This window comes from Streptomyces sp. NPDC094032 (genome assembly GCF_040303965.1).
Taxonomy (GTDB): Bacteria; Actinomycetota; Actinomycetes; order Streptomycetales; family Streptomycetaceae; genus Streptomyces.
Genome location: NZ_JBEOUE010000016.1, coordinates 113042 through 168407, shown reverse-complemented (window position 1 = coordinate 168407; position 55366 = coordinate 113042). Strand labels below are relative to the sequence as shown.

General features: G+C 72.3%; 55 protein-coding genes (2 of these 55 cut by a window edge). 25 read left to right on the top strand and 30 right to left on the bottom strand.

Annotation, left to right across the window (positions count from 1 at the left end; all coding sequences use genetic code 11):
• Positions 1 to 113, top strand: the end of a protein-coding gene (locus ABTZ54_RS22925; RefSeq protein WP_502997295.1) for a DUF3109 family protein. Its footprint begins 817 nt before the window's first position; 113 of the gene's 930 nt are visible here — the last part of the coding sequence; its start codon lies beyond the left edge, outside the window; the stop codon is at positions 111 to 113.
• A 1-nt stretch (position 114) separates the two neighbouring features.
• On the opposite strand, the gene ABTZ54_RS22920 is transcribed toward ABTZ54_RS22925, so the two are convergent.
• Positions 115 to 1830 carry a BACON domain-containing protein gene (locus ABTZ54_RS22920; protein ID WP_351666135.1) on the bottom strand — a complete coding sequence of 572 codons (1716 nt, stop codon included), beginning with the start codon at positions 1828 to 1830 and terminating at the stop codon, positions 115 to 117.
• A gap of 198 nt (positions 1831 to 2028) precedes the next feature.
• Between ABTZ54_RS22920 and radA the strand changes: the two genes are divergently transcribed.
• Positions 2029 to 3426 carry a DNA repair protein RadA gene (gene radA / locus ABTZ54_RS22915; protein WP_351666133.1) on the top strand — a complete coding sequence of 466 codons (1398 nt, stop codon included), beginning with the start codon at positions 2029 to 2031 and terminating at the stop codon, positions 3424 to 3426.
• Between the two features lie 143 nt (positions 3427 to 3569).
• Positions 3570 to 4628 (top strand): DNA integrity scanning diadenylate cyclase DisA, encoded by a 1059-nt coding sequence (gene disA, locus ABTZ54_RS22910; RefSeq protein ID WP_351666177.1) that lies wholly within the window; start codon positions 3570 to 3572, stop codon positions 4626 to 4628.
• A gap of 102 nt (positions 4629 to 4730) precedes the next feature.
• On the opposite strand, the gene ABTZ54_RS22905 is transcribed toward disA, so the two are convergent.
• A complete protein-coding gene (locus tag ABTZ54_RS22905; protein ID WP_351666131.1) occupies positions 4731 to 5555 on the bottom strand; it encodes a hypothetical protein in 825 nt (274 codons plus the stop codon).
• A gap of 181 nt (positions 5556 to 5736) precedes the next feature.
• Between ABTZ54_RS22905 and ABTZ54_RS22900 the strand changes: the two genes are divergently transcribed.
• From ABTZ54_RS22900 to cseC, 6 genes are all read left to right on the top strand, one after another.
• Positions 5737 to 6399 carry a phosphatase PAP2 family protein gene (locus tag ABTZ54_RS22900; RefSeq protein WP_351666129.1) on the top strand — a complete coding sequence of 221 codons (663 nt, stop codon included), beginning with the start codon at positions 5737 to 5739 and terminating at the stop codon, positions 6397 to 6399.
• Between the two features lie 33 nt (positions 6400 to 6432).
• Positions 6433 to 7356: an iron-sulfur binding domain-containing protein gene (locus ABTZ54_RS22895; protein ID WP_351666127.1), complete on the top strand. Its 924-nt coding sequence runs from the start codon at positions 6433 to 6435 to the stop codon at positions 7354 to 7356.
• Between the two features lie 161 nt (positions 7357 to 7517).
• Positions 7518 to 8096, top strand: coding sequence for a SigE family RNA polymerase sigma factor (locus ABTZ54_RS22890; RefSeq protein ID WP_351666125.1), 579 nt, complete (start codon positions 7518 to 7520; stop codon positions 8094 to 8096).
• A complete protein-coding gene (locus ABTZ54_RS22885; protein ID WP_351666123.1) occupies positions 8084 to 8764 on the top strand; it encodes a hypothetical protein in 681 nt (226 codons plus the stop codon). Before ABTZ54_RS22890 ends, ABTZ54_RS22885 begins: the two co-directional genes overlap by 13 nt.
• A 17-nt stretch (positions 8765 to 8781) precedes the next feature.
• Positions 8782 to 9486: a two-component system response regulator CseB gene (gene cseB / locus ABTZ54_RS22880; protein ID WP_351666121.1), complete on the top strand. Its 705-nt coding sequence runs from the start codon at positions 8782 to 8784 to the stop codon at positions 9484 to 9486.
• 16 nt (positions 9487 to 9502) lie between these two features.
• Positions 9503 to 10816: a two-component system sensor histidine kinase CseC gene (gene cseC / locus ABTZ54_RS22875; RefSeq protein ID WP_351666175.1), complete on the top strand. Its 1314-nt coding sequence runs from the start codon at positions 9503 to 9505 to the stop codon at positions 10814 to 10816.
• Positions 10817 to 10908: 92 nt separating this feature from the next.
• On the opposite strand, the gene ABTZ54_RS22870 is transcribed toward cseC, so the two are convergent.
• Complete coding sequence (locus tag ABTZ54_RS22870) at positions 10909 to 12570, bottom strand: MDR family MFS transporter (protein WP_351666119.1); 1662 nt, start codon at positions 12568 to 12570, stop codon at positions 10909 to 10911.
• A gap of 107 nt (positions 12571 to 12677) precedes the next feature.
• Between ABTZ54_RS22870 and ABTZ54_RS22865 the strand changes: the two genes are divergently transcribed.
• A complete protein-coding gene (locus ABTZ54_RS22865; protein WP_351666117.1) occupies positions 12678 to 13241 on the top strand; it encodes a TetR/AcrR family transcriptional regulator in 564 nt (187 codons plus the stop codon).
• A 15-nt stretch (positions 13242 to 13256) separates the two neighbouring features.
• Here ABTZ54_RS22865 and ABTZ54_RS22860 read toward each other — a convergent pair whose 3' ends face one another.
• Positions 13257 to 13919 carry a M23 family metallopeptidase gene (locus ABTZ54_RS22860; protein WP_351666115.1) on the bottom strand — a complete coding sequence of 221 codons (663 nt, stop codon included), beginning with the start codon at positions 13917 to 13919 and terminating at the stop codon, positions 13257 to 13259.
• Positions 13920 to 14383: 464 nt separating this feature from the next.
• Here ABTZ54_RS22860 and ABTZ54_RS22855 point away from each other — a divergent pair, with 464 nt between their 5' ends.
• Both ABTZ54_RS22855 and ABTZ54_RS22850 read left to right on the top strand, forming a co-directional pair.
• Positions 14384 to 14731: a trypco2 family protein gene (locus ABTZ54_RS22855; protein WP_351666113.1), complete on the top strand. Its 348-nt coding sequence runs from the start codon at positions 14384 to 14386 to the stop codon at positions 14729 to 14731.
• Positions 14728 to 17490 (top strand): NACHT domain-containing protein, encoded by a 2763-nt coding sequence (locus ABTZ54_RS22850; RefSeq protein ID WP_351666111.1) that lies wholly within the window; start codon positions 14728 to 14730, stop codon positions 17488 to 17490. Before ABTZ54_RS22855 ends, ABTZ54_RS22850 begins: the two co-directional genes overlap by 4 nt.
• A 69-nt stretch (positions 17491 to 17559) precedes the next feature.
• On the opposite strand, the gene ABTZ54_RS22845 is transcribed toward ABTZ54_RS22850, so the two are convergent.
• Positions 17560 to 20082 carry an ATP-dependent Clp protease ATP-binding subunit gene (locus tag ABTZ54_RS22845; protein WP_351666109.1) on the bottom strand — a complete coding sequence of 841 codons (2523 nt, stop codon included), beginning with the start codon at positions 20080 to 20082 and terminating at the stop codon, positions 17560 to 17562.
• A 473-nt stretch (positions 20083 to 20555) separates the two neighbouring features.
• Here ABTZ54_RS22845 and ABTZ54_RS22840 point away from each other — a divergent pair, with 473 nt between their 5' ends.
• Positions 20556 to 21173 (top strand): SCO3374 family protein, encoded by a 618-nt coding sequence (locus ABTZ54_RS22840; RefSeq protein ID WP_351666107.1) that lies wholly within the window; start codon positions 20556 to 20558, stop codon positions 21171 to 21173.
• Here the strand turns inward: ABTZ54_RS22840 and ABTZ54_RS22835 are convergent.
• The 10 genes from ABTZ54_RS22835 to ABTZ54_RS22790 all read right to left on the bottom strand — a co-directional run bounded on the left by ABTZ54_RS22835 (position 21152) and on the right by ABTZ54_RS22790 (position 29063).
• Positions 21152 to 21490: a histone-like nucleoid-structuring protein Lsr2 gene (locus tag ABTZ54_RS22835; RefSeq protein ID WP_046911923.1), complete on the bottom strand. Its 339-nt coding sequence runs from the start codon at positions 21488 to 21490 to the stop codon at positions 21152 to 21154. The two genes, ABTZ54_RS22840 and ABTZ54_RS22835, sit on opposite strands and share 22 nt — an antisense overlap.
• Before the next feature lie 143 nt (positions 21491 to 21633).
• Positions 21634 to 22149, bottom strand: a complete 516-nt coding sequence (locus ABTZ54_RS22830; RefSeq protein WP_132917747.1) for an amino-acid N-acetyltransferase — start codon at positions 22147 to 22149, stop codon at positions 21634 to 21636.
• A 9-nt stretch (positions 22150 to 22158) separates the two neighbouring features.
• Positions 22159 to 22581, bottom strand: coding sequence for a BlaI/MecI/CopY family transcriptional regulator (locus ABTZ54_RS22825; RefSeq protein WP_351666105.1), 423 nt, complete (start codon positions 22579 to 22581; stop codon positions 22159 to 22161).
• Between the two features lie 130 nt (positions 22582 to 22711).
• Entirely contained in the window at positions 22712 to 22888 is a 177-nt protein-coding gene (locus tag ABTZ54_RS22820; RefSeq protein ID WP_351666103.1) for a hypothetical protein, read from the bottom strand.
• Positions 22889 to 22902: 14 nt separating this feature from the next.
• Positions 22903 to 23511, bottom strand: coding sequence for a hypothetical protein (locus ABTZ54_RS22815; RefSeq protein WP_351666173.1), 609 nt, complete (start codon positions 23509 to 23511; stop codon positions 22903 to 22905).
• A 108-nt stretch (positions 23512 to 23619) separates the two neighbouring features.
• Positions 23620 to 24426, bottom strand: coding sequence for a type III pantothenate kinase (locus ABTZ54_RS22810; RefSeq protein WP_351666101.1), 807 nt, complete (start codon positions 24424 to 24426; stop codon positions 23620 to 23622).
• Entirely contained in the window at positions 24426 to 25442 is a 1017-nt protein-coding gene (nadC, locus tag ABTZ54_RS22805; protein WP_351666099.1) for a carboxylating nicotinate-nucleotide diphosphorylase, read from the bottom strand. The genes ABTZ54_RS22810 and nadC overlap by 1 nt, the downstream gene beginning before the upstream one ends.
• A complete protein-coding gene (locus ABTZ54_RS22800) occupies positions 25439 to 27130 on the bottom strand; it encodes an L-aspartate oxidase (RefSeq protein ID WP_351666097.1) in 1692 nt (563 codons plus the stop codon). The genes nadC and ABTZ54_RS22800 overlap by 4 nt, the downstream gene beginning before the upstream one ends.
• Positions 27127 to 28134 (bottom strand): pantoate--beta-alanine ligase, encoded by a 1008-nt coding sequence (gene panC, locus ABTZ54_RS22795; RefSeq protein ID WP_351666095.1) that lies wholly within the window; start codon positions 28132 to 28134, stop codon positions 27127 to 27129. The genes ABTZ54_RS22800 and panC overlap by 4 nt, the downstream gene beginning before the upstream one ends.
• Positions 28131 to 29063, bottom strand: coding sequence for a Rossmann-like and DUF2520 domain-containing protein (locus tag ABTZ54_RS22790; RefSeq protein WP_351666093.1), 933 nt, complete (start codon positions 29061 to 29063; stop codon positions 28131 to 28133). The genes panC and ABTZ54_RS22790 overlap by 4 nt, the downstream gene beginning before the upstream one ends.
• 126 nt (positions 29064 to 29189) lie before the next feature.
• Between ABTZ54_RS22790 and ABTZ54_RS22785 the strand changes: the two genes are divergently transcribed.
• On the top strand, positions 29190 to 30344 hold the full coding sequence (locus ABTZ54_RS22785) for a threonine aldolase family protein (RefSeq protein ID WP_351666091.1): 1155 nt from the start codon (positions 29190 to 29192) through the stop codon (positions 30342 to 30344).
• A 28-nt stretch (positions 30345 to 30372) separates the two neighbouring features.
• Here the strand turns inward: ABTZ54_RS22785 and ABTZ54_RS22780 are convergent, their stop codons facing one another.
• A complete protein-coding gene (locus ABTZ54_RS22780; RefSeq protein WP_351666089.1) occupies positions 30373 to 30507 on the bottom strand; it encodes a hypothetical protein in 135 nt (44 codons plus the stop codon).
• 100 nt (positions 30508 to 30607) lie between these two features.
• Between ABTZ54_RS22780 and ABTZ54_RS22775 the strand changes: the two genes are divergently transcribed.
• Positions 30608 to 31699 carry a DUF5937 family protein gene (locus ABTZ54_RS22775; RefSeq protein WP_351666087.1) on the top strand — a complete coding sequence of 364 codons (1092 nt, stop codon included), beginning with the start codon at positions 30608 to 30610 and terminating at the stop codon, positions 31697 to 31699.
• Between the two features lie 13 nt (positions 31700 to 31712).
• Here ABTZ54_RS22775 and ABTZ54_RS22770 read toward each other — a convergent pair whose 3' ends face one another.
• On the bottom strand, positions 31713 to 32393 hold the full coding sequence (locus ABTZ54_RS22770) for a response regulator (protein ID WP_351666084.1): 681 nt from the start codon (positions 32391 to 32393) through the stop codon (positions 31713 to 31715).
• Positions 32394 to 32417: 24 nt separating this feature from the next.
• Positions 32418 to 33620: a sensor histidine kinase gene (locus ABTZ54_RS22765; protein WP_351666082.1), complete on the bottom strand. Its 1203-nt coding sequence runs from the start codon at positions 33618 to 33620 to the stop codon at positions 32418 to 32420.
• Positions 33621 to 33717: 97 nt separating this feature from the next.
• Between ABTZ54_RS22765 and ABTZ54_RS22760 the strand changes: the two genes are divergently transcribed.
• Together ABTZ54_RS22760 and ABTZ54_RS22755 are read left to right on the top strand one after the other, a co-directional pair.
• On the top strand, positions 33718 to 34710 hold the full coding sequence (locus ABTZ54_RS22760) for an SAM-dependent methyltransferase (RefSeq protein WP_351666080.1): 993 nt from the start codon (positions 33718 to 33720) through the stop codon (positions 34708 to 34710).
• A gap of 118 nt (positions 34711 to 34828) precedes the next feature.
• The gene (locus tag ABTZ54_RS22755) at positions 34829 to 35971 is read left to right on the top strand and encodes an NADH-quinone oxidoreductase subunit D (protein ID WP_351666078.1); all 1143 of its coding nucleotides are present in this window, start codon (positions 34829 to 34831) and stop codon (positions 35969 to 35971) included.
• A 25-nt stretch (positions 35972 to 35996) separates the two neighbouring features.
• On the opposite strand, the gene ABTZ54_RS22750 is transcribed toward ABTZ54_RS22755, so the two are convergent.
• From ABTZ54_RS22750 to ABTZ54_RS22735, 4 genes are all read right to left on the bottom strand, one after another.
• Positions 35997 to 36956 carry a hypothetical protein gene (locus ABTZ54_RS22750; protein ID WP_351666038.1) on the bottom strand — a complete coding sequence of 320 codons (960 nt, stop codon included), beginning with the start codon at positions 36954 to 36956 and terminating at the stop codon, positions 35997 to 35999.
• Between the two features lie 130 nt (positions 36957 to 37086).
• The gene (locus ABTZ54_RS22745) at positions 37087 to 38079 is read right to left on the bottom strand and encodes an ABC transporter substrate-binding protein (RefSeq protein ID WP_351666036.1); all 993 of its coding nucleotides are present in this window, start codon (positions 38077 to 38079) and stop codon (positions 37087 to 37089) included.
• A 16-nt stretch (positions 38080 to 38095) separates the two neighbouring features.
• Positions 38096 to 38761 carry an ABC transporter permease gene (locus tag ABTZ54_RS22740; protein WP_351666034.1) on the bottom strand — a complete coding sequence of 222 codons (666 nt, stop codon included), beginning with the start codon at positions 38759 to 38761 and terminating at the stop codon, positions 38096 to 38098.
• A gap of 1 nt (position 38762) precedes the next feature.
• The gene (locus ABTZ54_RS22735; RefSeq protein ID WP_351666032.1) at positions 38763 to 39455 is read right to left on the bottom strand and encodes an ABC transporter permease; all 693 of its coding nucleotides are present in this window, start codon (positions 39453 to 39455) and stop codon (positions 38763 to 38765) included.
• 139 nt (positions 39456 to 39594) lie between these two features.
• Between ABTZ54_RS22735 and ABTZ54_RS22730 the strand changes: the two genes are divergently transcribed.
• Complete coding sequence (locus ABTZ54_RS22730) at positions 39595 to 40566, top strand: ABC transporter ATP-binding protein (protein ID WP_351666030.1); 972 nt, start codon at positions 39595 to 39597, stop codon at positions 40564 to 40566.
• Here the strand turns inward: ABTZ54_RS22730 and ABTZ54_RS22725 are convergent.
• The gene (locus ABTZ54_RS22725) at positions 40553 to 41665 is read right to left on the bottom strand and encodes an alpha/beta hydrolase (RefSeq protein WP_351666028.1); all 1113 of its coding nucleotides are present in this window, start codon (positions 41663 to 41665) and stop codon (positions 40553 to 40555) included. The genes ABTZ54_RS22730 and ABTZ54_RS22725 overlap by 14 nt on opposite strands.
• Positions 41666 to 41834: 169 nt before the next feature.
• Here ABTZ54_RS22725 and ABTZ54_RS22720 point away from each other — a divergent pair, with 169 nt between their 5' ends.
• The 6 genes from ABTZ54_RS22720 (at position 41835) to ABTZ54_RS22695 (ending at position 46662) form a co-directional block, all read left to right on the top strand.
• Positions 41835 to 43676: a phosphatidylglycerol lysyltransferase domain-containing protein gene (locus tag ABTZ54_RS22720; protein WP_351666026.1), complete on the top strand. Its 1842-nt coding sequence runs from the start codon at positions 41835 to 41837 to the stop codon at positions 43674 to 43676.
• A 28-nt stretch (positions 43677 to 43704) separates the two neighbouring features.
• Positions 43705 to 44565, top strand: coding sequence for a dihydropteroate synthase (gene folP, locus ABTZ54_RS22715; RefSeq protein ID WP_351666024.1), 861 nt, complete (start codon positions 43705 to 43707; stop codon positions 44563 to 44565).
• Positions 44562 to 45035, top strand: coding sequence for a nuclear transport factor 2 family protein (locus ABTZ54_RS22710; RefSeq protein WP_351666022.1), 474 nt, complete (start codon positions 44562 to 44564; stop codon positions 45033 to 45035). The genes folP and ABTZ54_RS22710 overlap by 4 nt, the downstream gene beginning before the upstream one ends.
• Before the next feature lie 133 nt (positions 45036 to 45168).
• Entirely contained in the window at positions 45169 to 45528 is a 360-nt protein-coding gene (folB, locus tag ABTZ54_RS22705) for a dihydroneopterin aldolase (protein ID WP_132917724.1), read from the top strand.
• Positions 45525 to 46124, top strand: coding sequence for a 2-amino-4-hydroxy-6-hydroxymethyldihydropteridine diphosphokinase (gene folK / locus ABTZ54_RS22700; protein ID WP_351666020.1), 600 nt, complete (start codon positions 45525 to 45527; stop codon positions 46122 to 46124). The genes folB and folK overlap by 4 nt, the downstream gene beginning before the upstream one ends.
• Before the next feature lie 49 nt (positions 46125 to 46173).
• On the top strand, positions 46174 to 46662 hold the full coding sequence (locus tag ABTZ54_RS22695) for a DUF3180 domain-containing protein (RefSeq protein ID WP_351666018.1): 489 nt from the start codon (positions 46174 to 46176) through the stop codon (positions 46660 to 46662).
• A gap of 5 nt (positions 46663 to 46667) precedes the next feature.
• Here the strand turns inward: ABTZ54_RS22695 and ABTZ54_RS22690 are convergent, their stop codons facing one another.
• The 7 genes from ABTZ54_RS22690 to dacB form a co-directional block, all read right to left on the bottom strand.
• On the bottom strand, positions 46668 to 47660 hold the full coding sequence (locus ABTZ54_RS22690) for a hypothetical protein (protein WP_351666016.1): 993 nt from the start codon (positions 47658 to 47660) through the stop codon (positions 46668 to 46670).
• A 71-nt stretch (positions 47661 to 47731) separates the two neighbouring features.
• Positions 47732 to 48337, bottom strand: a complete 606-nt coding sequence (gene folE / locus ABTZ54_RS22685) for a GTP cyclohydrolase I FolE (protein ID WP_351666014.1) — start codon at positions 48335 to 48337, stop codon at positions 47732 to 47734.
• Positions 48338 to 48446: 109 nt separating this feature from the next.
• The gene (gene ftsH, locus ABTZ54_RS22680) at positions 48447 to 50471 is read right to left on the bottom strand and encodes an ATP-dependent zinc metalloprotease FtsH (RefSeq protein WP_351666012.1); all 2025 of its coding nucleotides are present in this window, start codon (positions 50469 to 50471) and stop codon (positions 48447 to 48449) included.
• Positions 50472 to 50633: 162 nt separating this feature from the next.
• Positions 50634 to 51173 carry a hypoxanthine phosphoribosyltransferase gene (gene hpt / locus ABTZ54_RS22675; protein WP_067161225.1) on the bottom strand — a complete coding sequence of 180 codons (540 nt, stop codon included), beginning with the start codon at positions 51171 to 51173 and terminating at the stop codon, positions 50634 to 50636.
• Between the two features lie 41 nt (positions 51174 to 51214).
• A complete protein-coding gene (gene tilS / locus ABTZ54_RS22670; protein WP_351666010.1) occupies positions 51215 to 52252 on the bottom strand; it encodes a tRNA lysidine(34) synthetase TilS in 1038 nt (345 codons plus the stop codon).
• Positions 52253 to 52449: 197 nt separating this feature from the next.
• Complete coding sequence (locus ABTZ54_RS22665) at positions 52450 to 53598, bottom strand: Rv3626c family coenzyme F420 biosynthesis-associated protein (protein WP_351666006.1); 1149 nt, start codon at positions 53596 to 53598, stop codon at positions 52450 to 52452.
• A 60-nt stretch (positions 53599 to 53658) separates the two neighbouring features.
• A complete protein-coding gene (dacB, locus tag ABTZ54_RS22660) occupies positions 53659 to 55149 on the bottom strand; it encodes a D-alanyl-D-alanine carboxypeptidase/D-alanyl-D-alanine endopeptidase (RefSeq protein WP_351666004.1) in 1491 nt (496 codons plus the stop codon).
• Between the two features lie 105 nt (positions 55150 to 55254).
• Here dacB and ABTZ54_RS22655 point away from each other — a divergent pair, with 105 nt between their 5' ends.
• A protein-coding gene (locus ABTZ54_RS22655; protein WP_351666002.1) for an inorganic diphosphatase crosses the window boundary here: on the top strand, positions 55255 to 55366 show its 5' end (the start). Its footprint extends 380 nt past the window's final position; 112 of the gene's 492 nt are visible here — the first part of the coding sequence; it begins with the start codon at positions 55255 to 55257; its stop codon lies beyond the right edge, outside the window.

Below are 55366 nucleotides of genomic sequence, written 5' to 3'. Positions count from 1 at the left end.
TGATGGGCGAGGCGGCGTACGAGGTCCTCGTCGGCCTGTGCGAGGCGCGGCTGGCCTCCACGCTGCCGCTGGTGGCGCCGCACCCCGCCGACCCGGTCCAGATCAAGGGATAGATCAGGGCGCGGACGGCCCCGGGTCCTGGCTCGGGGGCCCGCCGGTGCCGCCCTCCGAGGCGGTGGGCGCGGGTGTGGGCTCGGTCGTCGGCTCGGTGGTGGGGGGCTGGGCGGTCGGCTCCGTCGTCGGTTCGGTGGTCGGGGGCTCGGTGGTCGGCTCGGTCGTGGGCTGCGTGGTCGGGGGCTGGCTCGTCGGACGCGTGGTCGGCTGCGTCGTCGGCTCCGTGGTCGGCGGCTTCGCCCCGTAGCCGTCGATGCGCAGCACCGCGCCCGAGGGGTCGACGCCGACCCGGGCGCTCCAGGCGCCGGCCGGTTCGCGGGAGCGGTCCACGGAGATCCGGACGGTGACCGACTCGCCCGGGCGCAGGGTGCCGGAGGCCTGGCTGACGTACAGCCAGGGGGCGTCCGACCACAGCGACCAGACGGCGGGCGAGCCGCCCTCGTTGGTGAGGGTGAGCAGGGTCGTCGCCCCGCTGCCGCGCGCGGCGACCGTGATCCGCGCGGGCGCCGGCTGCCCCGGCAGCGTCGGGGTGGCGGGCCCACCGGGGCTGATCACCTCGACGGACACGTCCGGCGAGCGGCTGCCGCGCGTGAAGCGGGGGTCGGGGGTGGTGCGGGCGTTGCCCGCGTTCTCGTAGCGCTCGTACGGGCGGCCGTCGGCGGCCGGGCCCCGCGCGTCGCCCGGCTCGTCCGCCTCGCGCGCGCTGATCCTGGCCGCGTCCTGGCCCTCGCCCCCCTCGGGCGTGCCCCGGTACGACGCCCACAGCGCGAGCACGGGGGCGGCGACGACCGCGGCGACCACGGTGGTGGTGACGGCCCTGGTCCGCATCCGGTCGCGGCGGGCCGCGTGGTCCTTGGGGTCCATGGGGAAGCCGGTCGGCCCGAACCTCGGGGCGCCGGCCCTGGCCCGGGGCACGTGCAGCATCGCCACGTAGGCAGCGGCCCGCGGCGCCTCCACGAGCGGCAGCCGGCCCGGCCGCCCCGCCACCGCGCCCGGCCACGGCCCGCCCGCGCCCGCCCGCTCGGCGGCCCGGCGGCAGCGCGGGCAGTCGTCGACGTGCCGGACCAGCTCGGCCCGCAGCGCCGCCGAGAGCAGCACCTGGTGGTCGCCGGTGAGCCCGGCCACGGTCGGGCAGTCGCCGGTCTCGACGACGGCGAGCGCGGCCCGGGTGCGCTCCACCTCGCAGGCGGCGGTGGACAGCAGCTCGCGGGCGGCGACCGGGTCGAGGGTGAGCACGGCGGCCAGCTCGCGGTGTCCGAGCCCGTGCCGGACGGCCAGCTCCAGGGCCTCGCGCTGCTCCGGGGTGGTGCCGGCGGCCTCGGGCCAGGCGAGCGCGGCCAGTTCGAGCCGACGGCGCTCGGCGACCTCCGGCGACACCCGGGGCGGCGCGGGCGCGGCGACGGCGGGCCGTCCGGTGTGGGCGCCCTGCCGCCTGCGCCGCTGCTCGCCGAGGCTGCGCAGACAGGCCCAGCGGGCGAGGGCGTAGAGCCAGGCCCTGCGCCCGCCCTCGTCGGAGGGGCAGCGGCCGTGGTGGCGCTCGGCGATGGCGAGGACGTCGCCGAGGACGGCGGTGGCCGTGTCGTGGTCGCACAGCACCGAGAGGCAGTAGGTGAACAGGCCGTCCAGATACTCCTCGTAGCGCGCGGGCGGCCGCTGACCGAGGGTGCGGGGGCCGTCGGTGGTTCGGGCGGGGGAAACCGGCCTGCTGCTCGTCACTGGGCGACCGTAGGCAGGGGGGCGGGGGGTCTTCGGACCGCTTGCACACTTTTAATCCGTACGGGTGAAGCTATCGCTCGAAGGGGGACAGGAAGCCGGGGCTCCAGCCGGTTTCCGGGCGGGGCGGTCCCCGTCCGCTCCCCGTCCGCTCCCCGTGCTGTCGGCCCGCTGTCAGTGGCGGCCGATACGGTGTGGCGCATGGCTGCCCGTACGAAAACCGCCAAGGACCGGCCGTCCTACCGCTGCACCGAGTGCGGCTGGCAGACGGCCAAGTGGCTCGGCCGCTGCCCCGAATGCCAGGCATGGGGGACGGTCGAGGAGTACGGCGCGCCCGCCGTGCGGACCACCGCCGCCGGGCGGGTGTCCACCTCCGCGCTGCCCATCGCCCAGGTCGACGTCCGGCAGGCCACCGCGCGGAGCACCGGCGTCGACGAGCTGGACCGGGTGCTCGGCGGCGGGCTCGTGCCCGGGGCGGTCGTGCTGCTCGCCGGGGAGCCCGGCGTCGGCAAGTCCACGCTGCTGCTCGACGTCGCCGCCAAGGCCGCCAGCGACGAGCACCGCACGCTGTACGTGACGGGCGAGGAGTCCGCGAGCCAGGTCCGGCTCCGGGCGGACCGGATCAACGCGCTCAGCGACCATCTGTACCTGGCGGCCGAGACCGACCTCTCCGCCGTCCTGGGCCACCTGGACGAGGTCAAGCCCTCGCTGCTGATCATGGACTCGGTGCAGACCGTCGCCTCCCCCGAGATCGACGGCGCCCCCGGCGGCATGGCCCAGGTCCGCGAGGTCGCCGGGGCGCTCATCCGGGCGTCCAAGGAGCGGGGCATGTCCACGCTGCTCGTCGGCCATGTCACCAAGGACGGCGCCATCGCTGGACCGCGCCTCCTGGAGCACCTGGTCGATGTGGTGCTGCACTTCGAGGGCGACCGGCACGCCCGGCTCCGCCTGGTCCGGGGCGTGAAGAACAGGTACGGGGCGACCGACGAGGTCGGCTGCTTCGAGCTGCACGACGAGGGCATCACCGGGCTCGCCGACCCCTCGGGCCTCTTCCTGACCCGCCGTGACGTCGCCGTGCCCGGCACCTGCCTGACGGTCACCCTGGAGGGCCGCAGGCCGCTGGTCGCCGAGGTGCAGGCGCTGACCGTGGACTCCCAGATCCCCTCGCCGCGCCGCACCACCTCGGGTCTGGAGACCTCCCGGGTCTCGATGATGCTGGCCGTCCTGGAGCAGCGGGGCCGGATCAGCGCCCTGGGCAAGCGGGACATCTACAGCGCCACCGTGGGCGGCGTGAAGCTGTCCGAGCCCGCCGCCGACCTGGCCATCGCCCTCGCGCTGGCCTCCGCCGCCAGCGACACCCCGCTGCCGAAGAACCTGGTCGCGATCGGCGAGGTCGGGCTCGCGGGCGAGGTCCGCCGGGTCACCGGCGTCCAGCGCCGGCTCGCCGAGGCGCACCGTCTCGGCTTCACCCACGCCCTGGTCCCGACCGACCCGGGCAAGGTGCCGGCCGGCATGAAGGTGACCGAGGTCGCCGACATCGGGGACGCCCTGCGGGTCCTGCCGCAGGGCCGCCGGAGCCGTACGTCCGAGGAGGGGTAGGGAGCGGTCCCGGGCGCCGTCCCCGGCCCCGTCCTCGGCGCGCGGCGGAGGGGCGCGGGGTGGTGTCGCTAGACTTTGCCCTGGTCTCGCCCATCCGTACGAGCCGGAGGAGTGCAGTGGCAGCCAAGGACAACGAGGCACTGATGCGTGCGTCGCTCAGCGCCGTCGCCCCCGGCACCGCCCTGCGCGACGGTCTGGAGCGCATCCTCCGCGGCAACACGGGCGGCCTGATCGTCCTCGGCATGGACAAGACCGTCGAGTCGATGTGCACCGGCGGTTTCGTCATCGACGTCGACTTCGCCGCGACCCGGCTGCGCGAGCTGTGCAAGCTGGACGGGGCGATCGTCCTCGACAAGGACATCTCCAAGATCCTGCGGGCCGGTGTCCAGCTGGTGCCCGACGCGTCCATCCCCACCGAGGAGACCGGCACCCGGCACCGCACCGCGGACCGGGTCTCCAAGTCGTGCGGCTTCCCGGTGGTCTCGGTCTCCCAGTCGATGCGGCTGATCGCGCTGTACGTCAACGGCGAGCGGCGCGTCCTGGAGGAGTCGGCGGCGATCCTGTCCCGCGCCAACCAGGCGCTCGCCACCCTGGAGCGGTACAAGCTGCGGCTCGACGAGGTGGCCGGCACGCTCTCCGCCCTGGAGATCGAGGACCTGGTGACCGTCCGGGACGTCACCGCCGTCGCCCAGCGCCTGGAGATGGTCCGCCGGATCGCCACCGAGATCGCCGAGTACGTGGTGGAGCTCGGCACCGACGGGCGGCTGCTCTCCCTCCAGCTCGACGAGCTGATCGCGGGCGTGGAGCCGGAGCGCGAGCTGGTCGTCCGGGACTACGTGCCCGAGCCCACCGCCAAGCGTTCCCGCACGGTCGCCGAGGCGCTCACCGAGCTGGACGCGCTGACCCACGCCGAGCTGCTCGAACTGCCCATAGTGGCGCGGGCGCTCGGCTACACCGGCTCCCCCGAGACGCTGGACTCGGCGGTCTCGCCGCGCGGCTACCGGCTGCTCGCCAAGGTGCCGCGACTGCCCGGCGCGATCATCGAGCGGCTCGTGGAGCACTTCGGCGGGCTGCAGAAGCTGCTCGCGGCGAGCGTGGACGACCTCCAGACCGTGGACGGCGTCGGCGAGGCCCGCGCCCGCAGCGTCCGCGAGGGCCTCTCACGGCTCGCGGAGTCCTCGATCCTGGAGCGGTACGTCTAGGCGTACGCGCAGGAGTACGCGCAGGAGTACGCCTCCGAGGGCGTACGGCTCCGGGACCTCGTGGGCCCGGGCGGCGTCCCGCCCCGGATCCTCGCGGCCCCGTCAGTCCTTGGCCAGCGTGAACGACGCCGGAAGCACCTTCACGCCCGGCATCGCCGCCTCCACCAGGTAGGTGCCCGGGCCGACCTCGCCCGCCGGGGCGGTCGCGCACTTCGGGGCGCTCTGCCTGCGGTCCCACTCCACGGTGTGCGTGATCGTCGTCTGCGCGGGGACCTTCAGGAACAGCGGTCCCGCCGGGCGGGGGCAGTCCTTCGACGACCAGATCTCGGCGCTCTTGGTGTCACTGATCGTCAACACCGCGCCGGCCGGGCCGAGATCGGCCTTGCAGGCCGCCGCCGAGGTGTTCTTCACGACCAGGTGGAAGCGGGGCTTCTCGCCGGGCTCGTAGCTGACCTTGGTGCTCTTCAGCGTCAACTGCAGTGCTCCCGGGGCGCAGTTCGGCAGCGGAGAATTGGCCGGAACCTGCTGTCCCGCGCCCGTGCCCGCGCCGCCGTCGCCGCCGGCCCCGTCGGTGTCGCCGTTCTTGCCGCCGGTCGCGGCTCCCGTGTCCGCGCCCGTGCCCGGGTCCGTACCCGCGTCGCCGCCCGTGCCGTCGCCGCCCGCGCTGCCCGCGCCGCCGTCCGACTCGTCGCGGCCGCCCGGCCGTTGACTGATCGCCGGACCGGTGCCGGAGGGCCCGGGGGTGATCGAGGGCGCGGGAGAAGAGCCGTTGGCGGAGTCGCTCGGCTTCTTCCCTTGCCCGCCACCGGAGGTGAAGGCCCAGAGGGCGATCAGCGCGAGGAGGGCAACCAGGCACAGCGCCACGGCCCTCCGACGCCAGTAGATGGAGGAGGGAAGCGGCCCGACCGGATTGCGCAGAGATCCCACGCCACGAACCTTACGAGAGATCACGGCCGACTCCCGCCCCACCCGCCGCCCCAGGCATCAAGTTTTGCCGATGATCACATCCCGGCGGGAGCGGGAACCGGGGGACGACTCCGTCCGTTCCCGCCCGTTCCGCCCCTGGTGTGGAGCGGAGTGCTCCGGATGCCGGTTACCGTCGACCACCATGGACAACCTCCCTGACCTCTCCGACGGCCTGTATCTCGACATCACGGAGTTCGCGCACTCCACCCCGCACTGGTTCCAGCAACTGGCGGAGGTATGGACGGAGCTCGGGCTGCTGCTCTTCGGGGTGCTGTTCGCGGCCGGCTGGTGGCGGGCCCGCCGGGGGTCGGACGACGCGATGGCGCTGGCGCTGCTCGCGCCGCTCGCGACGGCCTTCGGCTATGTGGTGAGCGAGGGGCTGAAGTCGCTGGTGGACGAGGACCGTCCGTGCCGCGCGGTCGCCGGGGCGCCCGCCTCGCTCGTCGCGTGCCCGCCGCACGGCGACTGGTCCTTCCCCTCCAACCACTCCGCCATCGCGGGCGCCGCGGCCGTCGCGCTCGCCCTGTCCTGGCGCGGCCTGGTCTGGCTGACCGCGCCGATGGCCCTGCTCATGGCCTTCTCCCGGGTCTTCGTCGGCGTCCACTACCCGCACGACGTGACGGTCGGCCTGCTGGTCGGCGGCGCGGTCGCGTTCCTCGTCGTGAAGGCGGCGAAGCGGCCCGTCCGCTCCGTCGTCCGGGCGGCGCGCACCAGCCGGAACGGCGCGGTGGTGTGGTGTGCGGGGCGCGGGCTCCCCGCACACGCCTCCGCGCGCCCCGGGGGCGTGCGCCACGGCGCGTACTGATCGCCCGGCGGACGTGCCAGGATCGGGGGTGCCATGACTTCGACTCTCCCCGGTTCCCCCGGGACCTCCGCCGTAGCCCCCGCAGCCCCCTCCGAGCTGCACGGGCCCGTCCTCGCCTGGTTCGACCGGCACGCCCGCGACCTGCCCTGGCGCCGCCCCGAGGCGGGGGCGTGGGGTGTGATGGTCAGCGAGTTCATGCTCCAGCAGACGCCCGTGGTGCGGGTGCTGCCCGTCTACGAGCAGTGGCTCGCGCGCTGGCCGCGCCCCGCCGACCTGGCCGCGGACGCGCCCGGCGAGGCCGTCCGCGCCTGGGGCAGGCTCGGCTATCCGCGGCGCGCGCTGCGGCTGCACGCGGCGGCCGTGGCCATAGCGGAACGGCACGGCGGCGACGTGCCGAGCGACCACGCGCAGCTGCTCGCGCTGCCCGGGATCGGCGAGTACACGGCCGCCGCGGTGGCCTCCTTCGCGTACGGACAGCGGCACGCGGTCCTCGACACCAATGTGCGCCGGGTCTTCGCGCGGGCGGCGACCGGCGTGCAGTACCCGCCGAACGCCACCACCGCCGCCGAGCGCAGGCTGGCCCGCGCCCTGCTGCCCGAGGAGGAGGCGACGGCGGCCCGCTGGGCCGCGGCCTCCATGGAGCTGGGCGCGCTCGTCTGCACCGCGAAGAACGAGGACTGCGGGCGCTGCCCGCTGGCCGACCGGTGCGTCTGGCTGCGGTCCGGCAAGCCCGCCCACGACGGGCCGCCCCGGCGCGGCCAGACGTACGCGGGCACCGACCGGCAGGTGCGGGGCAAGCTGCTCGCCGTCCTGCGGGAGGCCGTGGACCCGGTGAGCCAGGCGGCGCTGGACGCGGTCTGGGACGAGCCGGTGCAGCGGGCCCGCGCCCTGGACGGGCTGGTCGCCGACGGCCTGGTCGAGCCCCTGGACGACGGGCTCTACCGGCTCCCGCTCTAGGCCGATCCGGGCCGATCCGGACGTCGCATCTCCGCTGTTACACAACCGATGGGCAGCCGTGCGTCCGCCGACGGCTGCCACGCACAACCCCGTGACACGGGCTCCGTAGCGTCTTCGACGTAAGCGGACAAGGCTGGTCACGGGGTTGGAGGCGGTTCGGCATGGCGCACGGCGAGGTGCTCGATTTCGAGGAGTACGTACGCACGCGACAGGACGCGCTGCTGCGCAGCGCCCGCCGTCTCGTGCCCGATCCCGTGGACGCCCAGGACCTGCTCCAGACCGCGCTGGTCCGGACGTACGGCCGCTGGGACGGTATCGCCGACAAGTCGCTCGCGGACGCCTACCTCCGCCGGGTGATGATCAACACCCGCACCGAGTGGTGGCGCGCCCGCAAGCTGGAGGAGGTCCCCACCGAGCAGCTGCCCGACGCCTGCGTCGACGACGCCACGGAGCAGCACGCCGACCGGGCCCTGCTCATGGACATCCTGCGGGTGCTCGCGCCCAAGCAGCGCAGCGTGGTCGTGCTGCGCCACTGGGAGCAGATGAGCACGGAGGAGACGGCCGCCGCGCTCGGCATGTCGACCGGTACGGTGAAGAGCACGCTCCACCGCGCGCTGGCCCGGCTGCGGCAGGAACTGGAGAGCCGGGCCGCCGACGGTGACACCCGCGCGCTGGACGCGGGGGTCCTGGAGCGCACGACCGTACGAGGCGAACGAGAGCGGGAGCGGTGCGCGGCCTAGGCACCAGAGAACGGGCGGCGAGCTACACGGCGGTGGCCGGGCTCGCCGCCGTCGGCGTGCTCGTCGCCGGCTGCTCGACCGGTGGCACCGGCTCGCGCGACGAGGGCGCGGCCCGTTCCGACGAGGTCGCCTCGACCGCCCCGGCGACCTCGCCGCCGCCCGCCGCCTCGGTGGAGAGCGGCGCGGCGAAGGCCGCCGACCGGGTCGACCCGATCGCGCTCCTGAAGTCCGACCCGAAGATCGGCCAGCGCCTGAAGGCCGACCTGAAGCCGTGCACCGCGGACGCCTACCCGGTGGACACCTCGTACGGGAACCTCACCAACTCGACCTCGCCCGACGTCGTCGTCAACGTGATGACCTGCGGCGACGCCGTCGGCATCGGCACGTACGTGTACCGCGAGGAGAACAACAAGTACACGAACGTCTTCATGGCCGAGGACGCCGCCGTCTACGGCACGATCGACCGCGGCGACCTGATCGTCACCAAGCAGGTGTACGCGAAGGGCGACCCCGTGGCGTACCCCTCGGGTGAGGACGTCATCACCTACCGCTGGTCGGGGAACAAGTTCACCCAGCACGACTGGGTGCACAACGACTACAGCAAGGCCGTCGGCGACGGCGGCATCGACGGTGCCGCGCCCTCGCCGACCGAGCCCGGCGCGAACTGAAGGGCGGCAGGCGCACCATGGCCGAGACCCATGTCCTGTTCGTCGAGGACGACGACGTCATCCGTGAGGCCACCCAGCTCGCCCTGGAGCGGGACGGCTTCACGGTGACCGCCATGCCCGACGGGCTGTCCGGTCTGGAGGCCTTCCGGGCGCACCGCCCCGACATCGCGCTCCTGGACGTGATGCTGCCCGGCATGGACGGCGTCAGCCTGTGCCGGCGGATCCGCGACGAGTCGACCGTGCCGGTGATCATGCTGTCGGCGCGGGCCGACTCCATCGACGTCGTCCTCGGCCTGGAGGCGGGCGCCGACGACTATGTGACCAAGCCCTTCGACGGCTCCGTCCTGATGGCCCGGATCCGGGCGGTGCTGCGCCGTTTCGGCCACGCCGGCGGTCCGGCCGCCGGGGACGGCGGGCGGGAGGAGGCCGCCGAGGTCGGGCTGCTCGCCTTCGGCGACCTGGAGGTCGACACCGAGGGCATGGAGGTGCGCAGGGCCGGGGTGCCGGTCGCGCTCACCCCGACCGAGATGCGGCTGCTCCTGGAGTTCTCCACCGCGCCGGGCACGGTGCTCTCCCGTGACAAGCTGCTCGAACGGGTCTGGGACTACGGCTGGGGCGGCGACACCCGCGTGGTCGACGTCCATGTGCAGCGGCTGCGCACGAAGATCGGCCAGGACCGGATCGAGACGGTCCGCGGTTTCGGTTACAAGCTCAAGGGATGAAGCAGGTCAGCAGGTGGTGAAGGGGCTCGCCCTCCGTACGGGGGTCCGCTGGAAGATCGCCGTCGCCATCGCGGCGGTCGGCGCTCTCATCGCGGTCACCCTCAGCCTCGTCGTCCACAACGCGGCCCGTGTCTCGATGCTCGACAACGCGCGCGACGTGCAGATGTGGCGGCTGCTCTTCGCGCAGCGCGTGTACGAGACCTCCAAGCCGAAGGAGCCGCGCTTCGGCACCAAGATCAACGACCCGGCGCTGCCGGCCCAGCTGGACCAGCTGATGCGCGACAAGCGGCGCGGCACCTACGTCCAGGAGCACCGCAGCGGCCCGCCGGACGTGTGGGCGGCCGTGCCGCTCGCCAACGGCGACGTGCTCTCGCTGCACGTCCCCTTCGCCGACCGCAGCGCCACGATCATGAAGGACCTGGACCGGGCCCTGATCATCGGCTCGGTGTCGGTGGTCTTCGGCGGCTGCGCGCTCGGCGTCCTCATCGGCGGGCAGCTCTCCCGGCGGCTGCGCAAGGCCGCCGCGGCGGCCGGCCGGGTCGCCCAGGGCAACACCGACGTGCGGGTCCGGGACGCCATCGGCGGAGTCGTACGGGACGAGACCGACGAGCTGGCCCGCGCGGTCGACGCCCTCACCGACGCCCTGAACGAGCGGATCGAGGCCGAGCGGCGGGTCACCGCGGACATCGCGCACGAGCTGCGCACCCCGGTCACCGGGCTGCTCACGGCGGCCGAGCTGCTGCCGCCCGGCCGGCCGAGCGAGCTCGTACGGGACCGGGCGCAGGCCATGCGGACCCTGGTCGAGGACGTCCTGGAGGTGGCCCGGCTCGACAGCGCGTCCGAGCGGGCCGAGCTCCAGGAGCTCGCGCTCGGCGAGTTCGTGGAGCGACGGGTACGGGTGCTCGACCCCGAGGCGGTCGTACGGGTCGTCCACGAGTCCTGGGTGAGCACCGACCCGCGCCGCCTGGAGCGCATCCTGGGCAACCTCCTCGCCAACGCGGCCAAGCACGGCAAGGGCCCGGTCGAGGTCACCGTCGAGGGCCGCGTGGTCCGGGTGCGGGACCACGGCCCCGGCTTCCCCGAGGCCCTGCTCCAGGACGGCCCGAGCCGCTTCCGTACGGGCAGCAGCGACCGCGCGGGCCAGGGCCACGGCCTGGGCCTGACCATCGCGGCCGGCCAGGCCCGAGTCCTCGGCGCCCGCCTGACCTTCCGCAACGCGGCCCCCGAGGGCACCCCGGAGGGCTCCGGCGGCGCTATCGCGGTCCTGTGGCTTCCGGAGCATGCCCCGACGACCACGGGGAGTTTCCCGGTGCTGCGGCTGCCTGACTAGGCGGGGGCTCTTGGGTCATGGCTACGGCCCCCCTCGTCGGTGACGAGGGGGGCCGTGGGGTGTGCGGGGGGTGCGGGCTCGGTCAGACGGGGTCAGACGGTCTCGGCGACCTCGGTGGCCCCGGCGGCCTTGGTGGCCTTGGGCACCCCGGTGACCTCCGCGGCCCCGTCAGCCCCGGCGACCTCCGCGCCCTCGACGGCCCCGGCGCCCTCCGCGCCCTCCGCCTTGGCCGGGCCCGTGCCGCGCAGGGCCACCTCCTTGACGAAGAAGGCGAGGGCGAAGCCCAGGACGGCGACGGCCGCGCCGACCAGGAAGGCGGAGTGGGTGCCGGCCGCCACCGCGTGCTGGTACGCCTCGCGCACCGCCTCCGGCAGCCGGGCCAGGCTGGCCGCGTCGAGCTGCGCCGAGTGCGCGGTCGCGGCGCCGCCGCCGCGGGCCGCCATCTCGTCCTGGACCTTGCTCGTGAACAGGGCGCCCATGATGGCGACGCCGAACGAGGAGCCGAGGGTCCGGAACAGGGTGGTCGAGGAGGACGCGACGCCCATGTCCTTCATCTCGACGCTGTTCTGCGCGACGAGCATCGTGATCTGCATCAGGAAGCCCATGCCGGCGCCGAGGACGGCCATGTAGACACCGGAGAGGAAGCGGGTGGTGTCCGTGTCCATCGTGGAGAGCAGGTACAGGCCGCCCATCATCAGCGCGCCGCCGATGATCGGGAAGACCTTGTACTTGCCGCTGTTGGTGGTGACCCGGCCGACGACCAGCGAGACGACCATCATCGACAGCAGCATCGGCAGGAGCAGCAGGCCCGAGTTGGTGGCCGAGGCGCCCTGGACGGACTGCTGGAACAGGGGCAGGAAGAGCACCGCGCCGAACATCACGAAGCCGGTGATGAAGCCGATCAGGGACATCAGGGTGAAGTTGCGGCTGCGGAAGATGTGCAGCGGCATGATCGGGTCGCTCGCGCGGGTCTCGACGAAGAGGAAGGCCGCGAGGGCCAGGACGCCGCCGACCGCGAGGCCGACGATGGTGGCCGAGCCCCAGGCGTACTCCGTGCCGCCCCAGGTGGTGACCAGCACGATCGCGGTGATGCCGAGGGTCAGCAGGCCCGCGCCGAGGAAGTCGATCCGGGTGCCCGTGGCGCGCTGCTTCTTCGGCAGGTGCAGCACGGCGGTGACCATGGCGAGGGCGACGACGCCGAGCGGCAGGTTGATGTAGAAGGACCAGCGCCAGCCCCAGTGGTCGGTGATGGAGCCGCCGACGAGCGGTCCGCCGATCATGGCGAGGGCCATCACGCCGGCCATCATGCCCTGGTACTTGCCGCGCTCGCGGGGCGGGATCAGGTCGCCGATGATCGCCATCACGCCGACCATCAGACCGCCGGCGCCCAGGCCCTGGACCGCGCGGAAGCCGATGAGCTGGCCCATGTCCTGCGCCATGCCGCTGAGCGCGGAGCCGATCAGGAAGATCACGATCGAGGTGAGGAAGACGCCCTTGCGCCCGAACATGTCGCCCAGCTTGCCCCAGATCGGGGTGGAGGCGGCGGTGGCCAGGGTGTAGGCGGTGACGACCCAGGAGAGGTGCTCCAGGCCGCCGAGCTCGCCGACGATGGTCGGCATCGCGGTGCCGATGATCATGTTGTCCAGCATCGCGAGCAGCATCGCGATCATGAGGGCGAGCAGGACGACACGGACGCTGCGCGGCTGCCGATCCTCCACCGTGGCCGGTTCCTGACCAGTCTGTTTCGTCGCCATGTCGCGCTCCCCGTTTCCTTACTTGCCGCCCGGCTAGTAACTACACTGGGGAAGGTAGACCCCCAACTTGCCGGTCGTCAAGTAAGTACATGTGGAAGCGAGAGACCATGGCCCAGGCCCGAGGCAACACCCGCCAGCGCATCCAGGACGTGGCTCTCGAACTCTTCGCCGAGCAGGGGTACGAGAAGACCTCGCTGCGCGAGATCGCGGAACGCCTCGACGTCACCAAGGCCGCGCTCTACTACCACTTCAAGACCAAGGAAGACATCCTGATCAGCATCTTCGAGGACCTCACCCGTCCCATGGACGAGCTGATCGCCTGGGGCAAGGAGCAGCCCCGCACCCTGGAGACCAAGCAGGAGATCCTGCGCCGCTACCAGGGAGCGCTGCTCGCCGCCGCCCCCCTCTTCCGCTTCATGCAGGAGAACCAGGCCACCGTGCGCGAGCTGAGCATCGGCCTGACCTTCAAGGAACGCATGATCGCGATGGTCGGCCTCATCCAGGAGCCCGAGTCCTCCATGACCGACAAGGTCCGCGCGGTCAGCGCGATCTTCACGATGCACGCGGGCACGTTCTTCATGGAGAACATCGAGGGCGACCCCGAGGAGAAGCACGAAGCCGTCCTCGAGGTCGCCCTCGATCTGATCGATCAGGCCCAGCGGGGGGCCTGAGCACTCACCTCGGCGTCAGATGGAGACGCCGTGGGACCGCAGGAAGGCGGCCGGGTTCACGGCGGAGCCGTAGTTCGGGGTGGTGCGGATCTCGAAGTGCAGGTGCGGGCCGGAGGAGTTGCCGGTGTTGCCCGAGAGGGCGATCTGCTGACCGGCGGAGACCGTCTGGCCGACGTTCACCTTGATCTGCGACAGGTGGGCGTACTGCGAGTACATGCCGTTGGCGTGCTTCACGACGATCGCGTTGCCGTACGCCGGGCCGTCGCCGCCACCGTTGGGGCCGGCCTTCACGACGGTGCCGGCCGCGGCGGCCTTGACCGGGGTGCCGGTCGGGACGGCGAAGTCCTGGCCGGAGTGCTTGTGGGCCCACATGGCGCCGCCCTGGTTGTAGCTGGCGCTCAGCGTGTAGGCGCTGACCGGCTTGACCCAGGCGGCCGACTTCTGCGCGGCCACGGTCTTGGCCTGCGCCTTGGTGGCGGCGGCCTTCACCTGGGCGGCCTTGACCTGCGAGGCGACCTTGGCCTGCACGGCGGCCTGGTTCGCCAGCGCGGTGGCGGCCGTGCCCTCGGCGGCGAAGGCGGACCCGGCTCCGGCCACCAGCGACGCTCCCAGGCCGGCGGTGGCGAGGGTGGCGACGGCGGCGATACGGATGCTGGGCTTCATGACGCGCTTCGACATACGGGGGAGAACCTCCGGACAGAACGGGACCCGACGCGACAGCGGTCTGCGCCGGGCTTGCTCATCCTTGGTAACCCGGACCCCCATCCAGCCCAAAACACCCCATCTACGACATCGTGTCGTAGCGATCTCCGGGCGAGTTCACCTCTTGACGCCCGAGAAGCACCCTCGCAAATTCGGACATAACGCCCCCGATCGATCGGTTTAACCCCACGTCGCGCATGCCCCGAACCGCCCGAAAGGCCGCGCGATGTCCCCTTCGGGACCTCCGGGACCAAAGTCCCGCCGGTTGAGCCCCGCGCGTACCGAATTCCAGCGAGAAGTCCCCACTATCCCGCTTAGTACCCTCGAAAACCCCTGTGCGCCTTGTCACCGCGCCGCCACCCCGAATGCGACCTGGGTCACGCGACCGAACCCTCCGGAACCCCCTCCACCACCCTCCCGGCGGCACTAACTTCCGATCCATGACCGAGGACATCTCCAAGATCGAACTCGCCGACGCCATCGCCTCCGTACGCGACCAGCTCGTCGACGCCGCCGCCCGCGCCACCGGCCGCCCCCTCGCCTTCGAGGTCGGCGACATACAGATGGAGTTCACGATCGAACTCCGCAAGGAACTCAAGGGCGGCACCAAGGTCAAGGCCTGGGTCGTCGAAGCCGGCGCCGACGCGTCCCGCACCCGCGGCGAGACCCACCGCGTCTCCTTCACCCTGAAGCCGAGGGACGCGGGGACGGGCGGGGCGTGGCTGGTGGGGAACGGGGAGGAGGCGGACCTCTCCGGCTTCGGTGGCGGGGCGGCTGAGAGCCGGTGACGCCGGACCTCGTCTTCGCGGTGCTGGGGCGACAGCAGGGCACCGGGGTCCTCGTGGCGCCGGGCACGCTCCTGACCAGCGCCCATGTCCTGGACGGCGCCCACAGCGCCATGGTCGTGACCCCGCACCAGGGCCCGACCCGCCTACGGGTGGTCTGGTCGGACGACCGCCTCGACGCCGCCCTCCTCCAGGGCACCCTGGAACTCGCCCCGGCCCCGGCGCTCAGCACGGTCGCCACGACCCACCCGATACCCGGCTGCGAGATCCTCGGCTACCCCGCAATCCAGCGGTACGACGGACAGAAGCTGGACCTCGACCAGTACACCGGCACCGTCCTGCCCATGGCCGGACTGCTCCGCCGGACCCTCACGGTCGAACTGGACCACCCGCCCGTCACCACCGACGAAGACGGCCCCTCCCCCCTGGCAGGCCTCTCCGGCGCCCCCGTCTTCGCCGGCGGCCGCCTCCTCGGCATCGTCCGCTCCGTCCCGCGCGGCCGGGGCCACCGGCGCCTGGAGTGCGTCCCGCTCTCCGCCGTCCTCGCCGACGAGGAGGCACGCCAGTGGCTCCCCGCCGTCTCCGTGTCGGCCACCGGCAGCCAGCCCCGCGACCACTGGTACGAGGAGGAGTACGCCGAAGCCCTCGGCGCCGCCTACCGCCGCACCAAGATCTTCGGCCTCGACGAACTCGGCAAGCGCGCCTCCGAGTGGGACCTCGACACCGCCTACCTCTCCCTGGAGGCCACCTCCCGCGACCGCGAGGCCGTCCCCGTCCCCCGCCGCATCGACGACCTCCTCGCCGCCCGCCCCCGCGTGCTGCTGCGCGGCGACGCGGGCGCCGGGAAGACCACGCTCATGTGGTGGCTGGCCGCCCACGCCGCCGCCGGGACACTGGGCCCGGAGCTCGCCGAGCTCAACGGCCTCGTCCCCTTCGTCGTACCGCTGCGGACCCTGCGGGCACGGGGGAACGGCTTCCCCTCCCCCGCCGAGCTGCCCGGGGTCGCCGGGCTGATGATCGACGCGGCTCCGGAGGGCTGGGTGGGGCGGGTGCTGGCCGCGGGGCGGGGGCTGCTCCTGGTGGACGGCCTGGACGAGGTCCCCCAGGCCGACCGGGAGGACACCCACGCGTGGCTCAGCGGACTGCTGGCCCGCTACCCCGACACGCGGTGCGTGGCGACCGTACGGCCACACGCCGTGGCGACGGACTGGCTGGGCACTGCGGACTTCGAGGAGCTGACCCTCCTTCCTCTTCGGGGAAACGACATCCAGGCATTCGTCGCCGCGTGGCACCAGGCCGCGCGTCTCGACGCTGCCCCTGGGGAGAACCTGGCCAGCCTCGAACACGACCTGGCCCAGCAGTTCTGGCAGAACCCGAACCTGGCCGAACTGGCCCGTACCCCGCTCCTCTGCGCGGTGATCTGCGCCCTCCACCGGCTACGAGAGGGCTTCCTCCCCGAGACCCGCTGGGAGCTCTACGACTCCGCCCTGACGATGCTTCTCGGCGTCCGCGACGAACGGCGCCGCATCGACGCCCCCGACGGTGTCCACATGACGGTGGAGGAGCACACCCAGCTCCTCCAGCGCCTGGCGGCGTGGCTGGTGCGCGGCGGCCAGACCGAGTTCACCCGCGACCAGGCCCTCGACCGTCTGGAGCGCACGCTTCCGGGCATGCCCCGGGTACAGGCCCAGGGGACGGCGGAGGAGATCCTCAGCCACCTGATCAATCGCAGCGGCCTCCTCCAGGAGCGCACGGACGGCGTGTTCCACTTCGCCCATCGCACCTTCCAGGATTTCCTGGCCGCCAAGGAACTCGTCGAAGACGACGGCCTCCCGGAGGCCCTGCGCAACACGCACGAGCAGCATTGGCACGACGTCCTGCTGCTGGCCGCCGGGCACTGCAAGCGCCGTGAACTGCCGATCCTGGTGTCCGGCCTCTTGGAGGCGGGCTCCGCGACGCGCAAGCGGGACCTGAAGACCACCCTCTACGTCCTGGCGGCGCTGGCCGCCCAGCACGCGGCCTGGCTGGACGAGCCGCTGCGGCGGCGGGTGGAGAAGGCCGTGAAGTCGGTGATGCTGCCTCGCAGCACGGAGCAGACGACACAGTTGGCCCGGCTGGGCGGATACGTGCTGCCGCTGCTGCCCGGGCCGAAGGATGTGGCGAAGGACGCCGTCGACAGCGTCGTCCGGTTGGTATCCATGATCGGCGGGACAACGGCGCTCCCGTACGCTCGCGCCTTCGCCGAGGCCGGTCAGACTTTCCAGTTCGCCAGCGTCTGGTCCCACTTCCCCGCCAAGGCCTTCGCGAGCGAGGTCCTTGCCCGGCTGCCGCCCGGCAACGCGATCACTGTCTGGACCTACGAACAACTCCTGTTGCTCCGGGATCTGCCCCAGATCGACGGCGTATTCCTCGCGGGCGAATTCGCCATGGCCGACATCGTTCGGACGCTCGAAAGGCGTCCCCTCACCTACCTGGCCATGGGCCTGAACAGCCACGTGGCGGACCTGGCGCTGCTGCGCTCGATCAACCACTCGCAGCTCAGGAAGATCTACCTCATGGGCGGACCGCTGCCACGCCTCGACGTGCTCGCGGACATCAGCGCGCTCCGCGAACTCGATCTCGTGAGCACGGAGAGCTCCCCGGACCCACTGGACCTCACGCCCCTCCATGGCCTGCCCGAACTGAGCGTCCGCGTCACCGGCGTCCCCCGCAAGTACGTCCTCGGCGCCGCCGCTCTGGGCGACCGCCTCGATCTCATCTGACAAAGGGGCGGCCCCGGAACCACCAGGTCCCGGGGCCGCCCCTACAGCGCTAGCGACGACGCCTACGCGTCACGCCTCCTTGGACAGGTTCGGGCCCGCCCCGCCCGCCGCCTCGATCGGAGGCACGTCCGGCAGGGCCGACTTCTCCTCGCCGCGGAAGGTGAAGGTGCGCTCGTCGCCCTCGCCCTCCGTGTCCACGACCACGATGTGGCCGGGGCGCAGCTCGCCGAAGAGGATCTTCTCCGAGAGGGTGTCCTCGATCTCGCGCTGGATCGTCCGGCGCAGCGGCCGGGCGCCCATCACGGGGTCGTAGCCCTTCTTGGAGAGCAGCTCCTTCGCGGACTGGGAGAGCTCGATGCCCATGTCCCGGTCCTTCAGGCGCTCGTCCACGCGGCCGATCATCAGGTCGACGATCTGGAGGATGTCCTCCGGGGTCAGCTGCGGGAAGACGATGATGTCGTCCACACGGTTGAGGAACTCCGGGCGGAAGTGCTGCTTCAGCTCGTCGCTGACCTTCGCCTTCATCCGCTCGTAGTTGGACTTCGTGTCGCCCTGGGCGGCGAAGCCCAGGTTGAAGCCCTTCGAGATGTCCCTGGTCCCGAGGTTGGTCGTCATGATGATGACCGTGTTCTTGAAGTCCACGACCCGGCCCTGGGAGTCGGTCAGGCGACCGTCCTCCAGGATCTGGAGAAGGGAATTGAAGATATCGGGGTGGGCCTTCTCGACCTCGTCGAAGAGGACGACGGAGAACGGCTTGCGGCGCACCTTCTCGGTGAGCTGGCCGCCCTCTTCGTAGCCGACGTATCCGGGCGGCGAACCGAAGAGACGGGAAACCGTGTGCTTCTCGCTGAACTCCGACATGTCGAGGGAGATCATCGCGTCCTCGTCGCCGAAGAGGAATTCGGCGAGCGCCTTGGACAGCTCGGTCTTACCGACACCGGACGGGCCGGCGAAGATGAACGAGCCACCGGGGCGCTTCGGGTCCTTCAGACCCGCACGGGTGCGGCGGATGGCCCGCGAGAGGCCGATGACGGCGTCCTTCTGGCCGATGACGCGCTTGTGGAGCTCGTCCTCCATGCGGAGCAGACGCGAGGACTCCTCCTCGGTCAGCTTGAAGACCGGGATGCCGGTGGCGGTCGCGAGGACCTCGGCGATCAGCTCGCCGTCGACCTCGGCGACGACGTCCATGTCGCCGGCCTTCCACTCCTTCTCCCGCTTGGTCTTCGCGGCGAGGAGCTGCTTCTCCTTGTCGCGCAGGGAGGCGGCCTTCTCGAAGTCCTGCGAGTCGATCGCGGACTCCTTGTCCCGGCGGACGGAGGCGATCTTCTCGTCGAACTCGCGGAGGTCCGGCGGCGCGGTCATCCGGCGGATGCGCATCCGGGAGCCGGCCTCGTCGATCAGGTCGATCGCCTTGTCCGGGAGGAAGCGGTCCGAGATGTAGCGGTCGGCCAGCGTCGCGGCCTGGACCAGCGCCTCGTCCGTGATGGAGACGCGGTGGTGGGCCTCGTACCGGTCGCGCAGACCCTTGAGGATCTCGATGGTGTGCGGGAGGGAGGGCTCCGCCACCTGGATGGGCTGGAAACGGCGCTCCAGCGCGGCGTCCTTCTCCAGGTACTTGCGGTACTCGTCGAGCGTGGTGGCTCCGATGGTCTGGAGCTCACCGCGGGCCAGCATCGGCTTGAGGATGCTGGCGGCGTCGATCGCGCCCTCGGCGGCGCCCGCACCCACGAGGGTGTGGAGCTCGTCGATGAACAGGATGATGTCGCCGCGGGTGCGGATCTCCTTGAGGACCTTCTTCAGGCGCTCCTCGAAGTCACCGCGGTAGCGGGAGCCGGCGACCAGCGCGCCGAGGTCCAGGGTGTAGAGGTGCTTGTCCTTGAGGGTCTCGGGCACCTCGCCCTTGACGATGGCCTGGGCCAGGCCCTCGACGACGGCGGTCTTGCCGACGCCGGGCTCGCCGATGAGGACCGGGTTGTTCTTGGTGCGGCGGGACAGCACCTGCATGACCCGCTCGATCTCCTTCTCGCGCCCGATGACCGGGTCGAGCTTGGATTCGCGGGCCGCCTGGGTGAGGTTGCGGCCGAACTGGTCGAGGACCAGGGACGTCGAGGGCGTGCCCTCGGCAGGACCGCCGGCGGTGGCGGCTTCCTTGCCCTGGTAGCCGGAGAGCAGCTGGATGACCTGCTGCCGCACCCGGTTGAGATCGGCGCCCAGCTTCACGAGGACCTGGGCGGCGACGCCCTCGCCCTCGCGGATCAGGCCGAGCAGGATGTGCTCGGTGCCGATGTAGTTGTGGCCGAGCTGGAGGGCCTCCCGGAGCGACAGCTCCAGGACCTTCTTGGCACGAGGGGTGAAGGGGATGTGGCCGGACGGGGCCTGCTGGCCCTGGCCGATGATCTCCTCCACCTGCTGGCGGACCGCCTCGAGCGAAATCCCGAGGCTCTCCAGGGCCTTAGCGGCGACACCCTCACCCTCGTGGATAAGGCCCAGGAGGATGTGCTCGGTGCCGATGTAGTTGTGGTTGAGCATCCGGGCTTCTTCCTGAGCCAGGACGACAACCCGCCGCGCGCGGTCGGTGAACCTCTCGAACATCGTTAATCGCTCCTCAGAGCGGTCAGTCAGTTAGGGGTCGATCCCCTCCCTGTCCTTCCGCAGCTTAGTCCCGCAAGCGGGGACCGCTCATTCCAACTGCCGACATCCGTCCGGATCCCCCCCTTAGTTCTTGGGGAGACCTGCTGCCGAACAGCCGACAAATGCTCCAACTCGATGGTGCGAGACGATGTTCCCGCAGGCCAAGCAGTTACCCACACCTCCAGTACGCCGATGGCGAACGTGAGACGCGGATGCCCGCGAGTCACCCCTCCTCACATGGAATGTCTTACCCGTAAGGACTGACACTCCATGCGGCGCACCCCGGTTCCCTCCGCTACGGGCGAACACCCTTGCACTCTCGAATGCACCCGTACGCCCCCATCATGGACACTCCGCGCACCGGATCAAGGACCGCCGGTCACCGGTGCGGTCGTGGCACGTAACCAAGGAGCCCCCGGAGACGTTCCCCCGGTATGGCCTTCACCGTCCCGCTCCCCCGCTCACCGCTCGACGGCGGTACGGCGCGGTGGTACGAGCACGAGCTCGGCTGGGCGGCCGTGGCCGGGCCTCCGGTGCAGCTGGTCACGGGGCTGCGTTTCGACGTGCTCGAACTGCCCGCCGCGGCCGGTCGGGGGGTGCTGCGCCGGATGGGCGCCGACACCGGACCGGTGGCCCTCATGGGGCGGCGGATGCGGCTGCTCGTGGCCGCGGGGAGCGCGGAGGAGCTGCCGGGGCTGCTCGACTGGCTGGAGTGGGGCGGGATCTCGCTGGATCTCGCGGCCCTGGGCGCCGACGGCCGGATGGCCGCGCCCGTTCCCCCGGGATGGAGCCGGTGCGGCACACCGGGTGCCCCGGTGTGGCTGAGGGCCCCGGAGCCGGGACGCGAGGTGGAGTCCTCGCTGCCGGCCCTGCGGCCCTCGGTGCGGGAGCGTGCCGCGGCCGACGGGACCGCCCCCTGTCTGGTGCGGCTCGTGGCCGCCGCTGCCGCCGAGTGCCACCGGACGCGGCTGCTGGGTGCCGCCCGGAACCACCCGCGGGGGGCGGGCCCGGCGACCCGGCAGCCGACGCCTCAGCGGTTCGCGTCCTCGTAGGCCGCCTTGATCTCGGCGGGCACGCGACCGCGGTCGTTCACGTTGTAACCGTTCTCCTTGGCCCACGCGCGGATCTTCGCGGTGTCCGGGCTGCCGCCGGAGGCGACGACACGGCCCTTGCCCCGGGCGCCGGCGCTGCGGCCACCGGTGCGGCGACCGCTCTTCGTGTACGGCTCAAGGAGGTCGCGGAGCTTGTCCGCGTTGGCGGTGGTGAGGTCGATCTCGTAGGACTTGCCGTCCAGCGCGAACGTCACGGTCTCGTCCGCCTCGCCGCCGTCGAGGTCATCGACAAGAAGGACCTGAACCTTCTGTGCCACCGGATTTCCTTTCATCGAAAATGCAGTACGCGGAAAGGAAACCGCTTTTCCCGGAAAAACACAAACCCCTGGGAGAGGTTCAGAACCCCGGGAACGCGGGAAACGTGCGCGATTCGGACATAGACACCGGCTTAGGGGCCGGCTCACAGGTGCAGAAGCATCCGGCTGTTGCCCAAGGTGTTCGGCTTCACTCGTTCGAGACCGAGGAACTCGGCGACGCCCTCGTCATAGGAACGCAGGAGCTCGCTGTAGACATCTCCGTCGACCGGAGTCTCGCCGATCTCGACGAAGCCGTGCTTCGCGAAGAAGTCCACTTCGAAGGTGAGGCAGAAAACCCTGCGGACACCGAGCCATCGGGCGGTGTGGAGCAACTTGTCCAGCACCTGATGTCCCACTCCGGCGCCCTTGAAGTCGGGATCGACCGCGAGAGTACGGACTTCGGCGAGGTCTTCCCACATCACATGCAGCGCACCGCAGCCGACGACGGTGGCGTCGTCGTCGCGTTCGGCGACCCAGAACTCCTGGATGGACTCGTAAAGCGTCACGGTCGCTTTGTCGAGCAGGATGCCGCGGCGCACGAAGGGATCGACGAGACGGCGCACGGCGGCGACATCGGAGGTGCGGGCCCGGCGTACGGTGACGGCATTGGCGGAAGGCATGGGGGGACGTTATCGCCCCTGGTCCCCCGGTTCCGCGCCGCCCTGCTCGGGGGCCGGGTTCGGCTCGGGGCTGCTCTTCTGGACCATACGCACGGCGTCGTCCAGGGTCTCGCGCTGTTCCGGCGACATCATGCCGAAGAAGGCGACCAGGGCGGCGGCGGGGTTGTCGCTCTGCGCCCAGGCCTCGTTCATCAGTGCGGCCGAGTAGGCGGCTCGGGTCGAGACCGCCGTATATCGATAGGCGCGGCCTTCGACTTCCCTGCGGACCCAGCCCTTCTGATGGAGATTGTCCAATACGGTCATGACGGTGGTGTAGGCGATGGACCGTTCCTGCTGGAGATCCTCCAGGACTTCCCGGACGGTCACCGGGCGGTTCCATTGCCAGACGCGGGTCATGACGGCGTCTTCCAGCTCTCCCAATTGGCGGGGCACAGCGCCACCCTAGTGCGCAGAGACCGAATAATGCCCCATTGGCGCACATTCACGAAGAAAACGTCCCGCAAGAACGCAAAAAGGACGTACGGCCTGACGGCGGTCGTACGTCCTCGGGGCGGCGGACCCGTTACGGGGCGGTGCTGCCCTGCTGCCGGGTGGACTCGGCGCGGGCCAGGGCGGCGTCCACGATCGCGTCCTCCTTGGTCTTGTTCGGTCCGCCCTGGCTCTTCACGATCGTGACGACCAGACCGATGAAGAAGACGGCCATCACGACGGGGGGCAGGAGCGCGGATACGTAGTCCATGGCGTCCAGACTAGCTAGCCCGCGACGCGTTCCTCGGGCGGGGGCGGGGGTACCGGCCTCCGGCGTGGCGGGAAGACCTCGGAGGGCTTGGGCACCGGGCGCTCGCCGGGCTCCGGCGGCCTGGGCGCGGGCTTCCCCGGCGCCCCGGGGCCGGCGCCGCCCTCGTCGGCGGCGCGACCGCCGGGCAGGGCGAGCAGCCGGGCGCGCGGGCCCCCGGTGACGGCGGCGCGGACCGGGGCCTGGGCCTGGGCCACGCGGGCCAGCCGGGCGCGGACGGATCGTTCCGCCAGCACCTGGCAGCGGGCGAGCAGCGCTCCCGCGGTGGGGTTGTGCCGCAGCGCGCGCAGGGCCGCGAGGTCGTCGGCGCCGGGGTCGTAGCCGGCCGCCAGGGCGTCCTGGAGGAGCTCCAGGTAGCCCGTGAGGGAGCCGGGCAGGGCCTGGCGGTAGCGGACCAGGTCGGCGAGGAGGAAGGCGCGCAGACGGCCCGCCTCGGCCACCGACTCGTCCACGGATTCGGCCAGGCGCAGGCAGTCCTGGACGTCGTCGTCCTGAAGGGGGGCGGGGTTGAGCGCGGTGGCGAGGGCGCGGCGGAGGACACGCAGCTCGTCCGCGCTGAACGCCATGCCGCCGCGGGGTCCGTAGGGCGTGGGCATGGACCGACGATACGCGCTAATCGGACAAATCTCTCGCTTTTCGATCTTCCCGGCGGGTCTCGGTCCCGCCGGGAGGGATCACAGCCGCGAGACGTTGCGCTCGTACACCAGTCGCAGCCCGATCAGGGTCAGCCACGGCTCGTGGGCGGCGATCTCCTTGGAGTCGGCCAGCACCATCGGCGCCAGGCCGCCGGTGGCGATCACCGTGACCGACGAGGGGTCGCCGTTCGGTCCGGCCAGCTCGCGCTTCATCCGCCCGACCACGCCGTCGACCTGGCCCGCGTAACCGAAGACGATGCCCGACTGCATGGCCTCGACCGTGTTCTTGCCGATCACGCTGCGCGGCCTGGCCAGCTCGATCTTGCGGAGCATGGCGCCCTTGACGCCCAGCGCCTCCACCGAGATCTCTATGCCCGGGGCGATGGCGCCGCCCGCGTACTCGCCGCGCGCGGTGACCGCGTCGTACGTCGTGGCCGTGCCGAAGTCGACGACGATCGCCGGACCGCCGTACAGCTCGACGGCCGCGACCGCGTTGATGACCCGGTCGGCGCCGACCTCCTTCGGGTTGTCCGTGAGGACAGGGACGCCCGTCTTGACACCCGGCTCCACCAGGACCGCGGGGACGTCCCCGTAGTAGCGGCGCGTCACCTCGCGCAGCTCGTGCAGCACCGAGGGGACGGTCGCGCAGATCGCGATCCCCCCGATGCCGTCGCTCAGCTCGACGCCGAGCAGCGGATGCATCCCCATCAGGCCCTGGAGCAGCACCGCCCACTCGTCGGCGGTGCGGCGCGGGTCGGTGGAGATGCGCCAGTGCTCCACGATCTCGTCGCCGTCGAAGAGGCCGAGGACCGTCTGGGTGTTGCCGACGTCGATCGTGAGCAGCATCAGACGGCCGCCTCGCGCAGGTCGAGCCCGATGTCGAGGATCGGGGACGAGTGGGTGAGACCGCCCACCGCCAGGTAGTCCACGCCGGTGGCCGCGTACGCCGCCGCGTTCTCCAGCGTCAGCCGGCCCGAGGACTCCAGGACGGCCCGCCCGGCGACCAGCGCCACGGCCTCCTCGGTCTCGCCCGGGGTGAAGTTGTCCAGCAGGATCAGGTCGGCGCCCGCGTCCAGGACCTCGCGGACCTGGTGCATCGTGTCGACCTCGACCTCGATCGGGACCTCCGGGAAGAGCTCCCGCACGGCCTTGAAGGCCTGCGCGACGCCACCGGCCGCCACCACGTGGTTGTCCTTCACCAGGGCCGCGTCCGACAGCGACATGCGGTGGTTGACGCCGCCGCCGCAGCGCACCGCGTACTTCTCCAGGGCGCGCAGGCCCGGGGTCGTCTTGCGGGTGTCGCGGACCTTGGCCCGGGTGCCCTCCAGGGCGTCCGCCCAGGCGCGGGTGGCGGTGGCGATGCCGGACAGGCGGCACAGGATGTTCAGCGCGCCGCGCTCGCCGGTGAGCAGGTCACGGGTGCGGGCGGTGACGCTCAGCAGCTTGTCGCCGGCCTCGACCCGCTCGCCGTCCTCGACGTGCCGCTCGACCTCGAACTCGTCGGTGCAGACGATGGACAGGACCGCCTCGGCGACCCGCAGACCCGCCACCACACCGGCCTCGCGGGCGGTGAAGTCGGCGGTCGCGACGGCGTCCTCGGGCACGGTCGCCACGGTCGTCACGTCCACGCCGCCGTCGAGGTCCTCGGCGATGGCCAGGTGCGCGATGTCCTCGACCTGGACCGGGTCGAGCCCCGCGTCGGCGAGCAGCTGGGCGAGCGCCGGGTCGAGCCCGCACTCGAACTCCTCCGCGCCGCCGCCGCAGCCGCAGCCGTCGCCGCAGCCGCCGCTCTCGGCGGGCGCGCTGATCTGGATGAGGGGGACGTCCACGGGCTGCGGACGTGCTTCTTCGGGCGTGCTCACGACTGCGGCTCCCTGGGTGCGTCGGGGGTTACGGGCGGAAAGTCTGCGGCGGCGGTGCGGCGCACCACCAGGCGGCGGTCGGACGTCAGCCGGACGACCAGATGGCGACGCCACTCGGCGTCGTCCCGGTCGGGCCGGTCCTCGCGCCAGTGGCAGCCGCGGGTCTCCTCGCGCTCCCGCGCGGCGGCCACCAGGACCCGGGCGACGCACAGCAGGTTGGTGGTCTCCCAGGAGTCGACGCCGGGCTCGGCCGCCTTGCGGTCGCCCTCGGCGTCGAGCCGCAGCGCTTCGAGGGCGTCGGCGGCGTCGGACAGGCTGTCGGCGGAGCGCAGCACGCCCGCGCCCTCGGTCATGGTCCGCTGGATGTCCCGGCGGAGCTCCGGGCCGAGCAGGGTCAGCACCGTGGAGCCGCCCGCGACGACCGGCAGGCCCTCGCGGTGCGGGCCGTGCGCCGTGATGTCGTCGGCGATCCGCTCGGCGAAGACCAGGCCCTCCAGGAGCGAGTTCGAGGCGAGCCGGTTGGCGCCGTGCACCCCCGTGCAGGCGACCTCGCCGCACGCGTACAGGCCCGGCACCGTCGTGCGGCCGTGCAGGTCGGTGCGGACGCCGCCGGAGGCGTAGTGGGCCGCAGGGGCGACCGGGATCGGCTCGGTGACCGGGTCGATGCCGTGCGAGCGGCAGGCGGCCAGGATCGTCGGGAAGCGCCGCTCCCACATCTCGGCGCCGAAGTGGCGGGCGTCGAGGTACATGTGCTCGGTGCCCTGCTCCAGCATCCGGCGCGTGATCGCCTTGGCGACGATGTCCCGGGGCGCCAGCTCGGCCAGCTCGTGCTGCCCCAGCATGAAGCGCACCCCGTCGGCGTCGACGAGATGGGCGCCCTCCCCGCGTACCGCCTCGGAGACCAGCGGCTGCTGGCCCTCCGAGCCGACGCCCAGGAACAGCACCGTCGGGTGGAACTGCACGAACTCCAGGTCCGAGATCTCCGCCCCCGCGCGCAGCGCGAGCGCGACGCCGTCGCCGGTGGAGACCGCCGGGTTCGTGGTGGCGGAGAAGACCTGGCCCATGCCGCCGGTGGCGAGCACCACGGCGGGGGCGTGGACGGCGCCGACGCCGTCGTGCTGGCCCTCGCCCATCACGTGCAGGGTCACGCCCGCCGTGCGGCCCTCGGCGTCCTTCAGGAGGTCCAGGACGAGCGCGTGCTCGATGGTGCGCACGCCCCGGTCGCGTATCGCCTCGACCAGGGCGCGGGAGATCTCGGCGCCGGTCGCGTCGCCGCCGGCGTGCGCGATGCGGCGGCGGTGGTGGCCGCCCTCGCGGGTCAGCGCGATCTCGCCCTCGTCCGTACGGTCGAAGTCGGCGCCCGTGGCGATCAGCCGGCGCACCGCGTCCGGGCCCTCGGTGACCAGGGCCCGCACGGCCTGCTCGTCGCAGAGTCCGGCGCCCGCCACCAGGGTGTCGTCCAGGTGCTGCTCGGGGGTGTCGCCCTCGCCGAGCGCGGCGGCGATGCCGCCCTGGGCCCAGCGGGTCGAGCCGTCGTCCAGCAGGGCCTTGGTGACGACGACGGTGCGCAGCCCGGCGGCGGTGCAGCGCAGGGCCGTCGTGAGGCCCGCGACGCCCGAGCCGACCACGACGACGTCGGCGTCGATGGACCAGCCGGGGGCGGGCGCGTGCAGCCGTATTCCGGTCACTTCACCGCTCCGAAGGTCAGGGGGATGTTGTCGATGAGCCGCGTGCTCCCCACCCGCGCGGCGACGGCGAGGACCGCCTCCCCGTCGTGCCCGTCCGCGACCTCGGTGAAGTCGGCCGGGTCGACCAGGGCGAGATAGTCCAGGGTGAGCGGCGGCTCGGCGCGCGCCGCGTCGTCCAGCACGGCGCGGGCCGCGGACCGCACGGCGTCGGCGCCCACGCCCTCGACCGCCTGGGCGACCGCGTGGGCGTCGGCGGCGGCCCGGGCCTCGCCGAGCCGGGACAGCGCCTGCGCGCGGGCGTCGCCCCGCCCCTGCGCACCCGGCAGCGCCTCCGCCCGGGCCCGCAGCGCCTCCTGGGCGGCCAGCCGGTCACGGGCGGCGAACAGCGCGCGGGACAGCGCAAGAGCCGTACGGCGCTCCTCGGCCGACAGGTAGCGGTTGCGGCTGGACAGGGCGAGGCCGTCGGCCTCGCGGACGGTCGGCACGCCGACGATCTCCACCGGGAAGTTCAGGTCGCGGACCATGCGCCGGATCAGGGCCAGCTGCTGGGCGTCCTTCTGGCCGAAGAAGGCCAGGTCGGGCCCTGTGAGGTGGAGCAGCTTGGCGACGACGGTCAGCATGCCGTCGAAGTGGCCGGGCCGGGAGGCGCCTTCGAGGCGCTCGCCCATCGGGCCCGCGGTGATCCGGACCTGCGGCTCCCCGCCCGGGTAGACCTCGTCGACCGCCGGGGCGAACACGGCGTCGGCGCCGGCCGCCTCGGCGAGGGCCAGGTCGGCGTCGAGGGTCCGCGGATAGCGCTCCAGGTCCTCGCCCGCGCCGAACTGGAGCGGGTTGACGAAGACGGTGACGACGACGGTGCCGTCGGCCCCGACCCGCTCGCGGGCGGCCCGTACCAGCGTCGCGTGGCCGTCGTGGAGGGCGCCCATGGTCATGACGACGGCCCGCTGCCCGTCGCTCTTCAGCGCCCGCAGCTCCCCGCCCGTACGCACCAGGTTGAAGGTCATCGGAGGTCGTCCCCCTCGGCGAGCACGCCCAGCAGATCCTCGGCGAGCTCGGGCTTGAGCAGGCCGTGCGCGAGCGCCCGGTCGGCGGTCGCGCGGGCCATCGCCAGATAGCCGGCGACGGTGCCGGGCGCGTGCTTGTGCAGCTCGGCGACGTGCGCCGCGACCGTCCCGGCGTCGCCGCGCGCGACGGGCCCGGTCAGGGCGGCGTCGCCGGAGCGCAGCGCGTTGTCCAGGGCGGCGCCGAGCAGCGGCCCGAGCATCCGGTCGGGGGCGGCGACACCGGCCGAGCGGAGCAGCTCCATGGCCTGGGCGACCAGGGTGACCAGGTGGTTCGCCCCGAGGGCGAGGGCCGCGTGGTACAGCGGCCGGTTCTCCTCGGCGATCCACTCGGGCTCGCCGCCCATCTCGATGACCAGCGCCTCGGCGGCGAGCCGCAGCTCGTCGGGGGCGGTGACGCCGAACGAGCAGCCGGCCAGCCGCTGGACGTCCACGGAGGTGCCGGTGAAGGTCATGGCGGGGTGCAGCGCGAGCGGCAGCGCGCCCGCGCGGCGCGCCGGGTCGAGCACCCGGACGCCGTACCGCCCCGAGGTGTGCACGATCAGCTGGCCCGGCCGGACCGCCCCGGTGTCGGCGAGCCCCTCGACGAGCCCGGGCAGGGCGTCGTCCGGGACGGTGAGCAGCACCAGATCGGCGAGGGCGAGGACCCGCGCGGGCTCCACGACGGGCACGTCGGGCAGCAGGATCGAGGCCCGGCGCCGGGACGCTTCGGAGACCGCCGACACGGCGACGGGGCGGTGTCCGGCGAGCTGGAGCGCCGAGGCGAGGACGGGTCCCACCCGCCCCGCTCCCACGACTCCGACGGTGAGCCGGGCGGGCCGGTCCTCGGCCCGTTCCGCCTGGTGCCGGGGGTCTGCTGGTGGTGCGTTCACGATCGGGTCGGCCTTCCGTTCCAGTCCGCGGTGGGTACCGGACGATTTCTGGTCATGCTACGCCAGCGTTTCGCGCGAACCCGTGGCTGTCCACAGGGTGTGGGCGGCGGTGTGATGATCTGCTTCATGGAGACGGAGAACGAGACGGATCAGGATGTGACGGCCGCCCTGCGGCGGGCCCTGCGCGAGGCCCCGCGCAAGCTGTGGGACGCCTCCCCGGACGGCACGGTCGCCGCGCGCCTGCGCGAGCTGGCCGACTGGGCGGCGGCCGGCCCGTACGCGGACACCCCGCTGGACATCTACGGCGACGGCGTCGTCACCGAGGTCGAGGAGCGGGTCGCCCGCGAGCTGGGCTTCCCCGCCGCGGCCTTCTTCCCCACCGGGACGATGGCCCAGCAGGTGGCCCTGCGCTGCTGGGCCGGCAGGACCGGCAACCCGGTCGTGGCCCTCCACCCGCTCGCCCACCCCGAGATGCACGAGGACCAGGCCTTCACCACGGTCGCCGCGCTGCGCACGACGCACCCCACGACCGCCCCCCGGCTGCCCACGGCGGACGAGGTACGGGACCACCCGGAGCCCTTCGGGACCCTGATGCTGGAGCTCCCGCTGCGGGACGCGGGCTTCGTCCTGCCGACCTGGGACGAGCTGACCGAGGTGGTCGAGGCGGCCCGCGAGCGGGACGCCGTGGTCCACTTCGACGGCGCCCGCCTCTGGGAGACGACGGTCCGATTCGGCCGCGCGCTCCCCGAGATCGCGGCCCTCGCCGACAGCGTCTACGTGTCGTTCTACAAGTCGCTCGGCGGCATGTCGGGCGCCGCCCTCGCAGGCCCCGAGGACCTGATCGCCGAGGCGCGCCTGTGGCGCCACCGCTACGGCGGCGACCTCTTCCAGCAGTACCCGGCCGCCCTGTCGGCCCTGCGCGGCCTGGAGACGGAGCTGCCCCGGCTGCCCGCGTACGTGGCGCACGCCCGCGTGGTCGCGGACGCGCTGCGGGAGGCCTTCGAGGAGGCGGGCACGCCCTGGTTCCGGGTCCACCCGGAGCAGCCGCACACCCACCAGTTCCAGATCTGGCTCCCGTACGCCCCCGAAGCCCTCACGGCGGCCTCCCTGGCCCTGGCGGAGGAGGGCACGGCCCTGTTCCGCCGCTGGTTCCCGGCCCCGGCGGGCGGCCCGCCCGGCGTGTCGACGACCGAGGTGACGGTCAGCGCGCCGGGCCTGGAGTGGACGGCGGAGGACGTGAAGAAGGCGGCCCGGGACTTCCTGGGGAAGCTGGACGGATAGAAAGCGGCGCTCTCTGCGGCGGTGGCCGCTACCCCCGCCGCAGCAGCCGTCGCAGGACGTCCCGCAGCACCGCCAGGTCGTGGGTCCCCGGCTGGGGCGGCGCGGGCTCGCGGTGCCGGGCGGCCCGATAGCTGTCGAAGAGGTACTGGTGAAGGGCGTTCATGGGCACACCGTGCGCCCGGCCCGCCCGCCGCCGCCCGCCGATTGACGCCCCTGGTCAAATGGCACGACAGCACCCCCGCCCGCCCCCGCACCATAGGGGGGTGAGCGTGACGATCGACATCACCGGACTGCCGCACGAGCGGATCCTCTTCTGCCCCTCGCCCCTGGCCGAGCTGGGCAACGCCCTGCACGCCCTGGCCGAGCCGGCCCACCACGCCCGGCTGCACGCCTGGACGACGACGACCTCGGCGGGACTGAAGCCCGAGCTGGCGGACCGGCTCCACGAGGCCGACTTCATGTGGCGCTCCACCCGCTCCGACTTCCTGCTGCCCGCGCAGCCCCGGGAGACCCTGGCGGAGGAGCTGGACGACCTCGACCGGCTGGACGACGAGAAGTTCGTGGGCGCCGCCCTGGAGATCTCGTGCAGCAGCCGCTACTCCGAGGGCATCCCGTCCCCGCTGGTCGACGAGCGCAGCCGCCGCCGCGCCCTCGACCTGGCCGCCGCGCGGGGCCCGCGCCAGGCCGCGTTCGTGGACCGGATGCTGGCCGACCCCACCGGCACCCGGGCCTGGATACGCCGCCTCCTGGAGGACTGCGACGACGCGTTCTTCGCCGACACCTGGCGCCGCGTCCGCGTCCAGCTCGCCGCCGACGCCCGCCACAAGACGGAGCTGCTGCGCCGCAAGGGCCTCGCGGAGGCGCTGACGGCGGCCTCACCGGCGCTCGGCCTGGAGGAGGGCCCGCACGGCGGCAGCAGGATCGTCGTGGACAAGCTGGTGCACGGCTGGACGGACGCCCAGGGCGCCGGGGTGACCCTCGTCCCGACGGCCTTCGGCTGGCCGCACCTGTTCGCGACCAGCGCGCCCGGCTGGCAGCCGGTCATCCAGTACCCGGCCGCGACCCGGGAGGTCGGCGGCGCCGAGCCGACCGAGACGGTCAAGGCGCGCGTGGAGGCCATCGCCCACCCGATGCGGATGCGGCTGTGCCGGAGCCTGGCGCGCGGCCCGTACTCGACGAGCGAGCTGGCCGACGCGTACGGCATCAGCGCGCCGGAGGTCTCCCGCCATCTCTCCGTCCTGAAGAAGGCGGGCCTCCTGACGACCCAGCGCCGGGGCCGCTACGTGCTCCACCAGCTGGACTTCCCGGTGGTGGCCCGGCTGGGGAGCGACTTCCTGGAGTCGGTCCTGCGCTAGCGCGGGAGGGCGCTCAGAGGGCGCCGCCGCCCGCCCGGACCAGGCCGGTCTCGTACGCGAGGACGACGACCTGCACCCGGTCGCGCAGGTCCAGCTTGGTGAGGATCCGCCCCACGTGGGTCTTCACGGTCGCCTCGGACAGCACCAGCCGCGCCGCGATCTCGCCGTTGGAGAGACCCTGGGCGACCAGCAGCATGACCTCGCGCTCGCGGTCGGTGAGCCGGTCGATCCCGCTGTCGGCGGCCCGGCTCTCGCGCCCGGTGGACGGCAGCATCGGCGAGAAGCGGTCGAGCAGACGCCGGGTGGTGGAGGGGGCGACGACCGCGTCGCCGCTGTGCACGGAGCGGATGGCGGCGAGCAGCTCGGCCGGCGGCACGTCCTTCAGCATGAAGCCGCTGGCGCCCGCCTTGAGCCCGGAGAAGGCGTACTCGTCCAGGTCGAAGGTGGTGAGGATCAGCACCTTCGGGGCGCCCGCCTGGGAGCAGATCCGCCGGGTCGTCTCGACCCCGTCCAGCTTGGGCATGCGCACGTCCATCAGCACGACGTCGACGTCCGTCCCCCGCAGCACCTCCAGCGCCTCCACGCCGTCGCCCGCCTCGGCCACGACCTCCATGTCCGGCTGGGCGGCGAGCACCATACGGAAGCCGGTGCGCAGCAGCACCTGGTCGTCGACGAGCATCACGCGAATGGACATGCTGTTCCTTCGGGGTCTTCGGAGTCAGTGGGCGGACTTGAGCGGGAGCAGGGCGCTGATACGGAAGCCTCCGCCGGGACGCGGGCCCGCGTCCAGGGTGCCGCCGACCATGCCGACCCGCTCCCGCATGCCGATCAGGCCGTGGCCGCGCCCGTCGGCGCCGCCGTCCTCGTACATCTCCTGCGGCGCGCCCCGCCCGTCGTCCTCGACGAGCAGTCCGAGCCCGTCGTCGAAGTAGACCAGGCGGACGCTGGCGCCGACATCGGGGCCGCCGTGCTTGCGGCTGTTGGTGAGCGCTTCCTGGACGATCCGGTACGCGGTGAGCTCGACGCCGCTGGGCAGCGGGCGCGGGGTGCCCTCGATCTTGAAGTCGACGGCGAGCCCGGCCCCGCGGACCTGCTCGACGAGGTCCTCGATCTGCTGCACGTCCGGCTGCGGGACGTACTCCCCGGCCTCCTGGTGCTCGCCGGTGCGCAGGATGCCGAGCAGCCGGCGCATCTCGGCGAGGGCCTGGCGGCCGGTGCCCGCGATGGTCTCCAGGGCCTGCTTGGCGGTCTCGGGCGAGGAGTCCATGACGTACGCGGCGCCGTCGGCCTGCACGACCATGACGGAGACGTTGTGGGCGACCACGTCGTGCAGCTCGCGGGCGATCCGGGCGCGCTCGGCGGCGACGGCGACCTTGGCCTGGGCCTCGCGCTCCTTCTCCAGGCGCGAGGCGCGCTCCTCCAGCTGCGCGAAGTAGGCGCGGCGGGTGCGCAGGGAGTCGCCGAGCACCCAGGCGAGGGCGAACGGCACGGTCATGATGATCGTGAAGAAGACGGTGGCGGCGGAGGAGCGGGAGTCCTCCAGCGGCCAGCGCAGCTGGGAGAGCAGGGCCGCGGAGAGCCCGCCGGAGAGGGCGAGCCGGGAGGCCCAGCGGGGGCCGTCGTGCGCGGCGACCGTGTAGATGATCACGAGCATGGCGAAGTCGCCCGGGAACGGGACCATCCCGACGGCGAGCTGGACGAGTCCGATGAGGACCGTGAGGACCAGCATCTTCTCGGGCGCGCGGCGGCGCAGGGCGACGACGAGCGAGCACAGCGCGCCGACGGCGACGTACCCGAGGGCTCCGATGCCCGTCGGGGAGCTGCCGGCCACCCCCAGAAGGGAGAACCCGAAGAGGACGACGGCCCAGAAGGTGTCGACGCCCGTCGGGTGTCTGCGGATGAAGTCGTAGAGGCGCTGCACGTGACCCAGGGTAGGGAAAGCCGATAGGTGCAGGGGTCAACCGTGGGGCCGATCCTTCCCGTGAGGCCCGTACTCCCCAAGGTGGAGACTGGGGCACGTGACGGATGAGACGTGTCAGTGGCAGGGGTGGCGGGAGGCCACGGAGCGGGCGCTGTACGGCCCCGGGGGCTTCTTCCTGCGGCCGGAGGGACCCGCCGGGCACTTCCGTACGTCGGTGCACGCCTCGCCGCTCTTCGCGGGCGCCGTGGCCCGGCTGCTCGCCCGCGTGGCGGAGGAGCTCGGCACCGACGAGCCCGCGTTCGTGGACGTGGGCGCGGGGCGGGGCGAGCTCCTGACGGGAGTGCTGGCCGCGCTCCCGGCCGGGCTCCGGGTCCGCCCGTACGGCGTGGAGCGCGCGGCGCGGCCGGCGGGCCTCGACCCGCGGATCGGGTGGACGGACCGGGTGCCGGACGGGGAGCGGGGGCTGCTCTTCGCCAACGAGTGGCTGGACAACGTGCCGGTGGACGTGGCGCAGGCCGACGAGGACGGCGCCGTCCGCCGGGTCGAGGTGCGGGCGGACGGCACGGAACGCCTTGGCGCGGTGGTGACGGGCCCGGACGCGGAGTGGCTGGAGCGGTGGTGGCCGCTGCGGGAGCCCGGGGAGCGGGCGGAGATCGGCCGGCCGCGCGACGAGGCGTGGGCGGCGGCGGTGGGGGCGCTCGCCGCGGGGACGGCGGTGGCCGTCGACTACGCGCACCTGCGCGGGGCGCGCCCGCCCTTCGGGACGCTCGCCGCGTTCCGGGAGGGGCGGGAGGTGGCGCCGGTGCCGGACGGGAGCCGCGATCTGACCGCGCATGTGGCGCTGGACGCGTGCGCGGCGGCGGGGCCGGGGGACGGCGGGGAGATCGTCACGCAGCGGGAGGCGTTGCGGGGGCTGGGGGTGAGTGGGGGGCGGCCGCCGCTCGGGATGGCGTCCAGTGACCCCGCCGGGTACGTGCGGGCGCTCGCGGCGGCGGGGGAGGCGGCGGAGCTGACGGCGGCGGGTGGGCTGGGGGACTTCTTGTGGCTGGTGCAGCGGGTGGATGGAACGCGGGCACTCGGGGCGGGGTAGTCGGAGCGGAGGCGCCCGCGATGGCGCCGTTCCGTTGTGCCCACCCGTTCCGCCCCAGCGGAACGATTGCCCACAACGGGGACCGGGGAGGCCGTCGGTCAGAGGGATACTGGGCCGCATGACGGAGACCACAGTCGGTATCGGCGGCGCGGCGGAGAGCACCGACATGGTGCTGAACATCGGGCCGCAGCATCCCTCCACCCACGGCGTGCTCCGGCTGCGGCTCGTGCTCGACGGCGAGGTGGTGCGCGAGGCCGAGCCGGTGATCGGGTACATGCACCGCGGCGCCGAGAAGCTGTTCGAGGCGCGGGACTACCGGCAGATCATCATGCTGGCCAACCGGCACGACTGGCTCTCCGCCTTCTCCAACGAGCTCGGCGTCGTCATGGCCGTGGAGCGGATGCTGGGCATGGAGGTGCCGGAGCGGGCGGTCTGGACGCGCACGCTGCTCGCCGAGCTGAACCGGGTGCTCAACCACCTGATGTTCCTCGGCTCGTACCCGCTGGAACTGGGCGGCATCACCCCCGTCTTCCACGCCTTCCGCGAGCGCGAGGAGCTCCAGGCCGTCATGGAGGAGGTCTCCGGCGGCCGGATGCACTACATGTTCAACCGGGTCGGCGGCCTCAAGGAGGACCTCCCGGCCGGCTGGCTGGGCCGGGCGCGGCAGGCGGTCGCGGACGTGCGGTCGCGGATGGACGTGTACGACCGGCTGGTGCTCGGCAACGAGATCTTCCGGGGCCGCACGCGCGGGGTCGGGGTGCTGTCGCAGGAGGCGGTGCACGCGTACGGGGTGTCCGGGCCGATCGCCCGCGCCTCGGGCGTCGACTTCGACCTGCGCCGGGACGAGCCGTACCTCGCGTACGGGGAGCTCCAGGACGTCCTGCGGGTGGTGACCCGCACGGAGGGCGACTGCCTGGCCCGCTTCGAGTGCCTGCTGGACCAGACGCACAACGCCCTGGAGCTCGCCGACGCCTGCCTGGACCGGATCGAGGACCTGCCGCGGGGGCCGATCAACCAGCGGCTGCCGAAGGTCCTCAAGGCGCCGGAGGGGCACACGTACGCCTGGACCGAGAACCCGCTCGGCATCAACGGCTACTACCTGGTCTCCAAGGGCGAGAAGACCCCGTACCGGCTCAAGCTGCGCTCGGCGTCGTACAACAACATCCAGGCGCTGACCGAGCTGCTGCCGGGGACGCTCGTCGCCGACATGGTGGCGATCCTGGGGTCGCTGTTCTTCGTCGTCGGAGACATCGACAAGTAGGACAGGGCGCGTGGGGCGGGCTCCGTCAGGAGTTGACCGCTCCACGCAGCTCCGCCACGTCCAGCTGCTCGGTCTCGTCGTGCGCGGTCAGGTCGATGACCTGGCCGACGGCCCGCTGCTCGGGGGTGCGCCGCGCGTCGGCGGCGAGCACCTCCTCGCCCACGACGTCGGCGAGGTCGGCGTCCTGCACGGCCTCGATCGCGGCGGCGGCCTTCTGCGTACCGAAGTAGTCGAAGCCGCCCGCGGGGCGCGGGACGGGACGACGGGCGGCGTACGGGACGATCGCGGCGGCGGCGGGCACGTGGCGCATGGCGGGCGCCTTGGTGTGCTCGTCGGACGCGGGCTCGGGGGCGGGGTCGGCGGTCACGTCGGTGTCCGGGACGTCCACGGCCTCCGCCTCGGGCTCCGTCTCCGCCTCGTCCGTGTGCTCGCCCCGTGCCTCCAGGTTCCGCAGCGCCTCCGCCGCCCTGCGGTACGCCTCCGGGGTCGGGGTGGAGCCGCCCGCGGGCAGGGCCTTGGTCTCCGGGGCGCTCGCTTCGAGGGCGAGGACCCGGCGGCCCTCCAGGGCGCTGGCGCGCTCGGTCTCGGCGGTGGCGTAGCGGCGCAGGAGGTCGGCGTGCTCGCCGCGCAGCCCGGCGAGCTCGACCCGCTTGGCGCGCAGCTTGGCGTCGAGGCGGGCGCGCAGCTCGCGCGACTCCTCCAGGTCGGACTCCAGCTCGGCGACGCGCTCGTCGTGCTTCCACTGGTCCGCCGTGCGGGCGCGGTTCAGCTCGGCGACCGTGCGGCCGGCGCTCTGGTCCCAACTGCGCAGGAGGACGGCGCCGGTGACGGCGGCGGCCGCCGCGGCGGCGACGAGCAGCCGCAGCACCAGGGTGTCACCGAGCAGCCAGGCGCCCCCGGCACAGACGACCGACGCCCCCGCGACCGCCGAGGGCGGCAGGAGCTTGTGCAGAGGCGGGGAATGGCGGTGGCGTCCAGGTGGCATGGCCTGAAATTTACCGTGCGTAGGCGCCGTATGGGGCCTCGGCCCGGCAATCTCTTGGCGAGTTCTCGCCGATGGGAGCCGGACCGGAGCGATTCCGGAGTGAATCGCTCCGATTCCCCTCGTCCGGTGCCTACTTCTTGAGCAGCCCCTTCGACTCCAGATAGGCCTTCGCCACGTCCTCCGGCTTCGCCCGCTCGGCGTCGACCTTGCGGTTGAGTTCGGCGAGATCCGCCGTCGTCAGAACCTTGGTGATCTTGTCGAGGGCGGCCGCGATCTCGGGAGATCCGGCGTCCTTCGCATTGACCACGGGCAGCACGTTGTCCGCGTTCTGGAGCTTCTTGTCGTCCTCCAGGAAGACCAGGCCGAAGGAGTCGATGGTCGCGTCCGTGGTGGTGGTGAGGACCAGGTGGTCCACGCCGTCCTTGACCGCCTGCTTGGCCTGCGGGGTGCCGACGCCCTTGGGGTCGACGCCGTCGACGTCGATCCCGTACGTCTTCTTCAGACCCGGCGCGCAGAACGGGCGGATCTCGCATTCGTCACCGGCCGCGATCTTCACCTTCAGCTTGGCGCGGCCGAGGTCGGAAAGGGTCGTCAGCTTGTTCTTCTCCGCGAATTCCCGGCTCACCGCGAACGCGTTCTGGTCGACGGCCCCGCCCACCGCGAGCACCTTCAGTCCGCGCGGCTCGGCCAGCTTCCTCAGCGCCTCGGTGGTGGCGGCCGGGTCACCGGAGGCGACCGGCTTCTCCTCGGGCGCCTTCGGCCCGTTCACCTTCGCGTTGAGGAATTCCGCGAGGGTCGCCGCGTATTCCGGTACGACGTCGATCTCGCCCTTCTCCAGAGAGGGCTCGTACAGCTCGCGATTCTTCACCGTGGTGACGCTCGCGGAGTATCCGGCGTCGTCGAGGACCTGGGCGTACAGCTCGGCCAGGACCTTCGACTCGGTGAACGCGGCGGCGCCGACGACCAGCGAGCCCTTGGATCCGCCGTCGCCCGCCGAGGCGCCGCCGCCGGACTTCGACTTCTCCAGGCTGTCGCCGCCGCACGCGGCCAGCGAGACCGTCAGCGCCGCCATGCCCACTACCGCACCCGCGATACGCGAGGTCCTGCTCACAAGATCACCCATCCCAGTCGTTGGTCCGTCACCGCGGGGTCCCCCGGCCGAGCAGCCGGTCCGCGGCCACCAGCAGCGCCTCCACCAGGAGCGCGAGCAGGGCCACGAGCACGGCGCCGGCGACCACCTGCGGCGTGTCGTACGTGTTGAATCCGGCGGTGATGATCCGCCCGAGGCCGCCCTGCCCGACCATCGCCGCGATGGTCGCGGTGGCGACCACCTGCACGGCGGCCGAGCGCAGACCCGTCATCAGCATCGGCCTGGCCAGCGGAAGTTCGACCCCGCGGAAGAGCTGCCCGCCCGACATGCCCATCCCGCGCGCGGCCTCCACCACCGCGCGGTCCACCTCGCGCATGCCCACGTACGCGTGGGTGAGCAGCGGCGGTATCGCGAAGAGCACGAGCGCGACGACCGTCGGCACATAGCCGGCGTTGCGCAGCGGCGAGACCATGAAGAGGGCCAGGACGGCGAAGACGGGGACCGCCCGGCCCACGTTGGAGAGGTTGACGGCGAGCGTCCCGCCCTTGCCGAGGTGCCCGAGCCACAGGCCCAGGGGCAGTGCCACGGCGCAGGCGAGGAGCAGCGCGACCCCGCTCACGTACAGATGCTCGGCGAGCCGGTGCCAGACTCCGCTCTCCCCCGCCCAGTTGGCGCCGGTGGTCAGCCAGGACCAGGTGTCCGTGACGATCCCCATCTCAGCCACCCCCCGCCCGCTCGGCCGCCCGGATCCGGCTCCAGGGCGTCAGGAGCCGCTGGAGGCCGAGGAGCAGCAGGTCGGCGGCGACGGCGAGCAGCACGCACAGCACGGAGGCGGTGAGCACCTGGGCCTTGAAGAAGGTGGGCAGCGCGTCCTCGATGAGATTGCCCAGGCCGCCGCGGCCGACGAGGGAGCCGACCGTGGTGAGCGCGATCGTGGAGACCGTCGCCATCCGGATTCCGGCCATCAGCGAGGGCAGCGCGAGCGGGAGTTCGACCTCCCACAGGAGCCGCCCCGAGCCGTATCCCATGCCCCGCGCGGCCTCCTTGGTCTCGGCGGGCACGGCCGCCAGGCCGGCCAGGACGCCGCGCACCAGGATGGTCAGCGAGTAGAGCACCAGGCCCGTGACGACCAGCGCCGAGGACAGCCCGAGGAGGGGCAGCAGCAGCGAGAACATCGCGAGCGAGGGGATCGTGTAGAGCAGGGTGGTCAGGCCGAGCACGGCACCGGAAAGCCGGGGCCGCGCCCGCACGAGCAGGGCGAGCGGGAAGGCGACGGCGAGCCCGATGAGCACCGACACCACCGTGATTCCCACATGCTGGACCGTGGCGTCGGTCAGCTCCTGGGAACGGGTGCGCAGGTACTCCCCGCAGATCCAGTCGTTCGTCACCAGGCAGTTCGTCCCGGCCATGCGCTCCCCCCTTCCCACGCGGCTCACGAACATCTGTCCGCGACACTAACCCCCGCCACTGACAATCACCGGGGAGCGCCACAATGTGGAAATACTTCCTTCACACAATGCGGGCCGCGAAGGGTCAGAATGGGGAACCATGATCCGGTTCGAGCAGGTGACCAAGCGGTACGCGGACGGGACCACCGCTGTCGACGACCTCTCCTTCGAGGTCGCCGAGGGTGAGCTGGTGACCCTCGTGGGCCCGTCCGGCTGCGGCAAGACGACCACGATGAAGATGGTCAACCGGCTCGTCGAACCCACCGCGGGCCGGGTCCTGCTCGGCGGCGAGGACGTCGCCGCCGTCGACCCCGTACGGCTGCGCCGCACCATCGGCTACGTCATCCAGCAGGTCGGCCTCTTCCCGCACCGGACCGTCCTCGACAACACGGCGACCGTGCCCGCGCTGCTCGGCTGGAAGAAGGCCAGGGCCCGCGAGCGCGCCGCCGAGCTCCTCGACCTGGTGGGCCTCGACCCCTCGGTGTACGGCCACCGCTACCCCGAGCAGCTCTCCGGCGGCCAGCGCCAGCGGGTCGGGGTGGCCCGCGCGCTCGCCGCCGACCCGCCCGTGCTGCTGATGGACGAGCCGTTCGGCGCCGTCGACCCGGTGGTCCGCGAGCGGCTCCAGACCGAGTTCCTCAACCTCCAGGCGACCGTCCGCAAGACGGTGCTGCTCGTCACCCACGACCTGGAGGAGGCCGTCCGGCTCGGCGACCGGATCGCCGTCTACGGGCAGGGCCGCATCGAGCAGTTCGACACCCCGGCCGCCGTGCTCGGCGCCCCCGCCACCCCGTACGTCGCCGACTTCGTCGGCGCGGACCGCGGCCTCAAGCGGCTCGCCGTCACCCCGGTCACCGAGGCGGACCTGGAGCCCTCGGGGGACGCCCCCGGCGGCGGCGCGCTCCCGCTGGGCGGCTCCCTGAAGGACGCCCTCGCGCTGCTGCTCCAGCACGACGCCGGCCGGGTCGCCGTGCACGCCCCCGGCGACCCGGGGCGCGTCCTCGGCTCGCTCACCACGGCCGGGGTGCACCGGGCCCTGCGCCGGGCCCGGCCGGAGGTCAGCTCGCGCTGAGCTTCCCGCTCATCCAGACCAGGCCCGGCGGGATCTCGCGGTTCCAGGTGTTGAAGTTGTGGCCGCCGCTCTCCAGCGTGATCGAGGAGACGCTCGACGGGTCCTTCACCTTTTTGATGAAGGCCCGCGTCCCCTTGAGGTTGCCCTCGCCGTGCAGGGACGTGGTCACCAGGAAGGACGACTTCCCCTGGGGCAGGTGGTCCAGGCTCCACAGCAGATCGGCCCGCTTCATCGCGGCCTGGTCGCCGTGGAACAGGTCGCCGGTCGTCACGTCGTCCGCCGCCCGGTAGTACGCGGAGAAGCCCGCCGCCGCGGAGAAGCGGTCCGGGTGGTGCATCGCGATCTTCAGGGCGCAGTAGCCGCCGGTCGAGTTGCCCATGAAGCCCCAGTTGCGCGGCTGGGTGCCCACCCGGTACGTCTGCGAGATCGCCGTCGGCAGGTCCTCGGCGAAGAAGGTCTCCGTCTGCGGGCCGCCCGGCACGTCCACGCACTCGGTGTCCCGGGGCGGCGCCACGGTCGGGCGCAGCATCACCAGGATCATCGGCTGCATCTTCTTGTCCTTGGCCTGCTGGAAGGCCGTCTTCGGGTACTTCAGGCCCTTCAGCAGGTTCTCCGCCGTACCCGGGTAGCCGGTCAGCACCACGGCCGCGGGGAAGGTCGACTTCGCGTACCGCTGCTGGAAGTACTCCGGCGGCAGGTACACGTACGCCTGGGAGTCGATCCTGGACCGCTCGCCCGCTATGACGATCTTCTGTATCTGTCCGCCGACCGAGGGACGCCCGCCGCCCGGCACGTCCATCGCCTGGGTGCCGACGACCTTCACGTCCTTGGAGCCGGCCGAGTGGTCGACCACCACGCCCATGTCCTGCTCCTGGCCGAACAGGTCGGCCCAGGAGCCGTAGAACAGGAAGGAGTTGTTGGCGGCGAGACCGACCGAGGCGAACAGGGCCAGCTGGGTGGCGAGCAGCAGCCCGATCCGCCCCAGGACCGCACGCCAGCCGCCGCGCGCCAGCCTCGGCCACAGCCAGACCGTGGCGACGAAGAGCACCACGGCCAGCGCGACCGCCACCACGAGAACTTTGTTGCTGGTGAGACCCATGAGACTTCTGAGCTTTCTGCCTGATTTTTCCCTGAGATTTCCCTGACGGCGAGTGAACCCGCCCCATCGCTGCTCCGTCCTAGAAGGCGCAAACCTCCGGTACGCCCACGATCCGCGCGGCCTACCGGATCAACGATCTCTCGCGGAGCCACGGGAAGCACGGGAAGCGATGTCTGTCACGGTAGATGGGGACAAATCCGGATCGGTTCCGGATCACGTACGCCGGATTCTGCGCGGACCCCGACCCGAAAGGGTCCCGGCTCTGATCGGAACGGCCTGCACACTGATCGGCCTGATCGACATCGCCGCGGGAGTCTTCCCCCGGTTCCGGGCCAGCCGCATGCACGCCGTCGCGGAGATCCTCCCCGGCACCCTGGGCCCGCTCTCCGCGGCCCTCTCGCTCAGCGCCGGCGTCCTGCTGCTGCTGCTCGCCCACGGCCTCAAGCGCAACAAGCGGCGCGCCTGGCGCGCCGCCGTGGTCCTGCTGCCGCTCGGCGCCGTCGCCCAGTTCGTCTGGCGCCACTCGGTCATCGGGATGCTGCTCTCCGTCGCGCTGCTCGCCCTGCTGGTCCGCCACCGCGACCAGTTCGCGGCCCTGCCCGACCCGCGCAGCCGCTGGCGCGCCCTCGCCAACTTCGTCCTCATGGGCGCCGGATCCATCGCGCTCGGCCTCGTGATCGTCAGCGCCCACCCGCGCCGCGTCGTCGGCAGCCCCAGCCTCACGGACCGCCTCGAACACGTCCTGTACGGCCTGTTCGGCTTCGAGGGCCCCGTCGCCTACACCGGCAACGTCGACTGGACCGTCGGCTACTCCCTCGGCGCCCTCGGCATGCTCACCGCCCTCACCACCATCTACTTCGCCTTCCGGCCCGAGCACCCCGCCGCCCGCCTCACCGAGGACGACGAGACCCGCCTGCGGGCCCTCCTCGCCAAGCACGGCGCCCGCGACTCCCTCGGCCACTTCGCGCTCCGCCGCGACAAGGGCGTCGTCTTCTCCCCCAGCGGCAAGGCCGCCGTCTGCTACCGCGTCGTCTCCGGCGTCATGCTCGCCAGCGGCGACCCCATCGGCGACGTCGAGGCCTGGCCCGGCGCCATCGAACGCTTCATGGACGAGGCCAAGGCCCACTCCTGGACCCCCGCCGTCATGGGCTGCTCCGAGACCGGCGGCCAGGTCTGGACCCGCGAGACCGGCCTCGACGCCCTCGAACTCGGCGACGAGGCCGTCGTCGACGTCGACGACTTCTCCCTCTCCGGCCGCGCCATGCGCAACGTCCGCCAGATGGTCAAGCGCATCGAACGCAACGGCTACACCACCAAGGTCCGCCGCGTCGCCGACCTCAGCGACGGCGAACTCGCCCGGGTCCGCCGCGCCGCCGAGGACTGGCGCGGCACCGACACCGAACGCGGCTTCTCCATGGCCCTCGGCCGCATCGGCGACGCGGGCGACGGTGACGCCGTCATAGCGACCGCCCACAAAGAGGACCCCGAAGGGACCGACTCCCCCTACGGCGACCTGAAGGCGATCATCCACTTCGTCCCCTGGGGCAAGGACGGCATGTCCCTGGAGCTCATGCGCCGCGACCGCGCCGCCGACCCCGGCATGAACGAGCTCCTCATCGTCGCCTCCCTCCAGGACGCCCCCCGCCTCGGCATCAAGCGCGTCTCCCTCAACTTCGCCATGTTCCGCGCCGCCCTCGCCCGCGGCGAGAAGATCGGCGCGGGCCCCGTCCTGCGGCTCTGGCGCGGCCTGCTCGTCTTCCTCTCCCGCTGGTTCCAGATCGAGTCGCTCTACAAGTTCAACGCCAAGTTCCAGCCCCGCTGGGAACCCCGCTTCGTCGTCTACCGCAAGAGCCGCGACCTCCCCCGCATCGGCTTCGCCGCCATGCAGGCCGAGGGCTTCGTGAACGTCGCCCTCCCCCGCCCCTTCCGCCGCCGCTCCCACCCCCCGGCCCCGCGCCCCTGCGCCCACATCGTCCCCACCCAGACCGAGCACGAGGTCCACGCGGCCTGACCACGCCCCCGGGCCCTAGGCTGGACACATGAGTACGACGATCGACCGGGGCACCGCCCTCGGCCTGCCGGAGTGGGACCGCTGCGCGGTCATGGGCGTGGTCAACGTGACCCCCGACTCCTTCTCCGACGGCGGCCGCTGGTTCGACACCACGGCCGCCGTCAAGCACGGCCTCGACCTCGCCGCCCAGGGCGCCGACCTCATCGACGTCGGCGGCGAGTCCACCCGCCCCGGCGCCAGCCGCGTCGACGCCGAGGAAGAGCTCCGCCGGGTCGTCCCCGTCGTCCGCGGCCTCGCCGCCGAAGGCGTCACCGTCTCCGTCGACACCATGCGCGCCACCGTCGCCGCAGCCGCCGTCGCCGCCGGCGCCACCCTCGTCAACGACGTCAGCGGCGGCCTCGCCGACCCCGGCATGGTCCCCGCCGTCGCCGCCGCCGAAGTCCCCTTCGTCGTCATGCACTGGCGCGGCTTCAGCGACCACATGAACAGCCTCGCCGTGTACGAGGACGTCGTCGGCGAAGTCGTCACCGAGCTGCGCACCCGCATGGAGGCCGTCATCGACGGCGGCGTCGCCCCCGAGCGCATCGTCCTCGACCCCGGCCTCGGCTTCGCCAAACTGGCCCCCCACGACCTGGCCCTCGTCGCCCACCTCCCCCGGCTGCGCGCCCTCGGCCGCCCCCTCCTCGTCGCCGCCTCCCGGAAGCGCTTCCTCGGCCACGTCCTCGCCCACGACGGCGCCGCCCCGCCGCCCGCCCGCGAGCGCGACGCCGCCACCGCCGCCGTCTCCGCCATCGCCGCCCACGAGGGCGCCTGGGCCGTCCGGGTCCACGAGGTCCGCGCCACCGCCGACGCCGTACGGGTCGCCAGAGCCGTCGAGGGAGCCGCGTGACCCGCGCCCGCGAGGCCGACCGCACCGCCGTCGAAGCCGCCAACACCGCCTTCTACGAGGCGATGGAGCAGGGCGACTTCGACGGCGTCACCGACCTCTGGCTCGACGACGGCGCCACCCCCATCTCCTGCGTCCACCCCGGCTGGCCCGTGCTGTCCGGCCGCGGCGAGGTGCTCCGCTCGTACGCGCTGATCATGGCCAACACCGACTACATCCAGTTCTTCCTCACCGACGTCGAGGTCTCCCTCGCCGGCGACGTGGCGGTCGTCACGTGCACCGAGAACATCCTCAGCGGCGGCCCCGCCGAGGACGGCGCCTCGCTCGGCCCCCTCGTCGGGCAGCTCGTCGTCGCCACCAACGTGTTCCGCCGCACGTCGGAGGGGTGGAAGGTGTGGTCCCACCACGGCTCCCCGGTGATCCCCGAGAGCGACGGGAACGACGCCGACGACCCGGCCGACACCGCCGGCTGAACACCCCGACCGGCCGGACGGCCCCGGCCGCCGACCCGGCTGTCGGTACCCGAAGGTAGATTCGGTGGTGGACACCCGGCCGTCCGCACCCGGCTGCGTGGCCTCCCGTACTACGACAGCAGGAGTGATTCGCGTGGATCGTGTCGCGCTGCGCGGCCTCAAGGCCCGAGGACACCACGGCGTGTTCCCCAAGGAGCGCGAGGAAGGCCAGACCTTCATCGTGGACCTCACCCTCGGCCTGGACACCCGCGCCGCCGCCGCCGGCGACGACCTGACGAAGACCGTGCACTACGGAGTCGTCGCCGAAGAGGTCGTCGACGTCGTCCAGGGCGAGCCCGTGGACCTCATCGAGACGCTCGCCGAGCGGATCGCCCAGCAGTGCCTCAAGCACGCCGGCGTCCAGGAGGTCGAGGTCGTCGTCCACAAGCCGGACGCGCCCATCACGGTCCCCTTCGACGACGTGACCGTCACCATCACCCGGAGCCGCGCATGAAGCCCCAGCACAGCGATCCGACCGTCCAGCCGGTGCCCGCGGCCGTGACCGCCGCCGTCGACGCGGCCGACATCACCCTCTCCAACCCCAAATGGGCCGTCCTCGCCATCGGCGGGAACCTCGGCAACCGCCTGGAGACCCTCCAGGGCGCCGTCGACGCCCTGGAGGACACCCCCGGCCTGCGGGTCAAGGCCGTCTCCCGGGTCTACGAGACGGAGCCCTGGGGCGTCGAGCCCGGCAGCCAGCCCTCCTACCTCAACGCGGTCGTCCTCGTGAAGACCACGCTGCCCCCCGCCTCCCTCCTGGAGCGGGCGCACGCCGTCGAGGAGGCCTTCCACCGCGTCCGCGACGAACGCTGGGGCGCCCGCACGATCGACGTCGACATCATCACGTACGCCGACATCGTCTCGGACGACCCCGTCCTCACCCTCCCCCACCCCCGCGCCCACCAGCGCGCCTTCGTCCTCGCGCCCTGGCACGACGTGGACCCCGACGCCCTGATCCCCGGCCACGGCACCGTCGCCGAGCTCCTCGCCGCCGTCGGCCAGGAGGGCGTCACGCCGCGCACCGACCTGGAACTCCGACTCCCCGAGTAGTCGTTACGCTCGTCAGAGATCGTCGCTCCGACCACGCGAAGGACACCCGGTGAAACAACTGCGGCTGAAGGTGCTCGCCGGACTCTTCGTCGTCGCCGGCGTCCTGTCCTGGGGCGCCGCCCGGCTCTGGGACGCGGTCGGCACCCTCCCCAGCGTGCCGCTCGCCGCGCCCATCGTGCTGGCGGCCATCGCCGTCGTCCTCACCGCCACCGCCCTCTCGCTGCGCGCCCGCCTCAGGGCCCAGCGTGAGCGCCGCCCCGGCGCCAAGGGCGTCGAACCCCTGATGGCCGCCCGCGCGGTCGTCTTCGGCCAGGCCAGCGCCCTCGTCGCCGCCCTCGTCGCCGGCATGTACGGCGGCACGGGCGTCTTCCTCCTCGGCTCCCTCGACATCCCCGCCCGCCGCGACCAGGCCCTCTACGCCGCCTTCGCCGTCCTCGCCGGCCTCGCCGTCATCGCCGCCGCCCTCTTCCTGGAACGCGTCTGCAAGCTGCCGGAGGACGAAGACCAGAACGGCCCGGGCCACGCCCCGGTGAGCTGACCCGCCTACCAGGGCTCCCGCACCAGATGCCCGCTCACGAGAAACGTGGGGTGCGGGGCGAGCCGGTAACTGTAGAACGTGAAGGGCTTCGCCCCCAGGGCGGGCCGGGGACGGACCTCACGGACCTGGATCCAGGAGGACTCGGGCGGGGCGGTGGGGTGGTGCTCGGGGACGAAGGTGTTGCGGGTCTGCCAGCGGTTCGAGACATAGAGCCTTGACGCGAGTCCCCGCTGGGACGGCGTGAATCGCGCCCCGATGATCCGGGCCAGCTCGACCAGGAACGGAACGTTGGCACTCACGATGATGCGCCCGAAGCCATGCTTGAGGGTGCAGCCGTCGCCGTCGATGTAGCCGTTCAGGAACCCCTGAAAGGTATCCGCATCCCGTAGCACGACTCGGGGAAAGCCCTGCCTCATGTGATGGGCGTCGCCGCCCACGTAGTGACGCATAGCATCCGCGAGGTACGACGACACCACCCGCACGCGGAATCCCGGCAGGTCACGTTTCAGATAGCCGGACGGCCGAGTCACTGCCTCAAGCCTCGCAGGAAGACCCGTGCATGCCGTCAGAGCACTCGCAAAGCGAGCGGCGAAGCTCTCCTCATTCACGATCAGGGACACGTAGTTCTTGTAGACGGTCCCATCAGCGCAGGCGGCACCGACAAAGTAGCCGAACTCGTATCCGGGTCTGATGACGAAACGCTCGCGGCGGAGCTTCCGAGCCGGTGTCCAGGCGACCGTCGTCCCTGCCGCATCCTGGGCAGGCGTCCAGCCCTCCGGCGTGGCCAGCAGGAGATCCGCGCTGGCAACGAAGGTCGTGTGATCCGTGACCACCTCGACGGCGTCGCGACCCTTTACGGCCGCCACGTCCACGACGGTCGTCTGTGCAGTCCGGTCACCGTCCAGAGTCCACAGTGCGGTGCCCGGCGCCACATTCTTCGCCTGAGCCCAGCCTCCCACCCTGTTCACCAGCATCTTGCTGGCGAGCCCGTATGCCATACCGATCCCCCTTGATCAGCGGTCGAGTCCACTGATCAAGGACGGTATGGAGCAAGGCTGGCAGCCCGCTACTAGCGAGCCAATATCAAGGACATGGCCTCGGCACGGGTGGTAGCGTCGCGCAGTTGGCCACGTACCGCCGAAGTCGTCGTCTTCGCGCCCGGCTTGCGGACGCCACGCAGTGCCATGCACATGTGCTCAGCCTCGATGACGACGATCGCACCGCGCGCGTCGAGGATCCTCATCAGCGAGTCGGCGATCTGTGTCGTCAGGCGCTCCTGCACCTGCGGACGACGGGCGAAGACGTCCACGAGGCGGGCCAGCTTCGACAAGCCAGTAATCTTGCCCGTTTCGGCAGGGATGTAACCAATGTGAGCTACGCCGTGGAATGGGAGCAAATGATGCTCACATTGCGAAGTCAGTTCGATATCCTTCACGAGGACCATCTCGTCATGTCCGAGATCGAACGTCGTGGTCAGGACGTCCTCGGGCTTCTGCCAGAGCCCCGCGAACAATTCCCTGTACGCCCGCGCAACGCGCGCCGGCGTCTCGCGCAAACCCTCGCGGTCCGGGTCCTCACCGACCGCGATGAGGAGCTCCCGTACGGCGTTCTCGGCGCGCTTCTCGTCGAATTCGCCGATCGTGCCTTCGCCGTCCAGCGTCACCGGGTCGGTCATCTGTGCCTCGTTCCGTCTGTCTGAACATGACGCGAATAAGCCGCGCCCCCTCAGGCTAGAACCTGAGGGGGCGCGGCATCCATTCCGGGTCCGGAGGGATCCGGGACGGTCAGACCTCGGGGTGTTCCTCGGGGAGGGCGTCCGTGGTCTTGGTGGTGTCGACCGGGGTCGTCGCCGAGGAGGAGCCGTTGGCGCTGTTGGTCAGGGCCAGCTCCTTCGGGGAGAGGACCGGCGGGCGGGTGGACGGGGTGCGGCGGGCCGAACCGGTCCAGGCCGGGCGGGCCGGGCGCTTGACGATGGGGGCGAAGATCTCGGCGATCTCCTCCTTGCCCAGGGTCTCCTTCTCAAGGAGCGCCAGGACCAGGTTGTCCAGGAGGTCGCGGTTCTCGACGAGGATCTCCCACGCTTCGTTGTGCGCGGTCTCGATGAGCTTCTTGACCTCTTCGTCGACCAGCGCGGCGACCTCTTCCGAGTAGTCGCGCTGGTGCGCCATCTCACGGCCGAGGAAGGGCTCGGTGTTGTCGCCGCCGAACTTGATGGCGCCGAGCCGCTCGGTCATGCCGTACTGGGTGACCATCGCGCGAGCGGTGGCCGTCGCCTTCTCGATGTCGTTCGCCGCGCCCGTCGTCGGGTCGTGGAAGACGAGCTCCTCCGCCGCGCGGCCGCCCAGCATGTACGCCAGCTGGTCGAGCATCTCGTTGCGGGTGGTCGAGTACTTGTCCTCGTCCGGCAGGACCATCGTGTAGCCCAGGGCGCGGCCGCGGGACAGGATGGTGATCTTGTGGACGGGGTCGGAGTTCGGCGAGGCCGCCGCGACCAGGGCGTGACCGCCCTCGTGGTACGCGGTGATCTTCTTCTCCTTGTCCGACATGATCCGGGTCCGCTTCTGCGGGCCCGCGACCACGCGGTCGATCGCCTCGTCCAGCGCCTTGTTGTCGATCAGCTTCTGGTCCGAGCGGGCGGTGAGGAGCGCCGCCTCGTTCAGGACGTTCGACAGGTCGGCGCCGGTGAAGCCCGGGGTGCGGCGTGCGACCGCGCCCAGGTCGACGTCGGGCGCGACGGGCTTGCCCTTCTGGTGGACCTTGAGGATCTCCAGACGGCCCTGCATGTCGGGGCGGTCGACCGCGATCTGCCGGTCGAAGCGGCCCGGGCGCAGGAGCGCGGGGTCGAGGATGTCGGGGCGGTTCGTGGCGGCGATGAGGATGACGCCGCCCTTCACGTCGAAGCCGTCCATCTCGACGAGCAGCTGGTTCAGGGTCTGCTCGCGCTCGTCGTGTCCGCCGCCGAGGCCGGCGCCGCGGTGGCGGCCGACCGCGTCGATCTCGTCGACGAAGACGATGGCCGGGGCGTTCGCCTTGGCCTGCTCGAAGAGGTCGCGGACCCGGGAGGCGCCGACACCGACGAACATCTCGACGAAGTCGGAGCCGGAGATCGAGTAGAACGGCACGCCGGCCTCGCCGGCGACGGCGCGCGCGAGGAGCGTCTTGCCGGTTCCCGGCGGGCCGTACAGCAGCACGCCCTTGGGGATCTTGGCGCCGACGGCCTGGAACTTGGCCGGTTCCTGGAGGAACTCCTTGATCTCGTGGAGTTCCTCGACGGCCTCGTCGGAGCCCGCGACGTCGGCGAAGGTGGTCTTCGGGGTGTCCTTGGTGATGAGCTTCGCCTTGGACTTGCCGAACTGCATGACGCGGGAGCCGCCGCCCTGCATCTGGTTCATCAGGAAGAGGAAGACGACCACGATCAGGACGAAGGGCAGGAGCGAGAGCAGGACCGAGACGAACGGGGACTGCTTCGTCGGCGAGACGGTGTAGCCCTTCTCGATCTGCCCGGCCTCGAACTTCTCCTGCAGCTTGTCGGCGAGGTCGGCGCCCTGGGTGCCGATGTAGGGGGCCTGGACCTTGCCGGACTTGTCGATCTGCTGACCGTCGACGAGGTCGATCTTGATGACCTGCTCGTCACCGGTCGTCAGCTTTGCGGATTTGACCTGGTTCTTGTCGATCGCCTGGACTACCTGGGAGGTGTCCACCGTCTTGTAGCCCTCGGACGAGCCGACGACCTGCATCAGCACGACCACGGCGAGGACGGCCAGCACGATCCACATGACCGGCCCACGGAAGTATCGCTTCACGTCCATCCATACGGGGCGCTAGCGCCCCGTCCCTCCTGCCCGTAGGTAAATGCTGCTGAGTGAGAAAAAGCTGTTCTTCGGACGGTACCCCAGCATTGTCACCCGCGACCGCCTTCCCTTGCTTCAACGGAGGGAAGACGGTGCGGGTTCCCCTCGGGGCGGCGGGCGTCAGCCGCCGTAGACGTGGGGGGCGAGGGTGCCGACGAAGGGGAGATTGCGGTACTTCTCGGCGTAGTCGAGGCCGTATCCGACGACGAACTCGTTCGGGATGTCGAAGCCGATCCACTTCACGTCGATGGCGACCTTCGCCGCGTCCGGCTTGCGCAGCAGGGTGCAGACCTCCAGGGAGGCCGGCTCGCGCGAGCCGAGGTTGGACAGGAGCCAGGACAGGGTCAGGCCCGAGTCGATGATGTCCTCGACGATCAGGACGTGCTTGCCCTTGATGTCGGTGTCGAGGTCCTTGAGGATGCGCACGACTCCGGAGGACTGGGTGCCCGCGCCGTAGGAGGAGACGGCCATCCAGTCCATGGTGACGGGGGTGGACAGCGCGCGCGCCAGGTCCGCCATCACCATCACGGCGCCCTTGAGGACACCGACGATGAGCAGGTCCTTGCCCGCGTACTCCGCATCGATCTTCGCGGCCAGCTCGGCCAGCTTCGCGTCGATCTCTTCCTTGGTGATGAGCACCGACTGGAGGTCGGTGCCCATGTCCTTCTCGTTCACCCGGGTCACTTTCGTTGCAGCTTGCGTCAGCCTTGCCGAATGACCAGTCTGCCACCCTGGCGGCGCGCCTCGACGCGCCCGGGCAGGTTGATGGCTCCCTGGCCGCGCCAGCCGGTGATCAGGCGGTCGACCTCTTCGATGTGGCGGGCGAAGAGGGAGCCCGCGGGGGCGCCCTCGGCGATGACGGCGCGGCGCAGGACGCGGCGCCGGACGGCGGGGGGAAGTCCGAACAGCTTGGCGCATTCGAGGCGTCCGGTGTCGTCGCGGACGGAGGCCTCGGCGTCGGCGGCCCAGGAGTCGAGGGCGTCGGCGTCGTCGCGGGAGAGTTGGGCCGTTCGGGCGAGGGCTTCGACGACTCCCTTGCCGAGCGCCTTCTCCAGGGCGGGGAGGCCCTCGTGGCGGAGGCGGGAGCGGGTGTAGGCGGGGTCGGCGTTGTGGGGGTCGTCCCAGACGGCGAGCTCCTGGGCGATGCAGGCCTTGCGCACGGTCTGGCGGTCGAGCTCCAGGAAGGGGCGGCGGTAGCGGCGCGCGGTGCCGGAGACGGCGGCCATGCCGGAGAGGGAGCGGATGCCGGAGCCGCGGGCGAGGCCGAGGAGGACGGTCTCGGCCTGGTCGTCCCGGGTGTGGCCGAGGAGGATCGCGGTGGCGCCGTGGCGTTCGGCGGCGGCGTCGAGGGCGGCGTAGCGCGCGTCGCGGGCGGCGGCCTCGGGGCCTCCGTCGCGGCCGACGGTGACGGCGACGGCTTCGACGGGGTCGAGGCCGAGGGAGGTCATGCGGTCGGCGACTTCGCGGGCGCGCTGTGCGGAGCCGGTCTGGAGGCCGTGGTCGACGGTGATGCCGCCGGCGCGGACGTCCAGCTTGCGGGCTTCGAAGGCGAGGGCGGAGGCGAGTGCCATGGAGTCGGCGCCGCCGGAGCAGGCGACGAGGACCAGGGGGTGTGCGCCGGGTCGGCCGTCGGGGCCGCCTTCGGGGGTGGGGTGCTGGGTGGTGTGCTCGGTGAGAACGTCGTGGAGTACGCGGCGGACCGCCAGGCGTATCGCCGCGACCGCAGGATGGGGACCCATGTCCGGTGCCCTTCGTGGAGAGAGTGCAGTGCCTCGGTCGGAGTCTTAACGGTCGGAAGTGGGGGTTCGGTCACTCAGAGTGCGACGATGGTGACAGAACCTGGCCGTTACCCGAGCATTGCACGCCTCACCCGCCGGTTACGGTCCCTCGGATGGGTGATTGGTGGGGTGTTCTTCCGCCATCCGGCCCATCCGCCTCACGAGTCTGCCCTACGGTGCACCCTCGCCACCCAGTCGGCGGGGCGGGCGATCTCGGCCTTGGTGGGGAGGGTGTTGGGCGAGGTCCAGACGCGGTTGAAGCCGTCCATGCCGACCTCGTCGACGACGGCGCGGACGAAGCGCTCGCCGTCGCGGTACTGGCGCAGCTTGGCGTCGAGGCCGAGCAGCTTGCGCAGGGCGAGGTCGAGGCGGGAGGCGCCGCGGGCGCGGCGCTGCTGGAACTTCTCGCGGATCTCGGCGACGGAGGGCACGACGTCGGGTCCCACACCGTCCATGACGTAGTCGGCGTGGCCTTCGAGCAGGGACATCACGGCGGTGAGGCGGCCGAGGATCTCGCGCTGTTCGGGGGTCTGGACGAGTTCGACGAGGGAGGGGGAGGGCTCGTCCCGTTCGCCTTCGGGACGGCCGCCGACGAGGGCCTGGGCGGCTTCGCGGAGGCGTTCGACGACGGTGGAGGGGTCGACGTCGGTGGCGGCGAGGAATGACTGGATCTCGCCCTGGAGGTGGTCGCGCAGCCAGGGGACGGCGGTGAACTGGGTGCGGTGGGTCTCCTCGTGGAGGCAGACCCAGAGCCGGAAGTCGTGCGGGGAGACGTCGAGCTCGCGTTCGACGTGGACGATGTTGGGGGCGACGAGCAGGAGGCGTCCGGCGCCGTCGGCACCGGCGGGCAGGTCGCGGCCGGCGGGGGCGAAGGTCTCGTACTGGCCGAGGATGCGGGAGGCCAGGAACGACAGGAGCATGCCGAGTTCGACGCCGGTGACCTTGCCGCCGACGCTGCTGAGGACGGCGCCGCCGGTGGAGCCGGAGCGGCGCTCCTGCATCTTGTCGAGGAGCGGGGCGAGCAGTTCGCGGAAGCCGGCGACGTTGGCCTTGATCCAGCCCGCGCGGTCGACGACGAGGACGGGCGTGTCGGGGGTGTCGGCGGGGTCGCGGTCCTCGGGGATCATCCGGGTGTAGGCGCGGACGTGTTCCTCGGCGGCCTTGGCGTGTCTGCGGAGCTCGGCGACGACCTCGCGGGCCTCCTCCCGGCTCACCTCGGGGCCCGGGCGCACCAGGCGGGTCGCCGTCGCGACGGCGAGATTCCAGTCGACCATCCCCGATGTGCCTGCACCACCGATGCTCGTCATGCGTCAACCGTACGGTCTCGGGGCCCGTTCGGTGAGGGTTCGGGCGAGTGTTCCCCCGGGTCAGCGCGGCGGGGCGAGGGCGGCCGAGAGGCGGTCGAGGGCGGGCTGGGCGGTGTCGGGGGAGCTGGTGCGGCCGGCGAGGAACGCGAAGGCGAGGAGGCGGCCGTCGGCGGTGACGACGGTCCCGGCGAGCGTGTTCACGCCCGTGAGGGTGCCGGTCTTGGCGCGGACGACGCCCGCGCCGGGGGCGGTGGCGTCGGTGGTGAAGCGCCCGGCGAGGGTGCCGCTGAAGCCGCCGACGGGCAGTCCGGTGAGGACGGGCCGCAGGGCGGGGCGGGCGGGGTCGGCGGCACGGCTGAGGATGCCGGTGAGCAGGGCGGCGGAGACCCGGTCGCGCCGGTCGAGTCCGCTGCCGTCGGCGAAGCGGGCGCCCGCGAGGGGGAGGCCGAGGCGGGCGAGCTCGCCGTGGACGGCCTTGGCGGCGCCGGTGGCGCTCGCGGGCTGCTTGCGGGCGAGGGCGGTCTGCCGGGCGAGGGCCTCGGCGAGGTCGTTGTCGCTGTTCGTGAGGGTGCGCTCGACGAGGTCGGCGAGGGGTGCGGAGTCGGTACGGGCCAGGGGCGCGGCCCCCTGGCCCTTGGGGGTGCGGCCGGGGGCGGGGTCGCCCTGGACGGTGAGGCCCGCGGCGCGCAGGAGGCCGGCGAAGGCGGTGGCGGTGTCGCCCGCCGGGTCGGCGGTGCGGGGCGCGGGTCCGCTGCGGCTGCCGTCGAGGCGGCCCTCCTCGGTCATGAGGGCGCTGATCGGGGCGAGGTTCTCGTTGGGACCGATCGGGTGGAGCGCGGGGCCCTGGTAGAGGCTGGTGTCGTAGACCAGCCGGACGGGCCCGGGGGCGGTGGCGCGGGCCTTGAGGGCGCGGGCGGTGGCCTCGGCCAGCTTCTTGAGGCGGGCCTTGTCGAGGGTGGGGTCGCCGCCGCCGACGAGGGCGACGGTGCGGCCGTCGGCGCTGCCCACGGTGGTGGTGCCGATGCGGTGGTCGGGGCCGAGGGCGGAGAGCGCGGCGGCCGCGGTGGCGATCTTGACCGTGGAGGCGGGGGTCATCGGGGTGTCCGCGCCCTCCCCGTACAGCCGTCGGCCGGTGGTGGCGTCGACGACGGAGGCGGTACGGAGCGGGCCGAGGCCGGGGTCGGCGAGGAGCGGGACGAGGACGGCCGCCCAGTCGGTGGGGCGGGCGGGGCCGGTGGGGTCGCCCGTCCGGGTGGCGTCCGGGGTGCCCGGGGCGTCGGTGGTCCCGGTGGCTCCGGTGGTCCCCGGGGCGCCGAGGGCGCGCAGGACACCGGCGGCGCTGGGGGCGGGCGCGGGGGTGCGGGCGGGGGCCGGTCCGGGGGCTCCGGCGTGATGTGCGCCACCCCTGTGGTCGGCGGCGGCCGCGCGGGCCCGCTCGGCCTTACGCTGACCGGAGTCCCACGGGCCGGCCGCGGTCACCGCTCCGGCGGCCAAGGCCAGACCGAGCACGGCGGAGCCGGTCACGAGCTGCCAGGTTCTCGGCTCCGACATGTGATGACCAGCCCCTTTCGCGATCAAGACCGTGCGTGAGAGACACTTAACCACCGCGCGTCGTCGCGAGCATTGACATGTGTTGATTCAGGAGGAGATCCACCCGTGGAGTTCGACGTTCTCATCGAGATCCCCAAGGGGTCGCGGAACAAGTACGAGGTCGACCACGAGACCGGTCGGATCCGCCTGGACCGCCGCCTCTTCACCTCGACCGCCT

Excerpts from the sequence above, each read along its gene's own strand:
- ABTZ54_RS22890 (WP_351666125.1), top strand. The coding sequence starts at position 7,518 with ATGGCGCACGGCGAGGTGCTCGATTTCGAGGAGTACGTACGCACGCGA.
- ABTZ54_RS22720 (WP_351666026.1), top strand. The coding sequence starts at position 41,835 with ATGTCTGTCACGGTAGATGGGGACAAATCCGGATCGGTTCCGGATCAC.
- ABTZ54_RS22735 (WP_351666032.1), bottom strand. The coding sequence starts at position 39,455 with ATGGCCGGGACGAACTGCCTGGTGACGAACGACTGGATCTGCGGGGAG.
- ABTZ54_RS22725 (WP_351666028.1), bottom strand. The coding sequence starts at position 41,665 with ATGGGTCTCACCAGCAACAAAGTTCTCGTGGTGGCGGTCGCGCTGGCC.
- hpt (WP_067161225.1), bottom strand. The coding sequence starts at position 51,173 with ATGGGCACCGACCTCCAGTCGGTGCTCATCACCAAGGAAGAGATCGAC.
- folP (WP_351666024.1), top strand. The coding sequence starts at position 43,705 with ATGAGTACGACGATCGACCGGGGCACCGCCCTCGGCCTGCCGGAGTGG.
- disA (WP_351666177.1), top strand. The coding sequence starts at position 3,570 with ATGCGTGCGTCGCTCAGCGCCGTCGCCCCCGGCACCGCCCTGCGCGAC.
- ABTZ54_RS22870 (WP_351666119.1), bottom strand. The coding sequence starts at position 12,570 with ATGGCGACGAAACAGACTGGTCAGGAACCGGCCACGGTGGAGGATCGG.
- ABTZ54_RS22810 (WP_351666101.1), bottom strand. The coding sequence starts at position 24,426 with ATGCTGCTCACGATCGACGTCGGCAACACCCAGACGGTCCTCGGCCTC.
- panC (WP_351666095.1), bottom strand. The coding sequence starts at position 28,134 with ATGACCTTCAACCTGGTGCGTACGGGCGGGGAGCTGCGGGCGCTGAAG.
- ABTZ54_RS22730 (WP_351666030.1), top strand. The coding sequence starts at position 39,595 with ATGATCCGGTTCGAGCAGGTGACCAAGCGGTACGCGGACGGGACCACC.
- ABTZ54_RS22855 (WP_351666113.1), top strand. The coding sequence starts at position 14,384 with ATGACCGAGGACATCTCCAAGATCGAACTCGCCGACGCCATCGCCTCC.
- ABTZ54_RS22840 (WP_351666107.1), top strand. The coding sequence starts at position 20,556 with ATGGCCTTCACCGTCCCGCTCCCCCGCTCACCGCTCGACGGCGGTACG.
- ABTZ54_RS22740 (WP_351666034.1), bottom strand. The coding sequence starts at position 38,761 with ATGGGGATCGTCACGGACACCTGGTCCTGGCTGACCACCGGCGCCAAC.
- ABTZ54_RS22755 (WP_351666078.1), top strand. The coding sequence starts at position 34,829 with ATGACGGAGACCACAGTCGGTATCGGCGGCGCGGCGGAGAGCACCGAC.
- ABTZ54_RS22745 (WP_351666036.1), bottom strand. The coding sequence starts at position 38,079 with ATGGGTGATCTTGTGAGCAGGACCTCGCGTATCGCGGGTGCGGTAGTG.
- ABTZ54_RS22865 (WP_351666117.1), top strand. The coding sequence starts at position 12,678 with ATGGCCCAGGCCCGAGGCAACACCCGCCAGCGCATCCAGGACGTGGCT.
- cseB (WP_351666121.1), top strand. The coding sequence starts at position 8,782 with ATGGCCGAGACCCATGTCCTGTTCGTCGAGGACGACGACGTCATCCGT.
- ABTZ54_RS22895 (WP_351666127.1), top strand. The coding sequence starts at position 6,433 with ATGACTTCGACTCTCCCCGGTTCCCCCGGGACCTCCGCCGTAGCCCCC.
- ftsH (WP_351666012.1), bottom strand. The coding sequence starts at position 50,471 with ATGGACGTGAAGCGATACTTCCGTGGGCCGGTCATGTGGATCGTGCTG.
- tilS (WP_351666010.1), bottom strand. The coding sequence starts at position 52,252 with ATGGGTCCCCATCCTGCGGTCGCGGCGATACGCCTGGCGGTCCGCCGC.
- ABTZ54_RS22665 (WP_351666006.1), bottom strand. The coding sequence starts at position 53,598 with ATGACGAGCATCGGTGGTGCAGGCACATCGGGGATGGTCGACTGGAAT.
- ABTZ54_RS22830 (WP_132917747.1), bottom strand. The coding sequence starts at position 22,149 with ATGCCTTCCGCCAATGCCGTCACCGTACGCCGGGCCCGCACCTCCGAT.
- ABTZ54_RS22785 (WP_351666091.1), top strand. The coding sequence starts at position 29,190 with ATGGAGACGGAGAACGAGACGGATCAGGATGTGACGGCCGCCCTGCGG.
- radA (WP_351666133.1), top strand. The coding sequence starts at position 2,029 with ATGGCTGCCCGTACGAAAACCGCCAAGGACCGGCCGTCCTACCGCTGC.
- ABTZ54_RS22820 (WP_351666103.1), bottom strand. The coding sequence starts at position 22,888 with ATGGACTACGTATCCGCGCTCCTGCCCCCCGTCGTGATGGCCGTCTTC.
- ABTZ54_RS22860 (WP_351666115.1), bottom strand. The coding sequence starts at position 13,919 with ATGTCGAAGCGCGTCATGAAGCCCAGCATCCGTATCGCCGCCGTCGCC.
- folK (WP_351666020.1), top strand. The coding sequence starts at position 45,525 with ATGAAGCCCCAGCACAGCGATCCGACCGTCCAGCCGGTGCCCGCGGCC.
- dacB (WP_351666004.1), bottom strand. The coding sequence starts at position 55,149 with ATGTCGGAGCCGAGAACCTGGCAGCTCGTGACCGGCTCCGCCGTGCTC.
- ABTZ54_RS22815 (WP_351666173.1), bottom strand. The coding sequence starts at position 23,511 with ATGGCGTTCAGCGCGGACGAGCTGCGTGTCCTCCGCCGCGCCCTCGCC.
- ABTZ54_RS22750 (WP_351666038.1), bottom strand. The coding sequence starts at position 36,956 with ATGCCACCTGGACGCCACCGCCATTCCCCGCCTCTGCACAAGCTCCTG.
- ABTZ54_RS22845 (WP_351666109.1), bottom strand. The coding sequence starts at position 20,082 with ATGTTCGAGAGGTTCACCGACCGCGCGCGGCGGGTTGTCGTCCTGGCT.
- ABTZ54_RS22780 (WP_351666089.1), bottom strand. The coding sequence starts at position 30,507 with ATGAACGCCCTTCACCAGTACCTCTTCGACAGCTATCGGGCCGCCCGG.
- ABTZ54_RS22690 (WP_351666016.1), bottom strand. The coding sequence starts at position 47,660 with ATGGCATACGGGCTCGCCAGCAAGATGCTGGTGAACAGGGTGGGAGGC.
- ABTZ54_RS22770 (WP_351666084.1), bottom strand. The coding sequence starts at position 32,393 with ATGTCCATTCGCGTGATGCTCGTCGACGACCAGGTGCTGCTGCGCACC.
- ABTZ54_RS22900 (WP_351666129.1), top strand. The coding sequence starts at position 5,737 with ATGGACAACCTCCCTGACCTCTCCGACGGCCTGTATCTCGACATCACG.
- folE (WP_351666014.1), bottom strand. The coding sequence starts at position 48,337 with ATGACCGACCCGGTGACGCTGGACGGCGAAGGCACGATCGGCGAATTC.